This window comes from Bifidobacterium sp. UTBIF-78, assembly GCF_006408945.1.
In the GTDB taxonomy this organism is placed as follows: domain Bacteria; phylum Actinomycetota; class Actinomycetes; order Actinomycetales; family Bifidobacteriaceae; genus Bifidobacterium; species Bifidobacterium myosotis.
Genome location: NZ_JFAO01000006.1, coordinates 1 through 57,288 on the forward strand (window position 1 = coordinate 1; position 57,288 = coordinate 57,288).

At 60.2% G+C, this 57,288-nt stretch carries 62 protein-coding genes and 2 tRNA genes; 4 read left to right on the forward strand and 60 right to left on the reverse strand.

Going from position 1 to position 57,288, the window contains the following annotated elements:
- Positions 1-335: 335 nt before the first annotated feature.
- The 5 genes from BG22_RS01795 to BG22_RS01815 form a co-directional block, all read right to left on the reverse strand.
- A tRNA-Asn gene (locus tag BG22_RS01795) sits at positions 336-408 on the reverse strand.
- Between the two features lie 47 nt (positions 409-455).
- Positions 456-528 (reverse strand) — tRNA-Asn (locus BG22_RS01800).
- A gap of 359 nt (positions 529-887) precedes the next feature.
- A complete protein-coding gene (locus BG22_RS01805) occupies positions 888-1,271 on the reverse strand; it encodes an ABC transporter (protein WP_140492595.1) in 384 nt (127 codons plus the stop codon).
- Between the two features lie 2 nt (positions 1,272-1,273).
- A complete protein-coding gene (locus tag BG22_RS01810) occupies positions 1,274-1,768 on the reverse strand; it encodes a helix-turn-helix transcriptional regulator (RefSeq protein WP_140492599.1) in 495 nt (164 codons plus the stop codon).
- A gap of 47 nt (positions 1,769-1,815) precedes the next feature.
- Positions 1,816-2,505 (reverse strand): hypothetical protein, encoded by a 690-nt coding sequence (locus tag BG22_RS01815; RefSeq protein ID WP_140492602.1) that lies wholly within the window; start codon positions 2,503-2,505, stop codon positions 1,816-1,818.
- Between the two features lie 104 nt (positions 2,506-2,609).
- Between BG22_RS01815 and BG22_RS01820 the strand changes: the two genes are divergently transcribed.
- A complete protein-coding gene (locus BG22_RS01820) occupies positions 2,610-2,792 on the forward strand; it encodes a hypothetical protein (RefSeq protein WP_140492605.1) in 183 nt (60 codons plus the stop codon).
- Between the two features lie 160 nt (positions 2,793-2,952).
- Here BG22_RS01820 and rfbA read toward each other — a convergent pair whose 3' ends face one another.
- From rfbA to BG22_RS01940, 24 genes are all read right to left on the reverse strand, one after another.
- Complete coding sequence (gene rfbA, locus BG22_RS01825; RefSeq protein WP_140492608.1) at positions 2,953-3,855, reverse strand: glucose-1-phosphate thymidylyltransferase RfbA; 903 nt, start codon at positions 3,853-3,855, stop codon at positions 2,953-2,955.
- A gap of 121 nt (positions 3,856-3,976) precedes the next feature.
- Positions 3,977-5,431 (reverse strand): bifunctional dTDP-4-dehydrorhamnose 3,5-epimerase family protein/NAD(P)-dependent oxidoreductase, encoded by a 1,455-nt coding sequence (locus tag BG22_RS01830; RefSeq protein ID WP_140492611.1) that lies wholly within the window; start codon positions 5,429-5,431, stop codon positions 3,977-3,979.
- Between the two features lie 2 nt (positions 5,432-5,433).
- Entirely contained in the window at positions 5,434-6,453 is a 1,020-nt protein-coding gene (gene rfbB, locus BG22_RS01835) for a dTDP-glucose 4,6-dehydratase (protein ID WP_140492614.1), read from the reverse strand.
- Positions 6,454-6,558: 105 nt separating this feature from the next.
- Positions 6,559-7,683 (reverse strand): glycosyltransferase family 4 protein, encoded by a 1,125-nt coding sequence (locus BG22_RS01840; RefSeq protein ID WP_140492617.1) that lies wholly within the window; start codon positions 7,681-7,683, stop codon positions 6,559-6,561.
- Positions 7,683-8,780: an O-antigen ligase gene (locus tag BG22_RS01845; RefSeq protein WP_181163335.1), complete on the reverse strand. Its 1,098-nt coding sequence runs from the start codon at positions 8,778-8,780 to the stop codon at positions 7,683-7,685. The genes BG22_RS01840 and BG22_RS01845 overlap by 1 nt, the downstream gene beginning before the upstream one ends.
- A 269-nt stretch (positions 8,781-9,049) precedes the next feature.
- On the reverse strand, positions 9,050-10,063 hold the full coding sequence (locus tag BG22_RS01850) for a polysaccharide pyruvyl transferase family protein (protein WP_140492623.1): 1,014 nt from the start codon (positions 10,061-10,063) through the stop codon (positions 9,050-9,052).
- A 52-nt stretch (positions 10,064-10,115) separates the two neighbouring features.
- The gene (locus BG22_RS01855; protein ID WP_140492625.1) at positions 10,116-10,958 is read right to left on the reverse strand and encodes an SDR family NAD(P)-dependent oxidoreductase; all 843 of its coding nucleotides are present in this window, start codon (positions 10,956-10,958) and stop codon (positions 10,116-10,118) included.
- A gap of 5 nt (positions 10,959-10,963) precedes the next feature.
- A complete protein-coding gene (locus BG22_RS01860) occupies positions 10,964-12,730 on the reverse strand; it encodes a thiamine pyrophosphate-binding protein (RefSeq protein ID WP_140492628.1) in 1,767 nt (588 codons plus the stop codon).
- Entirely contained in the window at positions 12,727-14,229 is a 1,503-nt protein-coding gene (locus BG22_RS01865; protein ID WP_140492631.1) for a polysaccharide biosynthesis C-terminal domain-containing protein, read from the reverse strand. Before BG22_RS01865 ends, BG22_RS01860 begins: the two co-directional genes overlap by 4 nt.
- Positions 14,230-14,232: 3 nt before the next feature.
- The gene (locus tag BG22_RS01870) at positions 14,233-15,183 is read right to left on the reverse strand and encodes a glycosyltransferase family 2 protein (RefSeq protein WP_181163336.1); all 951 of its coding nucleotides are present in this window, start codon (positions 15,181-15,183) and stop codon (positions 14,233-14,235) included.
- Between the two features lie 47 nt (positions 15,184-15,230).
- Positions 15,231-16,256: a glycosyltransferase gene (locus BG22_RS01875; protein WP_140492637.1), complete on the reverse strand. Its 1,026-nt coding sequence runs from the start codon at positions 16,254-16,256 to the stop codon at positions 15,231-15,233.
- Between the two features lies 1 nt (position 16,257).
- Entirely contained in the window at positions 16,258-17,187 is a 930-nt protein-coding gene (locus tag BG22_RS01880) for a glycosyltransferase family 2 protein (RefSeq protein ID WP_140492640.1), read from the reverse strand.
- Positions 17,184-18,164 carry a glycosyltransferase gene (locus BG22_RS01885; RefSeq protein WP_181163337.1) on the reverse strand — a complete coding sequence of 327 codons (981 nt, stop codon included), beginning with the start codon at positions 18,162-18,164 and terminating at the stop codon, positions 17,184-17,186. Before BG22_RS01885 ends, BG22_RS01880 begins: the two co-directional genes overlap by 4 nt.
- 41 nt (positions 18,165-18,205) lie before the next feature.
- Complete coding sequence (locus tag BG22_RS01890; RefSeq protein ID WP_140492646.1) at positions 18,206-18,700, reverse strand: glycosyltransferase; 495 nt, start codon at positions 18,698-18,700, stop codon at positions 18,206-18,208.
- Entirely contained in the window at positions 18,697-19,182 is a 486-nt protein-coding gene (pssD, locus tag BG22_RS01895) for a PssD/Cps14F family polysaccharide biosynthesis glycosyltransferase (protein WP_140492649.1), read from the reverse strand. The genes BG22_RS01890 and pssD overlap by 4 nt, the downstream gene beginning before the upstream one ends.
- On the reverse strand, positions 19,166-19,996 hold the full coding sequence (locus tag BG22_RS01900) for a DUF4422 domain-containing protein (RefSeq protein WP_219846924.1): 831 nt from the start codon (positions 19,994-19,996) through the stop codon (positions 19,166-19,168). The genes pssD and BG22_RS01900 overlap by 17 nt, the downstream gene beginning before the upstream one ends.
- 42 nt (positions 19,997-20,038) lie before the next feature.
- Positions 20,039-21,541, reverse strand: a complete 1,503-nt coding sequence (locus BG22_RS01905; protein ID WP_258186164.1) for a polysaccharide biosynthesis tyrosine autokinase — start codon at positions 21,539-21,541, stop codon at positions 20,039-20,041.
- Positions 21,542-21,662: 121 nt separating this feature from the next.
- A complete protein-coding gene (locus BG22_RS01910; protein WP_258186165.1) occupies positions 21,663-23,609 on the reverse strand; it encodes a DUF4012 domain-containing protein in 1,947 nt (648 codons plus the stop codon).
- Positions 23,610-23,707: 98 nt separating this feature from the next.
- Positions 23,708-25,273, reverse strand: coding sequence for a sugar transferase (locus BG22_RS01915; protein WP_375137678.1), 1,566 nt, complete (start codon positions 25,271-25,273; stop codon positions 23,708-23,710).
- A 219-nt stretch (positions 25,274-25,492) separates the two neighbouring features.
- Entirely contained in the window at positions 25,493-26,059 is a 567-nt protein-coding gene (locus BG22_RS01920) for a hypothetical protein (protein WP_140492654.1), read from the reverse strand.
- A gap of 384 nt (positions 26,060-26,443) precedes the next feature.
- Positions 26,444-28,132: an MDR family MFS transporter gene (locus BG22_RS01925; RefSeq protein ID WP_181163338.1), complete on the reverse strand. Its 1,689-nt coding sequence runs from the start codon at positions 28,130-28,132 to the stop codon at positions 26,444-26,446.
- Positions 28,133-28,223: 91 nt separating this feature from the next.
- Positions 28,224-29,528, reverse strand: coding sequence for an Nramp family divalent metal transporter (locus BG22_RS01930; RefSeq protein WP_375137680.1), 1,305 nt, complete (start codon positions 29,526-29,528; stop codon positions 28,224-28,226).
- 532 nt (positions 29,529-30,060) lie between these two features.
- The gene (locus BG22_RS01935; protein WP_094666748.1) at positions 30,061-30,861 is read right to left on the reverse strand and encodes a transglutaminase family protein; all 801 of its coding nucleotides are present in this window, start codon (positions 30,859-30,861) and stop codon (positions 30,061-30,063) included.
- 101 nt (positions 30,862-30,962) lie between these two features.
- The gene (locus BG22_RS01940) at positions 30,963-33,143 is read right to left on the reverse strand and encodes a circularly permuted type 2 ATP-grasp protein (RefSeq protein WP_140492657.1); all 2,181 of its coding nucleotides are present in this window, start codon (positions 33,141-33,143) and stop codon (positions 30,963-30,965) included.
- A 529-nt stretch (positions 33,144-33,672) separates the two neighbouring features.
- Here BG22_RS01940 and truA point away from each other — a divergent pair.
- Positions 33,673-34,584 carry a tRNA pseudouridine(38-40) synthase TruA gene (gene truA / locus BG22_RS01945; RefSeq protein WP_094666746.1) on the forward strand — a complete coding sequence of 304 codons (912 nt, stop codon included), beginning with the start codon at positions 33,673-33,675 and terminating at the stop codon, positions 34,582-34,584.
- A gap of 113 nt (positions 34,585-34,697) precedes the next feature.
- On the opposite strand, the gene rplQ is transcribed toward truA, so the two are convergent.
- The 30 genes from rplQ to BG22_RS02100 all read right to left on the reverse strand — a co-directional run bounded on the left by rplQ (position 34,698) and on the right by BG22_RS02100 (position 51,965).
- Complete coding sequence (rplQ, locus tag BG22_RS01950) at positions 34,698-35,234, reverse strand: 50S ribosomal protein L17 (RefSeq protein ID WP_094666745.1); 537 nt, start codon at positions 35,232-35,234, stop codon at positions 34,698-34,700.
- Positions 35,235-35,329: 95 nt separating this feature from the next.
- The gene (locus tag BG22_RS01955) at positions 35,330-36,325 is read right to left on the reverse strand and encodes a DNA-directed RNA polymerase subunit alpha (protein WP_094666744.1); all 996 of its coding nucleotides are present in this window, start codon (positions 36,323-36,325) and stop codon (positions 35,330-35,332) included.
- A 77-nt stretch (positions 36,326-36,402) separates the two neighbouring features.
- The gene (rpsK, locus tag BG22_RS01960) at positions 36,403-36,804 is read right to left on the reverse strand and encodes a 30S ribosomal protein S11 (RefSeq protein ID WP_094666743.1); all 402 of its coding nucleotides are present in this window, start codon (positions 36,802-36,804) and stop codon (positions 36,403-36,405) included.
- 83 nt (positions 36,805-36,887) lie between these two features.
- On the reverse strand, positions 36,888-37,265 hold the full coding sequence (rpsM, locus tag BG22_RS01965) for a 30S ribosomal protein S13 (RefSeq protein ID WP_012578466.1): 378 nt from the start codon (positions 37,263-37,265) through the stop codon (positions 36,888-36,890).
- A gap of 145 nt (positions 37,266-37,410) precedes the next feature.
- Positions 37,411-37,524: a 50S ribosomal protein L36 gene (rpmJ, locus tag BG22_RS01970; protein WP_003814578.1), complete on the reverse strand. Its 114-nt coding sequence runs from the start codon at positions 37,522-37,524 to the stop codon at positions 37,411-37,413.
- A 23-nt stretch (positions 37,525-37,547) separates the two neighbouring features.
- Positions 37,548-37,766 (reverse strand): translation initiation factor IF-1, encoded by a 219-nt coding sequence (gene infA / locus BG22_RS01975; RefSeq protein WP_003808114.1) that lies wholly within the window; start codon positions 37,764-37,766, stop codon positions 37,548-37,550.
- A 167-nt stretch (positions 37,767-37,933) separates the two neighbouring features.
- Positions 37,934-38,494: an adenylate kinase gene (locus BG22_RS01980; RefSeq protein ID WP_094666742.1), complete on the reverse strand. Its 561-nt coding sequence runs from the start codon at positions 38,492-38,494 to the stop codon at positions 37,934-37,936.
- A gap of 200 nt (positions 38,495-38,694) precedes the next feature.
- Entirely contained in the window at positions 38,695-40,035 is a 1,341-nt protein-coding gene (secY, locus tag BG22_RS01985; protein ID WP_094666741.1) for a preprotein translocase subunit SecY, read from the reverse strand.
- A 462-nt stretch (positions 40,036-40,497) separates the two neighbouring features.
- Positions 40,498-40,950 carry a 50S ribosomal protein L15 gene (rplO, locus tag BG22_RS01990; protein ID WP_094666740.1) on the reverse strand — a complete coding sequence of 151 codons (453 nt, stop codon included), beginning with the start codon at positions 40,948-40,950 and terminating at the stop codon, positions 40,498-40,500.
- A 2-nt stretch (positions 40,951-40,952) separates the two neighbouring features.
- Positions 40,953-41,138, reverse strand: coding sequence for a 50S ribosomal protein L30 (gene rpmD / locus BG22_RS01995; RefSeq protein WP_094666801.1), 186 nt, complete (start codon positions 41,136-41,138; stop codon positions 40,953-40,955).
- Positions 41,139-41,143: 5 nt separating this feature from the next.
- Positions 41,144-41,875 (reverse strand): 30S ribosomal protein S5, encoded by a 732-nt coding sequence (rpsE, locus tag BG22_RS02000; RefSeq protein WP_094666739.1) that lies wholly within the window; start codon positions 41,873-41,875, stop codon positions 41,144-41,146.
- Positions 41,872-42,243 (reverse strand): 50S ribosomal protein L18, encoded by a 372-nt coding sequence (gene rplR, locus BG22_RS02005; protein WP_094666738.1) that lies wholly within the window; start codon positions 42,241-42,243, stop codon positions 41,872-41,874. The genes rpsE and rplR overlap by 4 nt, the downstream gene beginning before the upstream one ends.
- A gap of 1 nt (position 42,244) precedes the next feature.
- The gene (gene rplF, locus BG22_RS02010) at positions 42,245-42,784 is read right to left on the reverse strand and encodes a 50S ribosomal protein L6 (RefSeq protein WP_094666737.1); all 540 of its coding nucleotides are present in this window, start codon (positions 42,782-42,784) and stop codon (positions 42,245-42,247) included.
- A gap of 17 nt (positions 42,785-42,801) precedes the next feature.
- On the reverse strand, positions 42,802-43,200 hold the full coding sequence (rpsH, locus tag BG22_RS02015) for a 30S ribosomal protein S8 (RefSeq protein WP_094666736.1): 399 nt from the start codon (positions 43,198-43,200) through the stop codon (positions 42,802-42,804).
- 88 nt (positions 43,201-43,288) lie between these two features.
- The gene (locus BG22_RS02025; protein WP_003814530.1) at positions 43,289-43,474 is read right to left on the reverse strand and encodes a type Z 30S ribosomal protein S14; all 186 of its coding nucleotides are present in this window, start codon (positions 43,472-43,474) and stop codon (positions 43,289-43,291) included.
- 1 nt (position 43,475) lies between these two features.
- Positions 43,476-44,048 carry a 50S ribosomal protein L5 gene (rplE, locus tag BG22_RS02030; RefSeq protein WP_094666735.1) on the reverse strand — a complete coding sequence of 191 codons (573 nt, stop codon included), beginning with the start codon at positions 44,046-44,048 and terminating at the stop codon, positions 43,476-43,478.
- Complete coding sequence (gene rplX, locus BG22_RS02035) at positions 44,045-44,380, reverse strand: 50S ribosomal protein L24 (protein ID WP_094666734.1); 336 nt, start codon at positions 44,378-44,380, stop codon at positions 44,045-44,047. The genes rplE and rplX overlap by 4 nt, the downstream gene beginning before the upstream one ends.
- 1 nt (position 44,381) lies before the next feature.
- Positions 44,382-44,750 (reverse strand): 50S ribosomal protein L14, encoded by a 369-nt coding sequence (rplN, locus tag BG22_RS02040; RefSeq protein ID WP_094666733.1) that lies wholly within the window; start codon positions 44,748-44,750, stop codon positions 44,382-44,384.
- Between the two features lie 94 nt (positions 44,751-44,844).
- The gene (rpsQ, locus tag BG22_RS02045) at positions 44,845-45,105 is read right to left on the reverse strand and encodes a 30S ribosomal protein S17 (protein ID WP_094666732.1); all 261 of its coding nucleotides are present in this window, start codon (positions 45,103-45,105) and stop codon (positions 44,845-44,847) included.
- A 2-nt stretch (positions 45,106-45,107) separates the two neighbouring features.
- Positions 45,108-45,359: a 50S ribosomal protein L29 gene (gene rpmC / locus BG22_RS02050; RefSeq protein WP_094666731.1), complete on the reverse strand. Its 252-nt coding sequence runs from the start codon at positions 45,357-45,359 to the stop codon at positions 45,108-45,110.
- The gene (rplP, locus tag BG22_RS02055; RefSeq protein WP_140492663.1) at positions 45,359-45,778 is read right to left on the reverse strand and encodes a 50S ribosomal protein L16; all 420 of its coding nucleotides are present in this window, start codon (positions 45,776-45,778) and stop codon (positions 45,359-45,361) included. The genes rpmC and rplP overlap by 1 nt, the downstream gene beginning before the upstream one ends.
- 6 nt (positions 45,779-45,784) lie before the next feature.
- Positions 45,785-46,588, reverse strand: coding sequence for a 30S ribosomal protein S3 (gene rpsC, locus BG22_RS02060; protein ID WP_094666729.1), 804 nt, complete (start codon positions 46,586-46,588; stop codon positions 45,785-45,787).
- Between the two features lie 2 nt (positions 46,589-46,590).
- Positions 46,591-46,950 (reverse strand): 50S ribosomal protein L22, encoded by a 360-nt coding sequence (gene rplV / locus BG22_RS02065; RefSeq protein ID WP_094666728.1) that lies wholly within the window; start codon positions 46,948-46,950, stop codon positions 46,591-46,593.
- A gap of 16 nt (positions 46,951-46,966) precedes the next feature.
- A complete protein-coding gene (gene rpsS / locus BG22_RS02070) occupies positions 46,967-47,245 on the reverse strand; it encodes a 30S ribosomal protein S19 (protein WP_003814508.1) in 279 nt (92 codons plus the stop codon).
- A gap of 15 nt (positions 47,246-47,260) precedes the next feature.
- Positions 47,261-48,091, reverse strand: coding sequence for a 50S ribosomal protein L2 (gene rplB, locus BG22_RS02075; protein WP_140492666.1), 831 nt, complete (start codon positions 48,089-48,091; stop codon positions 47,261-47,263).
- 36 nt (positions 48,092-48,127) lie between these two features.
- Positions 48,128-48,424, reverse strand: coding sequence for a 50S ribosomal protein L23 (gene rplW / locus BG22_RS02080; RefSeq protein ID WP_094666726.1), 297 nt, complete (start codon positions 48,422-48,424; stop codon positions 48,128-48,130).
- A 5-nt stretch (positions 48,425-48,429) separates the two neighbouring features.
- Positions 48,430-49,089 (reverse strand): 50S ribosomal protein L4, encoded by a 660-nt coding sequence (rplD, locus tag BG22_RS02085; RefSeq protein WP_140492668.1) that lies wholly within the window; start codon positions 49,087-49,089, stop codon positions 48,430-48,432.
- Positions 49,090-49,095: 6 nt separating this feature from the next.
- Positions 49,096-49,737, reverse strand: a complete 642-nt coding sequence (gene rplC, locus BG22_RS02090; protein ID WP_094666724.1) for a 50S ribosomal protein L3 — start codon at positions 49,735-49,737, stop codon at positions 49,096-49,098.
- Positions 49,738-49,753: 16 nt separating this feature from the next.
- Complete coding sequence (rpsJ, locus tag BG22_RS02095) at positions 49,754-50,062, reverse strand: 30S ribosomal protein S10 (RefSeq protein WP_003808013.1); 309 nt, start codon at positions 50,060-50,062, stop codon at positions 49,754-49,756.
- 934 nt (positions 50,063-50,996) lie between these two features.
- Positions 50,997-51,965, reverse strand: coding sequence for a hypothetical protein (locus BG22_RS02100; protein ID WP_140492670.1), 969 nt, complete (start codon positions 51,963-51,965; stop codon positions 50,997-50,999).
- 228 nt (positions 51,966-52,193) lie between these two features.
- On the opposite strand from BG22_RS02100, the gene budA reads away from it, so the two are divergent.
- Together budA and BG22_RS02110 are read left to right on the forward strand one after the other, a co-directional pair.
- Complete coding sequence (gene budA / locus BG22_RS02105) at positions 52,194-52,955, forward strand: acetolactate decarboxylase (protein WP_094666800.1); 762 nt, start codon at positions 52,194-52,196, stop codon at positions 52,953-52,955.
- A gap of 28 nt (positions 52,956-52,983) precedes the next feature.
- On the forward strand, positions 52,984-54,159 hold the full coding sequence (locus BG22_RS02110; RefSeq protein ID WP_258186166.1) for a YwiC-like family protein: 1,176 nt from the start codon (positions 52,984-52,986) through the stop codon (positions 54,157-54,159).
- Between the two features lie 329 nt (positions 54,160-54,488).
- Here the strand turns inward: BG22_RS02110 and adhE are convergent, their stop codons facing one another.
- A complete protein-coding gene (adhE, locus tag BG22_RS02115) occupies positions 54,489-57,221 on the reverse strand; it encodes a bifunctional acetaldehyde-CoA/alcohol dehydrogenase (RefSeq protein WP_140492673.1) in 2,733 nt (910 codons plus the stop codon).
- Positions 57,222-57,288 lie beyond the last annotated feature (67 nt).

A 57,288-nucleotide genomic window follows, 5' to 3' on the forward strand; every position in this document is an offset into this window, starting at 1 on the left:
GGTGGTCAAGTGGGACGAAACGTAACACGGTCTCGTCGCTGACTTACGTTTTGTCCCGTTTTGCCGCACGCTAGGGCCGGCCGGCGGCTCTTGTTAGCAGCACAGGATAGTCACGTTGATGCACGATGGCATAGTGGCCCATCTCGCAAATTCAAATTGCCTGAGCGGCATGCCCCTTTTGACGTGGGGCTGGCAGCGGAACTGATCTAAGGGAGATAGGGGCTGAAATACTCAATCTCAATCATTGGTGAGATAGGCCAATAGACGGATAGACCCGTGTCTTGGCCATTCCTCAAACGCAAAAGGCCCCGGATATAATCCGAGGCCTTACCAAGCTCCTGCGGCTGGGCTTGAACCAGCGACCGTCCGATTAACAGTCGGATGCTCTGCCAACTGAGCTACGCAGGAATATTCAGTTATCAGTCCAGCAAGCCAACCGACCGGCCGGAATGAAGCTCCTGCGGCTGGGCTTGAACCAGCGACCGTCCGATTAACAGTCGGATGCTCTGCCAACTGAGCTACGCAGGAATGTCTGCACACAAGATTGCACTTGCGCACAAGCCATAAATCATACACACTCTTCCGCAAAACACAAATCGATCGCGACGTCTTGCGTGTCGCCTCTTACAGCGGTTTTCATCCACCTCCGACACGCGCAAAACACCAACCAGAATCTGGTTACACCTTTATATCCATGAGTACCTTTATATCTCTTCTGGTCGCCCTCTGTCTCCTTTATATCCTATGCTGGCACTTATCCGGATCAAAGGAGTTTCCATGGACAGACTCAGCCCCAGCAATCCGCAGAACGATTTTGGCGAATATCTTCGAAGGTTATGCATTCGCCCCTATACCGCTGTTCGTATGGAGCATGGCAAATGGTTTAATCAAGCCGTTGTCTCAAGGTCAAAATTCAGCGGGAGAATCGCCGCTGACATATCATAACGCCGCATTTGATCAGCCAATTCAGCCCTCACATGGGGCCAGAGTAGCATGATAATCTCCGCCGTAATCTCTTCGCCCACGTTCGGATCATCAAAAGCTACTGCATAACGAAGATCCGAAGAGAACATGGAGGGCTCATCACCTACTTGCTTCTCCGTCGCATGAATCTCCATATGAAGCGAAAACTCCAGCGGCCAAGGTTTTCCCTTCGAATCCTGTAATGAGCACGAGATGTCAATCCCGGAAGACGCAGCCTCCTTCCCAAAACTCTGCGCTAGATCTCTGGCGCTCTTTTCCACAATAAGGGACATTCGTTTGATGTTCATGATTAGGCCTCCACAAGTTCCATCTTCGGAGCCTCATCCGATAATGTCTCTCCGCTCACTTTCGCTGACGGCAGGGGAGTAAACCGAAAATGCCGCTCTCCACCCTTATCGTCATGGACTTCCACGAACTGCGAAATCTCAGCATTCACGATATCCATATCACCGTCAGCCCATTCCACCATTCCCGGTATATGAGCCTTTAGATGCTGTCGAATATAATGGCGATTCCCCTCAGGCTTACTCTCTGCTAGCTCCACAACATATTCAATTCGGGCACCAACCTCCAGAGCATAATCTGTCAGCAATGAGACCATGTTGGTTTTGCCATTCTCGATTTGGGACACATACCCCTGAGTCACATTCATTTCATCAGCCAACTGCGCCTGAGTCAGGCCGCGATGTTTCCTCATCGCCACAAGCTTATCCAGCAGTTCATCACCACTGCGATACAGATCATATGCCAACTCTCGATAGTCATAAGGAACTCTTGATTCCATACTCACCCCTCGTCGTATTACTATTATTAATATATGGGGTTCCCTTTTCAATCTTCAAAGGTTGCCCATCCACTGGACTCCAACTGTTCATAAAGACTGATAGCTTTATCAATCTCCTCATCCTGTCCCGCTGCAATGAGATCGTCATCTCCACTACGCACATCCTTAAGATGCATATGCATCCCGAACACGCAATCAGGCATCTGCCATGGCTCTGCGTCATAATGACGCAATTGTTCACGTTTCACCCCCTTCAATTGACGCTCATCTCGATGCCAGCGAAATTCATACATGGGCCGTTTTCCAGCCCGCCCAATAGGTACCACTTCCGTACCCGGCAACAGCCGTCCATCCGCAGCTCGTTCTAGCTTTTCTTCGATGAATGCCTCCGTACGATCTTTGTACTTATCAAACCGTTTGAGGTCGAGCAAACCCCACGCAAATTCCTGATTGGCAGCTACCAACGCAAACCATCGGGCGACCGCACGTTCAACGCGTTCCCCCTGCATGCGCTGGATGTCTTCACCCGCCCAGCAATATTTCACTGCTTTGCCACGTACACAACGGCAACCAATATTCCCCATCATCCCCATCTTTCGCTTCATTACGAATTTGGCTAGTTTAACACAGAAGGCAAAGCAAACGCCATCAACCGTATTTACACTGGGCGGCATTATGGCGTATCCACTGACCGCGTTGACCGTTTCGGCGCCGGCAACATCGCCGACGCCATGCATGCGGGTTCGGCAAACGATGCACGCATGCTGACTTCGCTGGCCACCGATCCGCATGTGCGGCGACTACCTGGTACGCAAATATCAGCCCGAACATCGTCTGGGCGATGAGCACCTACACCAGTTTCATCACCGAATTCGGGTTGGTCGGGTTCATCGCGTTCCTAGCCGTCACGTTGCTATCCATTGCGCGCAACGCAACCGAACCGTTTGGCACAATCTGTCCGACCACCAGCCATAGACGAACAGGCATTCGCACCGCCGCCGGCCTTGATAAGCCGCGCCCATGAACCAAGCTCACCGTCTGCTAGTTCCTGTTGCCTGCCTATCTCTATCTTCAGGAGGTTATGCATTCGCCGTCATACCGCTGTTCGCGTGGACCATGAACGGAAACCATCCGAAGCGTCGATCATATGCACAGCTCAGCCGGCGAACAATACCCAGCGCCAATCAGTAGTGATTGGGAATGAGCACCACTCGGCCTTCGGCGACGTCCTTCAGGTGCTGGCCGTAGGGCGATTTGCCGTAGCGTTCGGCGGATTCCGCCAATTCCTCGCGGGTAATCCATCCGTTTTCGAACGCAATTTCCTCCACTACCGAGATGGGCAATCCCTGCGCGCGCTGCACGGTGCGTACGAACTCGCCGGCCTCGTACAGGGAATCCATGGTGCCGGTGTCCAGCCAGGCATAACCGCGACCGAGCGTGCGCACGTTCAGCGCACCGGCATTCAGGTACATCTGATTGAGATCGGTGATTTCCAGCTCACCACGCGCGGACGGCTTGACCTGTTTGGCGAAGTCCACCACGCGTTCGTCGTAGAAGTACAGGCCGGTCACCGCGTAATGCGATTTCGGTACCACCGGCTTCTCTTCAATGGAGACGGCCTTCTTGTTCTCGTCGAATTCGACCACGCCGTACCGTTCGGGATCGTCCACGTAATAGCCGAATACGCTCGCCCCCTCGCCGCCTTCAGCCTTGGCCACGGCCTTGCGTAGCGTGGCGCCCAGACCGTTGCCGTAGAAGATGTTGTCGCCAAGGACCAATGCACATGGATCGCCGTCGATGAACTCCTCACCGAGCAGGAACGCCTGCGCGAGGCCGTCCGGGCTGGGCTGCACTTTGTAGGAGAAGTTGACACCATAGTGGGAACCGTCGCCGAGGAGACGTTCAAAGTTGGGTAAATCCTTGGGCGTGGAGATGATGAGGATGTCCCGGATGCCGGCCAGCATCAGTACACTCAGCGGGTAGTAGATCATCGGTTTGTCGTATACCGGGAGCAGCTGTTTCGAGGTGACTGTGGTCAGAGGGTACAGTCTGGTACCCGAACCGCCAGCCAGAATGATGCCCTTCATATGGGTTCCTTTCGATTCATCAGATGATTGATTGGTGTGGCGCAACAACGATTGTTGGTCAGTGCCTGTCGCGCGCGGAGCCGCAGGCTTCCGTTTAAGGGAGTCGGTGAGGTTTCGCCAGCTACTCGCTAAGCTCCTTGGCTACATATGTTTTGAGAGTGATTTCCCAGTTGGCGGGTGTGTATCCGGTGGTTTCGATTTTGGTGAGGTCGAGTGCGGAGTGGGTGGGGCGTGGGCTGACGGGGTTCTTCGCGTTGGCGAAGTATTCGGCGGTGCTGATGGGCTTGACCTTGTCGCCGTTGTGGTTGGTCTGTTCGAACACGGCGGTGGCAATGTCGGCCCAGGACTTGACCGCGCCGCTTCCGGTGAGGTTGTAGGTGCCGTAGGGGGCGTGCGAGTCGAGCAGGTGGAAGATCGCCTCGGCCATGTCCTTGGTGAAGGTGAGGCGCCCGTACTGGTCGTCCACCACGGTCACCTGGTCCAGCTTGTCCGCCGGGTCGGCCACGCGGTCCGACAGCGTCATCATGGTCTTGACGAAGTTATGGCCCTCACCGATCACCCAGCTGGAGCGCAGGATGTAATGTTCCGGCGTATTGGCCACGGCGATGTCGCCCGCCGCCTTGGATTGCCCGTACACGCCGAGCGGCGCGAACGGCTCGGTCTCCGTATGCTGTTCGGCGGTGCCATCGAACACGTAGTCCGAGCTCACATGCACGAGTGTGATGTGATGGTCCTTGGCCACGCGGGCGAGCAATGCCGGACCCTGCGCGTTGGCCTTCCACGCGACCGGACGGCCCTCCGGGGTCTCAGCCTTGTCCACGGCCGTGAACGCGCCCGCGTTGATGATCGTCCCGTACAGGCTCCAGTCGAACCGCTCGTAGGCGGCCGGGTCGGAGAAGTCGAACGTGTCGATGTCCGTGTATTCGAAGCCCTGCAGGTCGTGCGCCTCGGCGTAGGCGCGGATCGCGTGACCGAGCTGGCCGTTGCAGCCCGTCACCAACGTGCGCTTGGGGGCCATCGGCTTCGCGTCCTTGAGCATCGGGTGATGCAGATCCGCCTCGCTACGCTCCGACTCCTCCAACGGAATCGGCCACTGGATGTTCAGCTCCGGGTCGGCGAGGTTCACGAATGTGTACGTCTTCTTCTGCTCAAGGCTCCAGTGCGCGTTGACCAGATACGTGTACACGGTGCCGTCCTTGAGCGCCTGGAAGCTGTTGCCCACGCCACGCGGCACGTAGATCGCCCTGCTCGGATCCAGACGGGTCGTATACACCTGGCCGAAGCTTTCGCCCGGGCGCAGGTCCACCCATGCGCCGAAGATCTCGCCCGCCGCAATGCTGATGTACTTGTCCCACGGCTCCGCGTGGATGCCGCGCGTCACGCCCTTGGTCGCATTAAACGAAATGTTGTTCTGCACCGGGCCGAAGTCAGGCAGGCCAAGCGCGGTCATCTTCGCACGCTGCCAGTTCTCCTTGAACCAGCCGCGATTATCGCCGTGCACCGGCAGATCGAACACCAACAGGCCCGGAATGTTCGTCTCCGTGACCTTCAACTGCTTCTCGAACTCAAATGCCATGATCACTGCCCCTGCTGCTTGTACCTGGCCTCGGTGGCGGCCTTCGCCGGCTCCCACCAAGCACGGTTGTCCGTATACCACTTGATCGTCTGCTCGAGACCCTTCTGGAAGTCCGTGTGCGTGGGCTGCCAGCCCAGCTCGGTGCGCAGCTTGGTCGCGTCGATCGCGTAACGACGGTCATGGCCCGGACGGTCCTTCACCCAGTCGAAATCATCCGGCGACTTGCCCATCACGGTCAGAATATCGCGCAGCACCGTCAGGTTGTCGCGCTCCCCGTTCGCGCCGATGAGATACGTCTCACCGATGCGGCCCTTCGTCAGGATCGTCCACACGCCCGTCGAATGGTCGTCCGTGTGGATCCAGTCGCGCACGTTCGAGCCGTTGCCGTACAGCTTCGGCTTCAGGCCGTCGAGGATGTTCGTGATCTGACGTGGGATGAACTTCTCCACATGCTGATACGGGCCATAATTGTTCGAACAATTCGAAATCGTGGCGCGCACACCGAACGTGCGATGCCACGCACGCACCAGCAGATCAGACGACGCCTTCGTTGACGAATACGGGCTGGACGGATGGTACGGGGTCTCCTCCGTGAACTTCGCCGGATCATCCAACGCGAGGTCGCCGTACACCTCGTCCGTGCTCACATGATGGTAGCGCACATCGTACTTACGGGCCGCCTCCAAGAGTCGGAACGTGCCCTCCACGTTGGTCTTCAGAAACGGCTCCGGGTTCGCGATCGAATTGTCGTTATGCGACTCCGCCGCATAATGCACAATCGCATCATGACCAGGCACCAGCCGATCCAGCAGCTCCGCATCGCAGATGTTCCCGTGCACGAACTCGACACGATCGCCCAGAAGCGACCTGATGTTCTCCAGATTGCCCGCGTAGGTGAGCGCGTCCAGCACCGTGACATGCACATCAGGATGATTGTCGTACACGTAATGCACGAAATTCGAACCGATGAAACCACAACCACCGGTCACAATGATGTTATGAGGAGTGAAAACTTCAGACATTCCCCCTATTTTACAAGGGGTGACCCCTAGAGGGGTGTTCCGCCTTCCGGCGAGGAATGCGGATACGTCATCGCTGGAAAGCAGAAGCATACGGCACTCGCCATATCAACGGTCCATCAGGCCTTTGAGAATCGATTCGAATTCCCGGAACCATACGTCCCAATTGAGTTCGGCTTCATATTTGGCCCTTGCCTGAACCGAGTATCGCGCATAATCGTCCGAATGAACCACTGTCGAAATCGCATCGGCGAATCGTTCCGCATCGGAACCGGGCGGCAGACACACTCCGGTGACCCCAGACTCCACATAGGATTCCACTCCCCCGGTTGCATAGGTGAATGTCGGCAGCCCGTACATGGCCGCCTCCGCAAACACGATGGCGGAGCACTCCGCACGAGTGGGGAGAATGAATAGGTCGCTGTCCTGATAGTGTCGGACCAGCATGTCCAATTCCTCGGAACTGTTCTTATCCAGTTTTCCCGCATAATGCACATGCGCATCCATGGAATCGGCATCGCGTGGCCCATCGAATCCCACAATGGTCAATTCATAGGATCGCCCATCCTCTCGCCGATTCAACGATCTGACCGTTTCGATGGCGATGTCGATTCCTTTTCTCTCCCAATCGACTCCGACCAACAGCAATTTGATTGGCTCATTCGGATCCAAATTCTTCACGGTGGACGGATAACGGTCTGGAAGATTCGCGCCGAAGCACAATCTATGCAGCTTGTCTTGCTCGATACCGTAATACCGGCGGGCATCATCCACAGCCCAGTCGCTTGACAAAACCACGGCATCGGCACGGGTCAGGGCATGCTTCTCCATCTCGTCCGAATATTCCTGATCATAGGGAGTTTCGTTGAAGAGATAGTAATCAAGCATGAGATGGTATGTAGCGTCACTGAGATACACCACCTTCGCATCATCGGGGATCCCGCCATTGGCCACCATTTCACTGACTGCCGGAGCGAAATACAGATCGCAGTGTGATTGTTTGATTCGATGAGCGAGCACCAGTTTTTCCATATATAGGGGAAAACGGGAATGATGTCTTCTCCCCAACGTCGCCACAGCAACGAGTTTATTGAAATACTTCTTCCATATATCGTTGACGACAATGGGAACGACCTCATGGCGCTTCGATAGCCGGCCCGCGAGAAAACTGATGGTTCCGCTCCATGACCGTCGGTCATAGATGTCACCCGATGATACAAAGCCGATACGCACTATGACCTCCTCGATTTCCTAAATCCATCCGTTTGAGTTTTCGCCCGCATTTCGCTGGTGACGGCACTGGATATGGCAAGCACGATGAAGAAATACCGATATGTGGCAAGTTCATCGACGACGACGAGATTGATCGCATACAACAGTCCCGCGGTAAGGCAGACCAGATAGATCTTATCCTCATCGAACACGCGCCTGATATTGGCCCTCACGAAGGCGGCGAATATCAGCAGCACGGCGATGACGCCGAAAATACCGTAGGAGATATACGTGCGGATGTAGTAGTTATCGATGGATCTCACCAACCAGCCGTCGATCCTATAGGCTCCGGTCTGATACGACACGCCTTTGCCAACCCATGGACTCAAGCTCGAATCGAACGGAACCTTCCAGATGCGGTCCCTGGCGACCGTACTGTTCATGATCGACGCGTCGCCGCCATACCTTAAGGCGAAGTTCGTCCCAAACACCTGATCGACCACGTAGAACAGCTGACGCAGGATGTACTGCACCAATGTATTGTCCGCAAATAGCATGGCGCAAACCACCAGGGTCAGCACCGCCGCGACGGAGAACAGCACAGTCCCATTGCGGTACTTGCGGCTGGTGAACACGCACAGGATGATGACCTCGATGCAGAACAGACCGATTCCGGACCGGGATCCGGTGAAAAGCACGTTCAGGAACACCAGCAAGAACAAGGCCTTGTGCCTGAACAGGGAGACGCTTCTCTCTTCCCGGCTGTAGCACGACAGGGGGAACAGCAGAAGTAGCACCATCGCGTATCCCAGAGGATGTCCGTAGGGCCCTCGGACGCGCAGGGTGGAGTCGCGGAACGTGCTCGCAATCTCGCTTCCCTCGCCGAGGCTCACCAACGACAGCACGTTGACGCCGGTGATAAATTCGATGACTCCGATTATGCACATCACATAGAGACACACTGAAATCAGCCGCGTGAGGTCGTCGATGGACAGGCAGGTTCTCAGCACGTACACCACCAGATAATATGTCAATGCGGAATCGACGAAAAAACCGAAGAAACTGTTGGCATCCTTGCAGAGCACTGCGGTGTACAGGCATACCACCAGATAGACCACGATGGGGAAATTGTAGATGTTGTTGCTGATGATGCGAAGGAACCTACTCTGCATTCGCGAATCAACAAGCAACCATAGGTAGCAGATCACCAGAAAGATTCGCGGCAGCGTTATGGACGGCAGCCCACCGACACGAAGAGATACGAGATTAGGAAACAGCACGAATGAAACGAGAAAACACCGTGCCACGAATGAATAGCGTATCCGTAATTTCATGCTTATATCTCCCAGTGTCAATGTGATGCGCGCCATCGCACAAGACCAAACCGTCAGCCTTCGCCGTTCTCGGTGGCGAAATGCCTGTCAAGATATGCCAGAGACCGGGACGTCCACTCCCGGATTCTCGTTTCCGGTCCTTGGTCGTATCGGACCTCAGACCTCATATGTTCGACGTCCTTGCCTGAAACGTTCTGATCGTCAAGACCAAACTTGTGCAGCACATCCAGCGTCTTGGCGTTGTCGCGGGCGAAGGAGAGGAAATGCTTCCGGAAAATAATCGAGAACACGGTCCCATGGAACGTGGACGTGATCACCTCCTGGGCATACTTGATGTATCCCAGAAATTCGAACGGGCCGCACGGTACGCACTTGTCACACCACGCATGGGGGAACCCGGCCGAAATCACGGTGACATCGTCATAACGGCGGAGATACTCTCTGATCCTGGCGACCTCCTCATCCGTGAAATAGTATCCGTAGATGAGAACGTATTTCCCCTGTTCCTTCGGCTTGGGCACATCGTAATCGACAAGGAACGTCGGATCCACCACATTGATGGGGACGCGGTTCGACAAGGACCTCACCAGATCATAGGTCTTCGCGTCACGCACGGAGATGTCGTCGAGTTTGGAGAAATCGTCGAGCTCCGGGTACTGCCGGAGGAATTCCTCGGCACTACACGTATTGCAGCTCACTGCATAGGTGATGCACTTGTTCGATGCAATATCCTCGCCGATGTAGTACCCCTCATGGCGGAAATTGACGTTCCGCACGTTCCACAGCTCGTCGCTTCCGATGACCACCACATCGAACCCATCGGGGCTGGACGTACGCTTCAGACGCTTCCACGCCTTCATGTAGCTCGTCAACAATCCGATGTTGAAACCGATGTTGCGTGTTTCGCGCAGATGCAATGCATGGACGTAATCCATAACACGCCAAGGGCTTTTCTCGTAATACCAGACATCATGCCCGTCACGTTCGAGACGCTTGCCCAGCGCATATGCCTGAAGATACGCCCCATAGTTCATCTCATGAAAAACAGTGATGATACAGACCCTCATATCCCATCCTTTCCTCACAGGTGTGTCTCTTCACGGATGCGTCCAGTGACGCTCACCAATGGGCGATGTACGCTCCCTGATCGCAGGTGATGATCTCCCCGGCGATCGAGGCCGAGACGTCGCTCAGCAGGAAATTCACCACTTCGGCGACCTCTTCGGGCACGAAGAACCGTTTGCCGGCCTGATGCCCCGCATATAGGTTCCCGTCTCTTTTGACCCCAGTCATGTCACTGGCCGTGACGCCGGGACCCACACCGTTGAGTCTGATTCCCTCGGCGATAATCTTGCTGGCGATGCCCTGGATGAAGCTGCTGGCGGCGACTTTCGTCAATCCGTAGGGGATGTCGTCCGCCCGCTTGGCGCGCTCGGACGTGACCACAACGATATTGCCGGCGACGTCCTCGTGACGCTCAAGATACAGTACGAACTGCTGGACCAGAAAATACGACCCTTTGAGATTGGTGTCGAATTGCCTGTCCCATCCTTCCTCGGTCACTCTGCGGAAATCCCCCTCATGCAGGGAGATGCCTGCATTGCAGACCAACGAGTCAATCTTGCCGCCCATTAGCGATTCAGCCTCACTGAGAAAGGCGGCGAACCTCGACACATCCCGGACGTCTAAGGTGAGGTATCTAGCGCTGGAGTCCCCCAACCGCGCGACGCCCTTTCTGAGGGTGTCCTCATCACGACCGACGATAAGGACTTTCGCCCCCTCGCGTACGCAACGCTCGGCGATGGCAAAGCCCAGACCACGGCCTCCACCTGTGATCAGTACACGCCGTCCTTTCAACGCACCACGAACAGGACCTTCCTTGACGACCACCGTCGTGTGTTGTTCCGGGATTCCGCGGACAATCCATCGAAACGCCCGCCTCATATACGATGCGATTCCCATGCCAATCATCCCCTAACGATCTGCTTCAACGCAGCGACCCCGCCATCGCCCAGAATGCGTTTCACCGTGCCTTTGGCGGCACTCGCAATCGTGGGCTTGTCCTTGACGATAAGGTTCATGGCCTTCAACGCATCGCTTTCATCGTCGCTTGAGGTGAATACCTCGAAAATCATCGGCTTGCCGCCCATCTCCGGCGAAATGAAGGCGTCGACGTTATCGAGGAACTCATCCTTGTCGGAAGCGCAGAGGTAATCGAAGCCCAAACCCTCAGCGTAGTGTCGGACCAGATTCCTCGACCTGTTGCCGTAATGTCCGGCGGCGGCAATGAAATCGTCCGCACCCTCACCGAATCGGGCGGCGAGGTGGTTGTAGTTCTTGAATTCAGTGCCGACGCCGTTGTTGACAAGCAGGATACGCATGTTCGGCGTTACATGATGGTTGCCCAAGGCATTCATGTCGTAGAAGAACGCCAGATCGCCGAGGAACGCGAAGTGCAGCGATTCGGGAGCGGCGAGCGCGCCGCCGAGCATCGTGGACAAGATGCCGTCGATGCCGAAGCCTCCGGTGTTCGAATAGCAGTCGATGGAGTCATCCGACTCGAAGAAATTCCAGCTGCGCAGACTGTTGAGGATGCCCAGATGCACCTTGCTGTTCTTCGGCAGCTTCGCGGACAGTGTCTTGGCGACCCACAGATTCGAGAACGGAAGCTCCGGAATACGGCTCGCGATATCCTCGTACAGCGAGCTGCATGCCTTCCAGTACGTCATGGTGGACGTGTCGTTCCCCTGATGTTCCCGATTCTCCCCGCCCGTATACCGGTCGAAGAACTCCAGTTCCGTCATATCGAAGACCTTGGTCAGGGTCTTGAACCGATCCCGGATTTCCCCGTCCTCGCTCACGCGCCAAACCTCGCGGGGATTGAGTCGCATATAGGACCCGGTGATTTCTCCCAGATCGATGAGCAGTTCCGGCGATCGCAGATCGGTGGTGTACTGGCTCTGATCAGAAATCAGGTTGAATTCCACACCGTATGCACCGTGGTAGTTGCTGGTGCGATCGACCAGCACGCAGCCGTTGTGGCGTTCGCAGAACCGGTCGATCGCCTCTTCGGTCCGCTTGTCGAACGGCCGGTGGTTGCCCACGAACACCGCCACTCGCGCGGCTTCGATCTCGGGAAACTCGTCCCGGAACTCATATCGTTCGATGAGACGCGTCTGCGGCAGCTCCTTGACGCCGAATCCGTGGCTGACCTCCGAGACGATGTTGATATGCACCGGCCCTCCACCATTCCCGGTGATGGCGAGCAGCGCCTCGTTGAGTTTCAGATTGCAGTTCCACGCATCCTCATCGGAATGGATCGAGGGAACCTGAACGCTGGTGACGGCGATGTCGTTGGGAATCACCGTCCGGTCCAGGCACTGCGGCGTCAGCTGGCCGATATAGCCGGCATGGCGTGCACTGGTGACGGCGATGACCGGCAACTTGCGGTAGTACGCCTCGGTCAGACCGGGCATATAGTTGCGCGAGGCAGTCGCCCCGGTGCAGGTCAGCACGACCGGCTTTCCGCTTTCCGCCGCGAATCCGCAAGCCATATATGCGGCCGAACGCTCATCCGGGGCGGAGTAGACGGTGAAGAACGGGTCACCCTGCACGCTGGCCACCAGAGCGATGTTCGCCGTGCCCGGGCTGGCAATCACGGTGTTGATGCCACGCTTCTTGAGTAGGGCGATCAGCATCTGAAAATTACGCTCTTCAGTATAGGTGTTGTTCATTTTCCGGAGTCCTTTCTGGAGAAAATGGACATGACGTATTTCATACAATCAGGGTTCACCGCCACGTTGACGCCCAGCCCGACGCCTCCCACGACGATGGTGACAAGGCACCCGTACACGATGAAGTCCCAATAGCTGTGGATGGGCAAATCAATGCACTCGTTGACACCGACCGTCAGCACGAACAGCAGCAGGTTCACGGCGATGATGGCGACCGTCCTGCGCATCGGACGCTTGAGGATGACCTTGTCCGACATGATGTTGCAATACACCATCTTCAGCGGCAGCGCACACACGGTGGCGAGTATGACACCGACGATACCGAACCGGAACACCAACACCACGGACAGCACGAGATTCAACACGGCCTCGGTGATGTTCACCCAGGTCGCCTTCTTGATGTATCCGGCCACGCCAATCAGATTGCCGGGCACATATCGCGCCCAGGAGAGGATCTGCACAAGGCAGAACAAGGCCGGCAGCAGTCGGTTGACGTACTCGACGTCCGTCACTCCGGCCGTATACAGACGGATGAACGGCAGAATCAGGATGTATGAGATGCACATCAGCGTGGTCATGCCCCCGAAGAAGACCGATACAAACGCATCATGCACCTTGATGTACAGTTCGCGACTCCTGCTGTAGGTCTGCCCGAGCATATAGTTGACACTGTTGTACACGGCAGTCAGGAGCACGTTCAGATTGCCGAACACCATGTTGTACACGGCGTAGACGCTGGCGAGCTTGGTACTGACGAACGCGGAGAGCACGATCATGCCGGTGGAGGAGAAGATCGTCCAAGTGATCTCGGCGACGATGTAGAAGTGCCGGTCCTTGAGCTTCTCCGTCTTCGGCGCCGCCGTGTAGTCAATCCACGGATACACCTTATCGAAGTACAGCTTGTAGAAGAAGACCTTCGCGACGGTGATGAGGAAGTACACGAACTGGAGCAGCGCGATGTTGATGCCGAAGAGCGCCATCACGATGCGTGCCGCGTACCCCAGGGTCTTGTCCACCACGTTGACGCCGTTGTTGACGTATCCGCGTCCGTCGGCCGCCAGAATCATCGTCCTGGTCTCGACGAAGTAGAACGAGACCGCCCCGGCCATGCCCTCGAAAAGCACCACAAGAAACACGGTGACGGCACCCACACCGGTCTTCAGGATGAGAGGCAAGACCAGTGCCAGAAGCAGCACACCGGCGGCATAGTATGTCGTGATCTTCCTGAAATACCTCTGGGCCACCGATGCCACGCGGGAGACGCCGGCCCTGTCTCCTCTGGTGAGCGGACCGTACAGTGCGTTGCGGGCAGCTTGGCCGATTCCGGCTTCCAGCAACGCCATGTAGGTGAAGACCTGGGACACGGTGCTGATCAGGCCGTTGACGTCCGAACCATAGCTGGTGATCATCACGCGCGGGATGATGATGCCAAGGATGATGACGACGAATTGTCCGCCGAATCCGAACAACACGTTCTTCATGAACTGCGAGCGATTCATGGGCTACCCCTCAAAATCCACTCGTGCGATCATCCGGTACAGCGACGGACTCCACGAACAGAGCCACAGCACAATCCGATCCTTGAAACCGAAGGAATGCCGCTTCGTCTCCCTGTACTTCTCGGCTATCACCTTGCGTAGATACGCTCTCTGTGAATCGTCGCCCACATGCTTGGCGTCCATCAAGGCCAGCATGACAGCGTCCTCCTTAATGAGGTATTTCAGACGCTCGCCGTGCAGCTTCGCGCATCCCCTCGAAAGATCGCACATGTCCTCCAACGCCTTGGACATGGTGAAATACCTGCCGAAATTCGAAGGGGCATAGCGGTTCGCGGTCGTGCTCTCGCCATGCCTGATCTGGTGGTACAGCACGTCGCTGGTATTGACGATGGCGCCCGGCTTCATGAAGATCTCCACGATGAATTTCAGGTCCTCCATGTAGAAGACCCGTTCATCGAAACGGGTGTCGCCGATGGCCTCGCGGGTGAACATCATATGCCACACGGTGTAGGGGAAATGCGCATAGTCAGTCATGTCCCCATTCGGGGAGAAACGCTCCCTGCCGAACGGCTCGATGGATGTGACAGTCCCATCCGGCGCCGTCACATCGTATCCGCACGACGCCATATCTGCGTGCTCGTCTCGAAGCAGACCGACCAGATACCCGATGTAGCGTCGATCGACCGTATCGTCCGAATCGATGAAAGCCACGTATCGTCCCGAAGCATGGTCCAATCCGTGGTTACGGGCCGAACTCGGCCCACCGTTCGGTTTTCTCAGAAGCATGACTCCGGCATTCCGGGCCGCGTATTCCTCGCAGATCGCATAGCTGCCGTCGGTGGAGCCGTCGTCGACCAAGATGATCTCCAAATCGGGATACGTCTGTGACAACACGCCGTCCAGACATGCGCGAAGGTAATCCTCGCAGTTGTAGATGGGGATGATGACGCTCACCAAGCCATCTGAACGGCCAATGGATATCCGCCGATCATTAGTCGTCGTCATCGGAGCGCCTTCCGTATAATGCCGAGGAGACGCCGGTGGCGGGATTCCTCGGAGTGGTTGACGCGTAGATACTCGTGCCCCTCGGCCACGAGCGCGGCGCGTTCCTCGTCGGACAAGGACAATGTGGCTCGGATAGCGTCGGCCAGCGCCGGAGCGTCGCCCATCGGCACCAGCGTGCGGTCATGCAGCGACGCGGGCACGAACTGCTCGGTGGAGGCGGTACGGGTCATGACCACGGGTCTGCCATACTTCACGGAGTCGAACATGACCAGAAGGCCGGCGGTTACCGGACTGTTCAGGGGCAGCACCGTCATGCGCGAATCGTTCAGGGCGTGCAGGTACTCGTCATGCGGCAGGTTGAAGTCGACGCGCACGTTGGTCGCGTCAGCATACTCCGGCTTCCAATCGTCCTGACGGGCCACCACGTGGAACCGGACCTCAGGCAGCAGGCGTGCGGCGGCAACCAGTGTGTCCCAGTCGCGGGCGCTTGCCCCGCAGGAGAACACGTCGTACACGGGTTCGGCGGCCGTCGCCACGGCGTCGTCCATGCGCACGCCGTCAAGCAGATGTACCAGATGCTCCGGCTGTCGCAGCGAGAACATCCTCCGATAGCGCGGCATGTCATTCAATGCGTTGCACGTGGCCCACGCACCGGGCCTGTTGAGCGCATGCGAGTACAAACGGTTGCGCATCCGCTCCCCCGCCCCTGGCCGTTCCGAGGAATGGCACAACAGGTTCACCACCACCACGGGTACGCGCTTCCAATTGAGTATCGACGCCAGAATACCCGGAGTGGCGCACATGGCGACGATCACATCACCCTTGCGGGCGCGCAGCACCGCACGGAACGCGAGCGCAGCACACTCCAGTGAGTTCACAATCTTGTACCACTTGGACAGGCGCCGGGTGCCGTCATCGGGATTATCCAGAATCTCGCAGGACACTCCATGGTCACGCAGGTAGGAAGGGAACGTCTCGTTCGTCCCGGCCTTCCAGTTGTAAATCAGTATCGCCTTGCCCATCTCACACCCCCTTCAACGCCATCAGGAACTCCACCGGAATGGCCTTCCAGTCGTAGAAGCAGTCCCGGTAGCGCAACGCGAGCGGCACCACCTGCCACAGATGGCGGTCCCTCATCATCGAGACGCGCCGCGCGGTGCCTTCGACGTCGCGTTCAATCATGCGGATGCGGGTGTCGTCCGTTCCCAGACTGCGCGCGTACGCGAGCATCGCCCGGTGCCCTTGTTCCAGGTTCTCCAGAAACGCAAGACGCCGTCGAAAATCATGCAGCTTGCTGGTGGACACATTGCTGCCGTGGATGCGGCGCCTGAGAGTCGCCTGATGCAGGCAGTAGAGGCCGTCGGCGGCGAGCGCCATCTTCCAGACGAACTCGTCGTGCGCGAATCCGGGGAACCAATACGGTTCGATTTCACGCAGGAAGTCGGCGCGGACCACCATCGTGCAGCCCTCGGTCTTGATGAACAGGTTCGCGGGAGTAAACGACGCCTGCTCCACCGTGCCGTCGAAGGTCATGGCCTTGAGCACCGGGGAGGAGATGCGCGCCACGTCGTCGGACTCGTAGAACAACTCGAATTCGGAGTACAGCGCCTTGACGCGCGGATTACGCGCGAAGCATGCCTCCATGCGTTCGATGCGGTCCGGCAACCAGATGTCGTCCTGGTCGCAGAACACGATCAGGTCGCCGGTGGCGTGGACCATCGCCGTGTGGAAGTTGTCGGCGTAGCCGAGATTGCGTTCGTTGACAACGATGCTCCAACCGTCGAGGCCATGCCGCGCGATGTACTCCTCGACGACGGCGACCGTACGGTCGTTGGAACGGTCGTCGCGGATTACCACCTCGTCAACGGGGCGGGACTGGGTACGGATGGAGTCGAGCTGTTCGACGATGTAGCGCTCGCCATTGTAGGTGGCCATTACCACTGAGACGTTCACAGGCGTTTCCTTCCCTTGTACCGGGCGAGATAGATGAGGTCGGCGTATATGGGCAGCGTGAGCCGATTGACACTTCTGACGTACAGTCCCTTGGCCCCCCTGTGGAAGAATCGGTTGCGGCGGTAGCCGGGGAACAGTTCGTTCGCCTTGCGGATGCTGCGGCGCAGATAGTCGCGGCGGACGGCCCGGTCGCGGATCTGGCAGATGCGCAGCACCGAGCTGGAGAACAGAATCTTGACGCAGAAGTACTCCAGGTATTCCCGGTATTCCTCGTAGACGCCGTGTGCCTTGTAAAAGGCGACGATGTCGTCGATGACGTCGAAGATCAGCAGCACGCGTTCGTCCTGACGCTGGTTCATCGTGGAGGACTCACGGAAGTACTGGTGGACGAACGCCTCGTCCACATTCGCGATGGTGCGCGTGAACGGGATGGCGTTCGCGTAGAACGCGGTGTCTTCGTAGGCGCGCAACTCCGGGAACACCACACCGTTGTCCACAAGCATGGAGCGGCGGCAGAGCTTGTTCCACGGGGCCGCCCACGGGTCGAAGAACAGGTCGGTGGTCTTGCGTGGCTTGGCCAGGACCACCCGTTCGGCCTCGTCCTCGCCACCGTAGGTGTACGTGTAGTCGCACGTCACCATGTCGGCGTCCGCCTTGCGTGCCGCGGCGAGCATCCGTGCGAACATATCAATCGAGACATAGTCGTCGGCGTCCACGAAACCGACGTACTCGCCCTTGGCCTTGGCGATGCCGAGGTTGCGGGCCGCCCCCTGGCCGCCATTGTCCTTGCGGAACGCGCGCACCCGCCCGGGGTATCGTTCGACGTATCCACGGATGACGTCCGGGGTGCCGTCGGTGGAGCCGTCGTCCACCACGATGATCTCTAGACTCTCCAAGGTCTGGCCCGTCAGGGAGTCGAGGCACCGCGCCAAATCGCGCTCTCCGTTGTACACGGGGACGACCACGCTGACTTCCATATCCGTTTCCTTCGTCTCCTCAATCATGTCTTCGTCCGTGGTCAGCATTCGTTCTCGATGAAATCCGTGACGATGCGCGTCATCATCGTGTTGCAGCCAACGAACCGTTTCGGCTCGAACGTGTCCGCCCGCTCGATGGCTTGTTTCAGGGATTCCTTGTCAGTGGCGTACAACATGTAGCCTTGGTCGGCGAACATCGAGGTGATTTCGGTCTGGTGGTCGTCCAGATGTTCCCGATACCGTGCCAGCCGTGGGAAGGCGATGACCTTCTTGCCCTTGCGCAACGCGGAGATCAGCGACGACACGCCGCCGTGGGAGATGATGAGGTCGGCCTCGTCGATGGTCCGCTCGAAGGTGACGCCGTCCACGAAGTCGAAGCTGTGGTAGCGCGTCGGCACGTACTTCGCGTGGCCGCGCTGAGCCACGAGCTCGCCGCCGTCCAGCACGCCTTCAGCGACCAGCTCGTCTAGAATCCGCAGCGGACGGCTGAAGTCGAATTCGACGACGCCGCCCACGATCATGAATACCGTCGTCAATAGACCCACCCCGCATATCTGGCGTTCGGATAGCAGCGGAGCTGTTCCTCCCACTGCACGAGGAACAGGTCGGCGAACCTGCTCAAGATGCGGCCGGTCTGGCTGGTCGTGTGAACGCGGGCGATGCTTTCGATGAAGATTACCTTGCCGCCGAACAGCTTGACGTACAGGCATATCGGCAACGCCACCACGGCGCCGGTAGTCACCACGACGGTCGGCCGCTCCTTGAGGAACACCGGGATCTGTTCGAGGAAGATGCCGGCGAGCGTGACCAGTTTGGTCAGTTTGGTGCTGCGGTCGATGTCATGGATGAAATGCTTGTGGCCTTCGAGGTGTTCGGTCCATTTGGTGCGTGGGGTCATCAGGAAGTAGTCATACCGTTCGCGCAGCACTCCGAGCTGCATAAGCTCCTCGATATGGCCGCCGGAGGAGGCAACGAGACAGAGCCTCCTGCGCTTTCCGCCCCTAGAAGCTGCGCTCATACTTCACCCCCGCGAACCGGGCCTTGACGAACGAGGCTATCTTGCGGGGCCAGTCGATCCGGCCCATGTACACGACCGGCACCTCGGCGCAGCTGAGGTTATGGTGGCGGATCCACACGTCGAGCATGAACTCGCTCACGCGACCGAACATGCGCGCGTGGAACGCGTCGTACTTGGAGATGTCGATACGGCGCTCCAGCTCGAACAGCACGTCGAACAGCCACTCGCAGTACTCCCGCGCCTGATCGTCACGCATGACGAACATGTTGAACATATGCGCCGAACGACGCCTCATCACCGCGTCCCAGTCGGCCACGTACTGCGGGTACAGATCCCGGAGCACCGCCCTCGTCTCTTCGAGGTCGGAGGCGTTGTGCGTGTGAGCGTAGTGCGAGGCGATGGTCTCAATCACATAGTGCTGTCTGCGCGGAACGATGACGTCATGGCGGTCCAGCAACCGCAGCACGTCCCGTTCGTCCAGCAGTAGGTCGTATTTGTCCTTGCTTCCCCGGCCGCCGAACGACGGCAGCAGCACGGGGAGAATAGACGGCCGGCCGAAATACCGACGGTAGTGGACCAGACCCCAGTATTTGGAGTCGAGGTTCCGGTATGCCCAGTACAGGCCGGTCAGCTCACAGAAACGGGGGTTTCTCGACGAGATGTGCTCGCCATCGTCGTCCCGTTGATAGCCCAAATCGGCCTTGCCGGCCGCGCCGACCTGCACAGGCAGGTAGAGATCGGACTGCGGCATGCGGTATCGCTTGTGCGTGGCGACGACGAGGGTCGTCTTACGGGGGGGTGCGTTCATGGTCATCTGTGAATCGTGTAGGTGCGTTTCGGGAATGGGCGCCGGGCGTCAGTCGTTAGCGCGGAGGGACGGGGTGGAAGCCCCGGGCTTTAGGCCCCTACCGGCTTTGTGCACACCACCGGAGGAACCGTTCCTGTCCTTGGAAGAATCGCCGTAGTAGTAATAGCCGGTCTTTTGCATGTTGTCATTCTCGGCATAGTCGATGGCGATGCCCACCGGTTTGACGTCAAGGGTGTCGAGCTCCTGCACCGTCTTCCGGAGCAGCCTCTTCTCGGCCACGCCGAGGCCCACGACGAACATGAGCTGCGGCCCCTCCTTGGCGAACACCACGGCGTCGTTGGAAACGCGCATCGGGGCGGTGTCGACGATTACATAGTCATAGGCCTCGGAAACCTGATCGATCAGGGCCTTCATCGCATGGGAGTTGAGCAGAATGCTCGGGTTGATGCGCTGGGCGCCCGCGGGCAGCACATGAAAGTTTTGCTTCCAGTACTTCTGGATGGCCTCCTGAGAGGAGACCTCATTGGTAATCAGGTGGGTCAGTCCCACCGTATCCTCGAGGTCGAGCTGCTTGCCCACAGAGGGGTTACGCACGTCGGCGTCGATGAGCAGCACCTTGGAACCGGACTCGGCGAAGGCGGTCGCCATGTTGACCGAGATCGTGGTCTTGCCCTCGGACGGACCGGCCGACGTCACCACGATTACATTAGAACATGGCGTACCTGGCAGGATGAACGACAGGTTCGTGCGCAGACGCCGCACCTCCTCCGCCTCACGGGAAGCGGGCTTGGAGATGACCGCCGGCGCCTTGCCGTGGTACAGGTCATTGCGGCGGATCGACCCCAAGATGGGCGCGTCGACGAGCGCAGTGACATCGGATTCATGACGGATGCGCGTGTCGAGCGAATCCTTGATGACGGCAGCTATCAAGCCAAACACCACGCCGACGAGGACGCCGATCGCGAGGTTCATCTTCACGTTCGGCGAGCTGGGCGAGGCGGGCACATAAGCCTGCTGGACGACGGTGAGGTTGACCGGGGAGACGATCTTATCGCCCTCGTCGCTGTAGAGCGTTGAAGTGACCTGCTTCTTGAGGCTTTCCGCCACGGCGTTGGCGATGGTGGAGGCGGTCTTCGGGTCGGCGTTCTCGACGGAAATGTCGACGAGCATTGTATCGCTCGGATTGGAGGCGGTCACCGTGGCGGCGAGCTCCTTGACCGTGGTCTTCAGCCCCAGATCGTCGATCACAGGCTGGAGTACGGATTCGGTCTTCACCAGCTGGGGGTAGGTCTGAATCTGGCTGTTGATGTAACTGGCACCGGAGTTGAGTTCGTTGCCGGCGCTGCCGGTGGTCGAACTAGCCGACGTGCGGTAGGTGGCCAGTAGCTCGGAGGTTGCCGTATACATCGGCGTGCGGGTGAATGTGTACGCGGCAGCCGCGGCACACACCACCACAAGCGTGACAATCGCCGTGATGAAATGCTTCTTCAGCGCGCCCAGCACGTCGATAGTGATGACATCATTCTGGATCTGGTCCGTTTCGCTTGCCAAACAATGCTCGCTTTCTGCAGATTCGTATCTGTTCTACTGTAATCGGAAGGGGGTACCCCCATCGCGGAAGAGTGTCTGTCGTCCGGTGCCTCCCGCGCGCACGGTCCGCCACCTTTGGCGGTCAATCCGTCTGCGGTGTCTGGCGCACGGTCAGCGGCGTGTCCCCGGCCGATGCGCTGGCCAGCACATGGACAGTGACAGTAAACCGCTCCCCCGGTTCCAATGTCACGGTTTTGGCACCCACCGTCAGCCCGTCGTGCGTGGCGATCTGGTCGAAATCCTCGCTCCAGTCCACCAGACGGCCTCCGGCGGGGGCATACACGTATATCACGGTTTCAATCTCGCCGTGACGGGGGTTGCGGTCACTGTCGTAACCTCGCAGCAGATCGGGCGCGGCGGCGATGGACGCGGCATCGGCTGTGTTGGTCAGCGAGATGGTGAGCGTGTACTGGCGTGCCCCGCTGGGGTAGGTCTTCTCGTACTCGCTGGTCACCACGCGGTCCAGATACCAGTCCATTTTGCCCATCGTGCCGTCGTTGAGATAGACGCCGGCCACCGGATTGCCGGGGGCATCGCCTGAAATCAGCACGCCGGAGACCGCCGTGCCATCCAGCCGGTCCTGCTCCGCCTCGTGGGTGCTGTACACGTACAGATGCCCATCATCCGCCGCCTCCCGCACGACCTTCATCAGACTGCGGCCCTTGCCATCGAGATGATGAAGCACGTGGTCGAACACCTGCGCGGCGGCACTCGAGAAGAAGGCATCCTGCTCGTCCTGGGTGGCGCCGGTCAGATAAATGCGGTTGAGCAGCACTTCCGCGGCGTTCTCGGCACTCAGCGTGAGCGTATTCGCGCCACCATCGCCCTGTTCGAGCCCCAGCACCGCCGACGTGATGGTCGAGTCAAGGCTGACCGGGCCGGTAACGGCAAGCAATCTGCCGAGGAACACCGGGTCCACACTGATGACGCCATCCACCTTGCCGTTGCCGGCGCGTTCCCAGATCTCGCTGGCGAGCTCGCCAGTGCGCGTGAAGTCCGGTGTGAAGTTCAGATCCTGATAGTCCGTCGCCATGTTGGTGGAAAACAGGTTGCGCTCATCGGCCGTGAGCACGCCACTGGCCTCTCCGGCGCCGAACACCGCATCCGATGGCGGCGTGGCGAAATCGGTGAGGCGTAAGCGGCCGTTGGTGACTGTCAGGGTGCCCCATGAACTGGCGATGCCGCCCGTGGCCCTGAGCTCGGCGTTGTTCTGCGCCAGTATGAGGTACGTGCGGCTGGCTCCGCCATTACCGCCGCTGCCGCCATTACCGCTGCTGCCGAGGCCCAGCATCGAAGGCGCGACATCCGCCACCCTGCTGGCCATGTCCGTAAGGGCGGAAAGCCTGCCGATCTGCTCCCGGCCCTGCTCGAGGGCGCTGGTCAGTTGCGGGATGGTCGTAGGCCCCACGGTATTGAGTCGCGCGGCGGCATCGACGATCGATTGGTGCGCGGCAGCCAAGTCAGCCGACGAGTCCTCCAGACCGCCCAAGCTGATGACGCCATCCTTGATGCCGATTCGGTCAAGGTCCACGGACCGCAGCATCTTGGTGATTTTCGGGATTCCGTTGTTGGAGACGTCCTCGAGGATGTGGACGGTCTCGCGAATCGCCGTGATATCCGCGCCGTATCGAGGCGTCATGCCGGCGAGCGCCCAGACGGGCTGACTGGTCTGACGATAGGCGGACTGGACATGGTCGGCGAATTCATCAAGGCCATCGGCTGCCTGATCCAGGTCCCCGGACTCGGCAGCGGATTTGACCTGCGAGACGGCCGCCACCGCGGCCTCCACTTCGCCTTTGGCGATCCACGCGGACACGGCGAACCAGCCGGCCAGCGCGCACATCAGCGTCACCATGGCGACAAGAACGCCAAGGATGATGCGGCGACGGCGACGGGCCCGTTTCATACGCGCCACGGCCGCACGGCTCATCCGCCTCCGGGCCGGACGGCCGTTTGCGGATTGGGGCAGATCGTCCTCATGAGACCGGTCCGTTCCGTTCCCTCGGGAACCGGATGTCGTGCCGGGCATAGGTTCGACGATTGACGGGGTCGGCGGGGCAGGCGGAGTCGGCGGTTCGAGGGGCTTACCCGGCTCGAGCGACTCAGGCCGAAGCGTGGGACGGTCCATCAGTAGGCCCCCTTGTGGCTCAGCACGGCACCGACCGTGCGGAACATGAGGTGAATATCGCCCATAATCGACCAGTTCTGCACATAGGCGACGTCCAGCGCCTCGCTTTCCTCGGCAGACAGGTCGGAGCGGCCAGACACCTGCCATGGACCGGTGATGCCGGGCTTGACGAGCATGCGCGTGGCATACAGCGTGTTGTAGCGCTCGTATTCCTCCGGCAGCGGCGGACGCGGCCCCACCGTGGACATATCCCCCTTAAAGACATTGAGGAACTGCGGCAGTTCGTCGATGGAGAAACGGCGGATGAACCGGCCTATCGGCGTGATGCGAGGGTCATCCTTCATCTTGAAGATGAACCGGTCGGTCTGGCCGGTCTGTTTGGCCAGTTCTGCCTTGAGCTTGTCCGCATCGGTCACCATCGAACGGAACTTGATCATCTCGAACGGCTTGCCGTTGAGTCCGACGCGGGTTTGTGTGTAGAACACCGGACCGCCATCGGTCAGTTTGATGGCGATCGCCACCGGCAGCGTGATGAACAGCGAGCAGACGATGGCCAACGAGGAGACCACCAGATCGAACATGCGCTTAGCAAACCGCACGGACGGCGTGTACTGGGCAAGTCGCTGGGTGATGATGGTGACGCCCTGAATCGAGCGGATCTGGAATTCGTGGTTCGCGGTGTCCGCGGCGGAGGCCAGCATGGCGATCTCCAGGCCGGAGGACTCCATGCGCACAGAGAAGATGTTGTAGTTGTCGGAATACCGGCGCAACTCGTCCGCGACCAGCACGGTCTGGGCGTTCATATCGACGATGCGATACGCGAGGTCTTGGTCGCGGTACTCGAGCACCGGCAGCGAGTCTCCCCAATTGGCGCTGATCTGCCATTCCAGCATCTCGATATCAGTGTCCGCTTCTATCAGCCCTGTCTCCGGGTTGAACCTAATCGGGCAGACCGCCACCGGCCGGTAGTTGAGCTGTTGGCGACGCCCCAGAAAACGCAGGGTATTGCCGATGCCTTTCGGCGAGCCGACAATCACCGTGCCGTAGGCGAACTGCCCTGCATCGCGGCTGCGCGTAAGGAACATGCGGGAGACGATACGTTCCACTGCGGTGAGCAACCAGCCCGCCACCACCATGAGCGTCAAGGTGCGCAGGGTCATTCGGAAACCGAAGATGTAGTCGAGCGTGCAATGCAGCATCCAGCACAACGCCATGCCCTTGACCAACAGTATGTTCACCTGGTATCCGTCGCCCATGATGTGACGATGGTAGATGCCCACGGTCCTCAGCGACCAGATCCAGCAGCATGCGGAGACGACAAGATAGAGCGTGGTATCCACGGCGAAGCCGAGCCGCGACGAATAGAACTGCATCCCGGCCGTTCGCACGTTGAGAACGGTGGCCTCCGCGATGAGGAACATGGCCGCATCCACCAGCATGAGCGCCAGATTGACGAAGAACCGCCAATACAGCACCTGCGACAACTGCCGATCACGCAGCGTGCGGAATTGTTCGTCGGTGTGGCCGAGGAACAACCGATTATGCAACTGCGATGACCGAGCCAATATCTCCCCCGCGCTTCCGAACGTCGACCATATACCATCGTGTGCGGCGTCTGTGGCGTTCCAAGCGTCGGAGAAGTGTCAGGCGAGAATGTCAGCAACGACACCATTCCCGGCAAGGAAATCAAGGGGAACCGTTCGCATAGGGGTACCCCCGTACCGCGCATAACAGTATACAGAACCCCCTATGACTCACGGGGTGTTCGGTGTCGAAATCGGGGGTCAGCGGCCGGTTCGGCGGACGACGCGCTTCTTCAGTTCGTCGATTTCATGCTCAAGCTGGATGATGTAGCGTACCTGCTGACGGATGAGCTGGTCGCGCACGTCATCCTTCACGGATGGGGCATCCTCGGAGCCGTCGCTCGCGGAGGAGGCTACGGTCGAATCCGCATTCGCGGCACCGACGCCTGATGCACCGGCACCGGCGTCATCGTGACGCACCGCAGTCGTATCCCTCCCCGGCGCACGGTCTTCGGAAACGGAACCGGCCTCTGCCAAGCCTTCGTCGAAAACACGCCCCCCGACCGACCCTTGACCGGCGAAAATCTCGGATGCGGACTCCCGCCAGCGGGAGAAGCACCGTTCAATGCGCTTGTACCCGATGAGCTCCGGTGGCAGACCGGCCTTGCGGAACAGATCCACAGGACTGCCGCCCCGGTAGTAACTGGTCAGACAGCTGCGCTTGAACTCGTCGGTGTAGGTGATACGCACGGCCGAAGCGGCGGCCACGGCCGGCAGACTCTCAAGATAGGCAATCTGCTCTTTGGTAAACGGAACCTTGCTGCTCATGGTGTGACGTCGTCTCCCCAAGACATGTACCGCAGGCGTGCGCACCCCACGGACGGCTTGCGGTCGCACGTTACGTTCCGTCATCATCAGGGGTCGCCTTTATGTTCCAATCAGTGTTCAATACCACGAGGAAGACCGGGTGCACACCTCAAAACCACAACAACACCGTCACTACCTCGCTATGGAATTGTACATGTTAGCGTTCACAGCACCTAGGGGAGACATGGAATTTTCACAATACGAGTCCCATTCAGCTCGCATATCGGACGCTATGGCGCACCTCCGGCATTTTCGCCGGACGGATTGCCGAGCCGCCGGGCGCTTAGTTAGTCGGTCGGTCAGCCAGCCAGCCGGTCAGTCTCAGCCAGCCGGTCAACCGGCCAGTCAGCGGACGGACCGGCGACGGCGCAACCGATCGCGCAGCGCACGCAGCGAAACAGTGTCTCGAGCGCGGCCTGCACCGTCTCCCTTAACCCCGAGCGCCACGAGCAGCACCATGACCACGCAGATGCCGGCGGAGATGCGCAACGCCCACTGGATACCGAAGATGGAAGCCGCCACGGTGGATGCGCCGGAGGCCTTGCGCCATGCCTCGAACGTCTCCATGAGAATCACCAGCACCGGTGCGCCCACCGCACCCGCGATCTGACGGGCCGTATTCGTCACCGACGACCCGGCCGACACCTCGTCGGGGCCGTTGAGGCAGTTGAGCGACCATGTGGTGATTGGCATCAGCAGGAATCCCATCCCGATCTGACGTACGAACTGGCAGATCGACACCCACCAAATCCAGGTGTCCATCGACACCAGAGACATGCCCACCGTGCCGACGGCGAGCACCGTCGATCCGAACAGCGCCACCGGCCGAGCGCCGAACCGGTCCATCGCGCGTCCGCCGAAGAACTGGGAGATGCACATGCCGATTGCGCCGGGTAGCATGATCAGACCGCTCATCGTGGCCGAATAGCCGCGGTCGGTCTGGATATAGAGCGGCATGATCACCAGAATCGAGCTGAACGCGAAGAACGCGAGCGATGCGACGATGGTGCCGATGGTGAACGACCGGTTCGCCAGCACGGTGAGATCGAGCAGCGGCGGCTGCGGGCGATCGGCGGCGCGAGGTTCCGACGACGTCTTCTTCGCGGCGTTTGTCGTGGCCTCAGCGGTCACCACAGACGACGGGGATTGCCCCGACTGCGATGCCGTGTGCGGCTTCTCCCCCGATTCCGATTGCACCTGCTCCTCCGCCTCGCGGTATCGGCGGCCGGCCCGCAGATTGCGCGCCACGAACCAGACGATGCCCACCAGACCAACGGCCATCGGGGCCCATGTGATCGGCGCGATAAACCCATAGGTCTCGGAATTGGTGAAGCCGAACATCAGTCCGCCGAAGCCGAACACCGAAAGCATCACCGAGAAGAAGTCAGCCTGGACGGTCGGATCGTGCGAGCCGAAATTATGCAGGCCGAACATGGCGGCCAGCAGTGAGAACACACCAATGACCGTCATGGTGAGGAATATGGAACGCCAGCCGTTCGCATCGGTCTGCAAACCACCCAGCGTCGGACCAATGGCGGGGGCCACGCTCATGGCCATGCCGACGGTGCCCATGGCGAATCCACGGCGGGCCAACGGGTATATCGAAAAGACGGTGATCTGTAATACCGGCCACATGACGCCTGTGCCGACGGCCTGCAGTACGCGACCGGCGAGCACCCACACGAAGTTCGGGCCGATCCAGGCCAGCACCGACCCGAGTGTGAACACCACCATCGAGCAGATCACGATCTGGCGCGTGGAGAAACGGCGGGTCAGGAAGGCCGTCAACGGCACCATCACACCCATGACCAGCTGGAACACGGAGGTCAACCACTGGCCGGTGGTCACCGAAATGCCGAATTCCGAGACAATGGCCGGTAATGCGGAGCTCAGCTGGAGCTGTGCGAAGTTGCCAACGAACGTGATGAACGTCAGAATGGCGATCGACACGAACGCCGCGTGGCTGAGCTTGCCATCCACATACGATTCCTCGCGGCTCAACACTCGTTGCAGTTCGCCGCGCCGGTTGCCCATATTTCCCTTGCCGTTCGCAAATTTCACTCGTACACGCTATACCCAGCTCTACCCATCTTCGGCCATTCAGAGGCGCGGACGACGCGAATCATCACGCCTTGCCGAGCACGGTGAGGACCACGAGCAGCACGTTGAGGGCGATGATGAGCACGGCCACGGCGATGAACAGCGCATGCTTGACCGGACCGTCCACCCACTTGCCCATCAAGGCCTTGTCATGCGTATAGCGCATGAGCGGGATGATGGCGAACGGGATGCCGATGGACAGAATCACCTGACCGATCACCAGCGCCTCGGTGGGGTTCGGGGCGAACCACAGCACGATCAGACCGGGCACCAACGTGACCACGCGGCAGGCCCACATCGGAGCCTTGATCCTGAGCAGGCCGTGCATGATCTCGGAGCCGGCGTAGGTGCCCACCGAGGTGGAGCTCAGCGACGAGGCCAGCAATCCGATGGAGAAGATCGTACCGATCACCGGCCCCAGCACGGAGACGATGGCATGCTGCGCTCCCTCGATGGAATCGGTGCCCTGCATGCCGTAAAGCGAGTTCGCGGCGAGAATGAGCAGGCACAGGTTCACCGAGCCGGCGAGCAGCAGCGCCCACACCACATCGACCTTGGAGCCGTCGAGCAGACGCTTGGTGGACGGCTTGGCCTGACCGGCAGCGTAGTGGTCATTGACCAGCGTGGAATGCAGGTAGATGGCGTGCGGCATCACCGTAGCGCCGAGCATCGAGGAGGCCATGAGCACCGAATCCGTGGTGGTGAAGTGCGGAATCAGACCGCCCGCCACCTCGGCCGGGTCGGGCGGCGCGATGAACAAGCCCGCGATGAAGCCGAAGGTGATGACCAGCAGCAGCGCAATCACCATCTTCTCAAACAGACGGTGCGTCTTACCGCCTTCGAACAGCAGCAGAACGGTCGAAACCGCACCGATCACGCATCCGCCCACGAACAGCGGCAAATCGAACAGCAGATTCAGTGCTATGGCGCCGCCGATGAGCTCGGCCAGATCGGTGGCGATGGCGATGACCTCAGCTTGGGCGAAGAACATGAAACGTCCGGCGTCCCTCATGCGCTCGCCCAGCAGTTCGGGCAGCGACTTGCCGGTCACTATGCCCAGTTTGGCGGACTGGTATTGGATGAGCACACTCATCGCATTAGCGAGCACCAGCACCCATACCAGCAGGTAACCGTATCGCGCGCCGGATGTGATGTTGGCGGCCACATTGCCCGGGTCCACGTACGCGACGGCGGCCACGAACGCCGGCCCCAGAATGCCGGCGAGCGCATGCCCGTGATGGGCCTTGCCGGCAGCCGACCGGCCTGATTGACCACGCGCGGCCCGCCGCTCCTTGTCGATCTCCGCTTCGGCACGGTCCCGGTTGGCCACCGCCTCCGCATCCAGCACGTTGATGTCGGGGTGTTCGGCGCCGAGACGGGCGATGTCCGGATGGATGGCGCGCCGCTTATCGATGGTGTGCATACGTCCATAGCCGCGTCCGTGCGTACGTCCATTGGTGATGGTCGGGTCGTTGGTCTTGCCTGGCTGCCGCACCCGCTGCGACGGCAACGCAGGATGCCCGTCGTTCGTCGATTCCGATTGGGCCGGCGATTCCCGGACCGGACCGCCCGTCGCCGTGCCATTGCTGCCGCCGTTGCCGATATCGGCGGTATCGCTGTTGTCTATGCTGCTGTTATCGTCCTGAGTCTCGCCTATTTCGCTCATGTTCGCGTTCACCTCTCCTGTACGCATTGCTTTCATACCGCGCCCCGTTATAGCGCAGGCATGTTTCATGCGTCAATAATGCGAGCGGGCGCGATATGTGAGATGCGTAACGTGACGCTCCGTATGCCGCGCAGCAGGCCCCGGGATGCCCCGGCCCGTCACGGACCGAAACGGGTCGAAACGGCCCACCGCGAACTCACGTCAGCTGTTCGTGCACGGAGGCGTTGACCCACTGGTGCTGCTCGACGTTATAGCCGGAGAAGATGCCGATATCGAGCATGCAGTCACGGTAATCACGGCCGTGGGCGATGGTGATGTAGTTGTCATCCACCAGACGGTCATGCGTCGGGTCGAGCCCGATCCAGCGGCCATCCTGATACACCTCGACCCATGCGTGGGTGGCGCCCTCGCCGCCCAGCAGACCGGCGATGTACCGCGCGGTCAGCCCCACATGACGGCAGACGGACAGCATCACATGCGCGTAGTCCTGGCACACGCCCTTGCGCTGCGCGAGCGCCTCCTCGGCGGTGGTGCGGATGGTGGTGGAACCGGGCGTGTAGACGAACGCCCGATACACCTCGTGCATCACCTCGGCGGCCTTCTCGACAGGCGTGGCATTGGACGGCAGTCCGGCCATACGCTCACGGCACGTCGCTATCATGGCCTCCACGCAGGGGCCGGGGATGGTCAGCGCCGAGTTGAATCGGTAGAGCGGCTTGTAGATCTCGGTTTTGATGTGCTCATTGTCCACGAAGGCGATGCCGGTCACCGAGTACTTGAACACGTCATGGGGCTCGGGGATGAACCCGGTCATCACCACGGAATCGAAGGAATCGATGGTGGTCTCGAGTTCGGTCTCCGGCGTGAGCTTGACTTCCACGTCAATCACCTGCTGGCGCGGACCGGTGGCGGGGATGCAACGCAGCTGGAACCGATGGTCGGTGACCGGAGAACTGAAGGAAAGCTTCATCTCATAGTCGAACACGAGTTTTTTCAACGTATCTCCTGCGGGAATCAAACAACACAGCCTAGTGGGCACGAAACACCAACCATCACATCAAGCCGTGTTTCGTGCTACCACCTTAGCATTTCCGTCCGTCAGGGGCGCTTGGCATCCATATTCATCGCGCTCAGCGAGCCCATGTCCTTGATGGCCAAGGCACTGACACGCCCGGAATAGTCGTCGAGGTACTGCTGCAACAAATCCGCCACGTTCTGATATCCGCGTGCGGGCAGCTGGCCGACCAGCCAGCTCAGGCCGTCGGCGAAGCAGCTCGGCAGCGGCATGCCGTCCAGCACCATCGAATAGGAGGCGAGCTTACGCAACGGGGCTTCCATCTCCTCCATGGACAGGCCGAAGCGCGTGTACAGGTCGATGCGCTCCAGATACTTGCCGATGAACACGAATGCCTTGAGTGTGGGGTCCACTGGGGAATTCTCGATGCCGCCCCAGAAGGCGAGCAAATCGTCCGCGATGTCGCGATGGTTGTACAAGCTCTCCGCGGGGTCGGCCTTCTTGGCGGCATCGGTGATGTTGGTCATCGCCAGCTCCACGTACTGCAGCAGACGGGAGCTCAGTTCCGGACGCAGGATCACGGCGTTGTTGAACGCGGCGGTCACGGCCGAGCGCACGGAATCCGGATTACTGCCGTCGTACAGGAAGTTCTTAACGAACTCGTCGAAGTCCTCGAAGTCCTCCGGTAGATCAAGGGCGTGCGCGAACGGGCGGAAGGCGTCCACGTCGGTGTCCATCACACGGTCGTAGAACGGGAAGAACTGGTTGAGCGTGGTGAACGCACGCTCGGTGTACCGTCCGAGCCAGTACAGGTTGTCGGCCTTCGACGCCGTGACCAGCGAGAGCGAATGACGGCGGGATTGGCTCAGCAGGTTCACCACCTGCGCATTCGCGTCGAGCTCATGTTCCACACCGGATTCGGAGGCGAGCACCCACGTATCCTTGAATCCGCCGCCCTGCGAGGAGTTCACGATCATCTGGCCGGGCACGGACGAATACCGGGTCAGTCCGGAATACCAGACGTGCGTGTTCTTGCCGGTCACGACGAACGCGCGCAGATCGCACTTGCGCGGAGACATCTCCCCGGTCTTCGGATCGAACACATCGATATCGCGGAACTGGATGACCTCCTGGGCGATGAACCGGCGCGGCTCCTCCTTGATACGGTCGGCCAGCTCCTCTCGGGCCGCGGCGTCCAGCGACGAGCCGAACACCACGCCGTAGCCGCCGGCCTCGGCCACATCCTTGATCACCAGCTCACCCATTCGATCGAGAACCTCCTTGCGGTCGGCCTCGAACATTGGCATGTAGGTCGGCGCGTTGTGCAGGATGGGCTCCTCGCCGAGATAGTACTTGATCATCTGCGGCACGAAGTAGTAGATGGCCTTGTCGTCGGCCGCGCCGTTGCCGGGCGCGTTGACGATCGCCACATTGCCGGCGCGATAGGCGGACAGGATGCCCGGTACGCCGATCACCGAATCGGGGTTGAAGGCGAACGGATCGAGGTACTCGTCGGACAGACGACGATAGACCACGCCCACACGATGCCGCTTGCCGGCGTAGTCGAGGAAGTACACCTTGTTGTCCACCACCTCGAGGTCCTCGGGGAAGGCGAGCGCCGCGCCGGTCTTCTCGGCCAGATAGGCGTGTTCGAAGAACGCGGAATTGTAGCGGCCGGGAGTTAGCACCACGGCGATGCCCTCGGTGGAGACGAAGTCCATGGCCTTGCGTAGCAGTCGGGGGTATTCGCGATTGTCGCGGATGCGCACGTCGCGGAACAGTCGCGGTGAGATGCGGCGCTCGATGTCGCGCACGAACAGCGGATAGCTGGCGCCGGAGGGGATGCGCAGGTTGTCTTCGAGCACCCACCAGCGACCGTCCTCGCCCTGGACGAGATCCTCGCCGGCGATGTGCGCGAAGATGCCGCCGGGAGGGGTCACGCCGTTGACCTGCGGGAAGTAGCCGGCGGAGGTGTATACATATTCCTCGGGAATCACACCGTCATGGATGACGGCCTTGTCCGAGTAGATGTCCTTGAGATAGGCATTGAGGGCGTTGACGCGCTGCTTGAGTCCCTTCTCCAGCTCGTCGAACTCGTCCGATTCGATGATGCGCGGCACCGGATCGTACGGGAAGAGCCGGTCATGATATTCGCCGTTCTTGTAAATGCCGAACCGCACGCCGTTGCGGGACAGCTCGCGGTTAATCGCCTCGCGGCGGTTCACCAGATCGTGGGCCAGTTTGTGTGCCGCGGATTCGATCATCGTACCTGCTCCTTGCTGTAGCGACCGGAACGGATTTGGCGCACGCTCGCGCCGTCCACCGTGACCGGCTGTGATGACTTCAACCTAGAACCGCTCGGTTTCGTCAAATGTGCGGGCGTGTTACGGGCAGGTCACTTGTGCGGGGTCAGCACCGGGATGGGACGAGCGCGACGGGTGCGGGCGAGACTGAGCCAATGGCTTTGTTCGCATTCGTTGGTTGCGTATTATTTTCGGGTCGTCGCAATTGCCCCTCTCTCGCCTCTGGCGTCCTACGTGTGTCCTACGTGGTGTCCTACGCCAGAAGTTCGTTGATCATGTTTTGGCTCCGCTTGTCAGAACGCTGCCGTGAAACAAACAACGAAGATGTTTGTAGGCATCGTGCGAGCCGACAGGCGAGCCAAACAGCTGCGCGCGTAGCGAGTCCGAAATTGCAGGACGAGCTAGCACGCGAAGCGGGACTAGGGGGTAGTCAATTCGTCAACACATTTCTGACGAGAACCACTGTCGTCGCCCGTTAGGATGGATGATTATGACACGACTTCGGCTTGATTTGGCATATGACGGCGGCGGATTCTATGGTTGGGCGCGCCAGCCCGACCTGCGCACCGTACAAGGCACCATCGAGGATGCGTTGCACAAGGTGTTGCGCGTGCCGTTCGATGACGCCGATGAACCGTTGCGGCTCACGGTGGCCGGCCGCACAGACACCGGCGTGCACGCCTCGCATCAGGTGGCGCATCTGGATGTGTCCGACGAGGTGCTGGCCCGTTGCGTGGGCCATATGGAGGTGCCATCCACCGAGGCGCTGGCCCGTCGTCTCAAGGCGGTACTGCCTTCGGATATCGTGATTCACCGGGTCTCGGTGGCCCCGGAAGGCTTTGACGCCCGTTTTTCGGCGCTGGAACGCACGTATGTTTATCGGGTGGCCGACCAATCCAGTGAAGTGGACCCGCGATTGCGTGGCTGCGTGCTGCGCGTGGATGAGACGTTGGATTTGGACGTGATGAACCAGGCCGCCGCGATGACCATCGGACTTCACGATTTCGGCTCGTTTGCCACCCCGAACCCCGGCGGCACCACGATTCGGGAAGTCAAAACCGCCTACTGGCGTCGGGTGCCGGCAGCGCCTTTGATTCCGAATGCTATCGCCATGGATGAGGCCTATCGGACGCCGACGCTGGAGTCCGGATTGATAACGTTCACAATCGTGGCGGACGCCTTCGCCCGCAATATGGTGCGTTCTCTGGTCGGCTCGTGCATCAAGGTCGGCTCCGGGCGCAAGTCATTGGCATGGTTCGCCGGGAAAATGGCCGAACCGGTGCGGGAAGGGTCGAGCGGACCCATTGCGCCGCAAGGATTGACGCTGGAGCACATCGCCTATCCCGCCGACGACCAGCTCGCCGCCCGCGCCGAGGCCATCCGCGCGGTGCGCACGTTGTAAAAGCCCATACCTCACCTCATTCTCCCCGAAGGCTTATGAAAACGCGAAGAGGGTTGGAACCCAATGGATTCCAACCCTCTGGCTAATTGGTGAAGCGTTCAGTCAGACTGCGCTCACTCGGCCTTCTCAGCCTCAGCCTCGGCGGGAGCCTCAGCGGCGGTCTCCTCAGCCGGAGCCTCAGCAACCGGAGCCTCGGTAGCCTCGGTGTTCTCAGCCTCGGTAGCCTCGGCCGGAGCCTCGTCAGCAACCTTGGTCGCGGCTTCGGCTTCCTTCACCACGGCCTTCTTGGCCACCGGCTCGGTCACGAGCTCGATGATGGCGGCCGGAGCGGCATCGCCGACGCGCGGGGCGATCTTGACGATACGGGTGTAGCCACCCTCACGCTGCTCCATCTGCTCGGCAATCTGGGTGAACAGGACGTGCACCACGGACTTGTTGCGGATGACGCGCATCACGCGACGGCGGGAGTGCAGATCACCGCGCTTGGCGAAGGTGATCAGACGCTCGGCCAGCGGACGAAGGCGCTTGGCCTTCGGCAGCGTGGTGGTGATGCGGCCGTTCTGGAACAGGCTGGTCGCCATGTTTGCCAGCATGAGGCGCTCGTGCGCAGGGCTGGAAGCCAGACGCGGGCCCTTCTTGGGTGTAGGCATGGGTTTACTCCTTATTGTCCGTCACGGCAAGCAGGTGGGCACATGCCCGAACATCCGATTGCCTGTACTACGGACGGTTGGTCAAAAGAGGCAGATCACTCGTCTTCCGGCGAGAAGAACGTGCCACCTTCGAGATTGATGGTATCGAAGGCCATCGGCGAGGACTTGAGGCTCAGACCCAAGGTCTGCAGCTTCTCCTTGACCTCGTCAATCGACTTCATACCGAAATTGCGGATGTCGAGCAGGTCCTGCTCGGTATGGGAGACAAGCTCGCCGATCGTGTGGATGCCCTCGCGCTTGAGGCAGTTGTAGGAACGCTGCGTCAGGTTGAGGTCCTCGATCGGAACCGCCATTTCGGGGTTGGTCTCCTCGGCCACCGGGGCCGGACCGACCTCGACGCCTTCGGCCTGGGTGTTGAGCTCGCGGCACAGGCCGAACAGCTCAACCAGGGTCGAACCGGCGGAAGCCACCGCATCACGCGGGGAGATGGCGGGCTTGGTCTCCACGTCCAGAATGAGCTTGTCGAAGTCCGTGCGCTGCTCCACACGGGTGGCCTCGACCTTGTAGCTCACCTTGAGTACCGGGGAGTAGATGGAATCGACCGGAATACGGCCGATCTCATCGGTGTCCTGCTTGTTCATCTGGGCAGGCACATAGCCGCGGCCACGCTCGACGGTGAACTCGATCTCGAGTTCGCCATCATCGGCGAGGGTAGCGATGTGGTGCTCCGGGTTGGCAATGGTGACGCCGGCCGGCGGGGTGATATCCCCGGCGACGGCTTCGCCCTTGCCGCTCTTGCGCAGGTACATGACCACAGGCTCGTCGTATTCGCTGGTGAGCACGATGCCCTTGGTGTTCAGCAGGATCTCGGTGACATCCTCCTGGACGCCCGGCAGAGTAGTGAACTCGTGCAGGGCACCGGAGATGCGCACGGAGGTCACGGCAGCACCCGGGATGGAACTCAGCAGCGTGCGACGCAGCGAGTTGCCGAGCGTATAGCCGAAGCCAGGCTCAAGCGGCTCAATGATGAAGCGGGAGCGCTGTGGATTCAGAGATTCCTCGGTCAGAGTCGGACGCTGTGCAATAAGCACTGTGGTTATCCTTTCAGCTTGACTCGGTGGTGCACTCACCAGTCAGGCGGTTATGGATGGATGGAATTGCTGAGTGCTCAGACGCGACGACGCTTCGGAGGACGAACGCCGTTGTGGGCTTGCGGGGTGACGTCGGTGATGGAACCGACCTCGAGGCCCGCGGACTGCAGGGAACGGATGGCGGTCTCACGACCGGAACCCGGGCCCTTGACGAAGACGTCGACCTTCTTGAGACCGTGCTCCATAGCCTTGCGGGCGGCGGACTCGGCAGCCATACCAGCAGCGTACGGAGTGGACTTACGGGAGCCCTTGAAACCGACGTCGCCACCGGAGGCCCAGGACACCACAGCGCCGGACGGATCGGTGATCGAGATGATCGTGTTGTTGAAAGTGGACTTGATGTGAGCCTGACCCACCGGAATCGACTTGCGGTCGCGGCGACGGGCGGGCTTACGAGCGGCTTGCTTTGGAGCTGCCATTGACCCTCGTTTCCTATTAACGAACTAAATTGTTGAGTCCGGGCGATGGGATGGTCATCCCGTGGCCCGGAGCATGCCACCTATTACTTGGTGGCCTTCTTCTTTCCGGCGACCGTGCGCTTCGGGCCCTTGCGGGTACGGGCGTTGGTCTTGGTGCGCTGACCGCGCACAGGAAGTCCCTTACGGTGACGCTGGCCTTGGTAGCAGTTGATCTGAATCTTGCGACGAATATCCGCATCGATTTCACGACGCAGATCACCCTCGATCTTGTAGTTGGCCTCGAGGTAGTCACGCAGCGTAATCAGCTGCTCGTCGGTGAGATCCTTGACGCGGATGTCCGGGCTGATACCGGTCGCGGCAAGCGTTTCCTTGGCACGAGTGCGGCCCACACCGAAAATGTAGGTGAGGGCGATCTCGATGCGCTTCTCATTGGGGATGTCGACTCCGGCAAGACGTGCCATTGCGATTCCTTCTTGTTTTCCGTAGGTCTTGCACCCACTCGTCCGGTGACCGGCACGGGCCTACGTACCCGTGGTTCAGTGTCGTTCCCTGACGGGAAGCACTGTGAGGGAGTGCCTGATATCAATGCCGCTGGAGAATCTGCTCTCAGCCCTGACGCTGCTTGTGGCGGGGGTTGGTGCAGATCACCATGACGCGGCCGTGACGACGGATCACGCGGCAGTTTTCGCAGATCCTCTTCACGCTAGGGCTGACCTTCATGGTTATCCTTTTCTTGTGTACCTTTACTTATAACGGTACGTAATACGTCCGCGGTTCAGGTCGTAGGGGCTCATCTCGAGCACGACACGATCCTGCGGAAGGATGCGGATGTAGTTCTTACGCATCTTGCCGGAGATCGTGGCGAGCACGATGTGCTTGTTTTCGAGCTCTACGCGAAACATCGCGTTCGGCAGTGCTTCCACCACCTGACCTTCGACTTCAATCACACCGTCTTTTGCCATGCGCCTCAGTTCCTATCCTTGGACTATTACTAATGACGTGTACGAAGACACACCAACCTATAACTATATACGCAAATGCCCTTGCGCGACACACGGCGTGTCGTACAAGGGCATTGATAATGACTGTGATATCAGGTGCCGGCAAACGGCACCGACGTCAGCTTCGTTCAGCCGAGCTCGGCGATAATGGTCTTGCTGATCTCGTCGATCGCGCCGACACCGTTCACGGCGACCAGCAGGCCGCGGGACTTGTAGGTGTCAAGCAGCGGGGCGGTTTCCTTCTCGTAGGTCTCCAGACGCTTCGCGATGGCCTCCGGGGTGTCGTCGGCACGTCCCTGCTCGGCGGCGCGCTTCTTCATACGCTCGAGCAGCACCTCGCGGCCGGCCTCGAGGGCCACCACATGATCAAGCTTGACGCCCAGCTCGGCCAGCATCTGATCGAGGGCCTCGACCTGGGACGCATTGCGCGGGTAGCCATCGAGAATCCAGCCGTTGGCGCAATCCTCCTTGGCCAGACGGTCCTTGACGATCTTGTTGGTCAGGGAATCCGGAACCAGCTCGCCCTTGTCGGTGTAGCTCATGGCTTCGAGACCGAGCTCGGTCTTGTTCTTGATGTTGTAGCGGAAGATGTCGCCGGTGGAGATGGTCGGGATGCCGTAGTGCTCGGCGAGGAGGGCTGCCTGAGTGCCCTTGCCCACGCCCTGGGGGCCCATAATCAGCAGACGCATATTGTACTCCTTAACGGTTTGTTGGAGAGGGGTTGGGTGCTTCCCCTCAGTCGCTTACGCGACAGCTCCCCTCGGTGAGGAGAGCCATGTGTTTGATTGGCGCCCCTCTCTGAGGGGAGCTGCCGGCGCAGCCGGCTGAGAGGAGCCACGCAAATACAGATGCGGCACCGGCCATTGGTCGATACCGCATCGGTAACAATTTACTTGCCTTCGGCGGTGTGGTCCACGTTCTCGAGCAGGAAGCCGGTGTACTGGAACTGCTCGGTCTGGGCCTTGGCCTGACGCAGGGTGTCGAGACCGACGCCGGCGATAATCAGAATCGTAGTGCCACCGAACGGGAGCTGGGCGTTAAGGCCAAGCGCCATGATGAGCACGGTCGGAATCAGCGCCACAAACAGCAGGTAGACGGCGCCGACGGTGTTGAGTCGGTTCATCACGTAAGTCAGGTAGCGGCTGGTGGCGCTGCCGGCGCGGATGCCCGGGATGAAGCCACCGTACTGCTTCATGTTGTCTGCGGTCTCATCCGGGTTGAAGGTGATGGACGTGTAGAAGAAGCAGAAGAACACGATCATCAGCGCGTACAGCGCGATGTACCACACGGACGTGGTGTTCGCCAGGTTGGAGTTGATCCACTTGACCCAGGACTGGTCGGACTTGCCGAACTGGGCGATCAGGGTCGGGATGGCCAGAATGGAGGAGGCGAAGATCGGCGGGATGACGCCGGACATGTTGATCTTCAGCGGCAGGTACGTGGAGGAGCCGCCGTACATCTTGCGGCCGATCATGCGACGGGTGTACTGGACCGGCACACGACGCTGGCACAGCTCGACGAAGTCGACGAAGATGAGGATGACCACGAGCACGCTCACGACGATGCCGAACTTGACCCAGTCGCCATCGGTGCCGTTGGTGCCCCAGCCGATCTCCCACAGCTGCGGCAGGAAGCCGGAGCAGATGGACATGAAGATCAAGATGGACATGCCCTGGCCGATGCCCTTGTCGGTGATGAGCTCGGCCATCCACATGATCAGGCCGGTGCCGCCGGTCATGATGAGCACCATGGTGACGAGGTTCCAGACGGAGCCGTCCGGGATGACCTGATCGCACTGGTAGTTGAACAGGGCGCCGGAGCGGGCGGTCACCAGAATGGTGGTGGACTGCAGCACGGCCAGACCGATGGTGAGGTAACGAGTGTACTGGGTCAGCTTGGCCTCGCCGGACTGGCCCTCCTTGTGCAGGGCCTCGAAGCGCGGAATGACGACGCGCAGCAGCTGCACCACGATGGAGGCCGTGATGTACGGCATGACGCCCAGTGCGAAGATGGACAGCTGAAGCATGGCGCCGCCGGAGAAGAGGTTCACCAGTCCGATGAAGTTCTCGGAAGCGGTCTGCATCTTACCCATGCATTCCTGAACGACCGAGTACTTGACGCCGGGGGTCGGAATGAACGAGCCGATGCGATAGACGATGATGATGAACAGGACGAAGAGAATCTTCTTCCTCAGCTCTTTGGTCTTCAGGGCCTGGATTAGTGTCCTCACCTGGGTTTCCTCCCTATGACACGCCAACGGGCGTGCAAAATTACACAAACTAAAAACCGAGCATAGTCGAAAGTGCCTACTTAGGACACCGCATGTCTCGTGGATGTTTGCTGAACGGTACTGTCATGCTGAACGAGGTGGGGCATGTGCAACCATCGGACGTTCCATGAATCCGCCTGCTGTTTCGATGCCGGTCCGGCATTGAAACGACCGACGAAGGTCTGTCGGCGGCTATGTGCGTCGGATGCGATCCGGGATAGGACGCGAGACATCGCTCACAGCGGCAAACGCTGACATCTCCATGGCGCACCCGCCATGGAAGCCAACCTTTGGTTGCCCAATCCCCCACTGCGCTCAGAATGACCGTAATCATACTGCGAATAGCTATAGATAATAGTGGCCCCCGTCCACCAATCGGCGAACGGGGGCCACATATCAGATTCGGTTCACCCCGCGGGACTCTCAGTCCTCGGAGATGGAGCCGCCAGCGGCTTCGATCTTGGCCTTGGCGGAAGCCGAAGCCTTCACACCCTTGAGGGTGAACGCAACGGTGGTCTCGCCATCGCCCAGCACCTTCACCGGAGCGCCGTCACGGACGACACCCTTGGCGACCAGATCGGCAACGGTCACTTCGCCACCCTGAGGGAAGACCTCAGCGAGCTTGGCGATGTTGACAACCTGGAACTCGACGCGGAACGGGTTCTTGAAGCCACGAAGCTTCGGCAGGCGCATGTACAGCGGCAGCTGGCCACCTTCAAAGCCCGGACGAACGTGGTAACGCTTCGTCTGGCCCTTGAAACCACGGCCGGCGGTCTTACCCTTGGAGCCCTCACCACGGCCAACGCGGATACGATCGCGGTTGGCGCCCGGAGCGGGCTTCAGGTCGTGCATCTGCAGGATTTCGTTATCTGCCATAATCAGTCAACCTCCTCGACGGTGACCAGGTGGCGCACGGCGTTCACCAGACCACGGTTGGCCGGGGTGTCCGGACGGACAACGGTCTTGCCGATCTTGTTCAGGCCGAGGGTCTTGACGGTGGCGCGCTGAGCCGGGGTACGGTTCACGATGCCGTGATGCAGGGTAATCTTCAGGTTCTTAGCCATGGGAATCACTCACCATCCTTCTCGTCGGCGGCGGCCTTGGCGGCAGCCTCCTCACGGGCCTTGCGAGCCTCGGCGATGCCGGCGGCACGGGCACGCAGCAGGGCGTCCGGAGCGACCTCGTTGAGGGTCAGGCCACGACGAGCGGCAATCTCCTCCGGCTCCTCAAGCTGCTTGAGTGCGGCGACGGTAGCGCGCACCACGTTGACCGCGGTGGCGGAACCCATCGACTTGGACAGCACGTCGGTGATGCCCGCGCACTCCATGACGGCGCGCACGGAGCCACCGGCGATTACACCGGTACCGGGAGCGGCCGGACGCAGCAGGACGGTGCCGGCGGCGTCGTGACCCTGAACCGGGTGGGTGATGGTGCCCTTGACGCGCGGCACAGTGAACATGTGCTTCTTGGCGTCGAGCTGGCCCTTGGCGATGGCGGCCGGGACCTCACGGGACTTGCCGTAGCCGACACCCACGGTGCCGTTGCCGTCGCCAACCACAACCAGGGCGGCGAAGCTGAAGGTACGGCCACCCTTGTGGGTCTTGGACACACGGTTGATGGTCACCACGCGATCGAGCATCTCGTCGCCGTGGTTCTCCTCACGACGGTTGCGACGCTCGCCGCGACGGCCTTCACCGCGCTGGCCACGACGACCCTTGCGGTCCTCGTTGTTGGATTCGGTCGCCACAGTGTTCTGAGTTTCTTCAGCCACTTGGGTTTCCTTCGTTTCGTTGTCGCTCACAGTGCAAGACCTCCCTCGCGGGCGCCTTCAGCAACGGCTGCGACGCGACCGGTGTACTTGTTGCCACCGCGGTCGAACACGACCTCGGTGATGCCGGCGGCCTTGGCCTTCTCGGCGATGAGCTCGCCGACCTTCTTGGCGGCCTCAACCTTGGTGCCCTCGAAGCCGTTGAAATCGGCCTGCAGGGTGGAGGCGGACACCAGAGTCATGCCCTTGGTATCGTCGACCACCTGGGCAACCATGTGGCGGTTGGAACGGGTGACCACCAGGCGCGGACGCTCGGCGGTGCCGGAGATGCGCTTGCGGATACGCGCGTGACGACGCTTGAGAGCGACCTTCTTGCCTTTTCCGAGAATCTTGACGCTCATATCACTTACCAGCCTTTCCAGCCTTGCGCAGGATGTGCTCGTCAGCGTACTTGATGCCCTTGCCCTTGTAGGGTTCCGGAGCACGCAGCTTGCGGATGTTGGCGGCGACCTGGCCCACAACCTGCTTGTCGGTGCCCTTGACGACTACCGTGTTCGGGTTCGGAATCTCGAAGGAGATGCCAGCCGGCGGGTTGACGGTAATGGTGTGGGAGTAGCCAAGGAAGAACTCGATGCCCTGGCCCTTGGCGACGGCACGGTAACCGGTGCCGACGATCTGCAAGGTCTTGGAGTAGCCATCGTGCACGCCCTTGACCATACCGGCCATGATGGAGCGGGCCAGACCGTGCTTGGCACGGGTCGGACGCAGGTCGTCGGCCGGGGTGACGATGATCTCGTTGCCCTCGACGACGGCGGTGATGCCTTCCGGCAGCTCGTAGGAGTCGGAGCCCTTCGCGCCCTTGGCGGAGAAGGACTGACCCTCGATCTTGACTTCAACGCCAGCAGGGATGGCGATGGGGAGCTTACCAATATGCGATGCCATGTTTCAGCTCTCCTTTCTCACCACACGAAGGCGACAATCTCGCCGCCAATGCCCCGGTCGAGGCATTCCTTCTGAGTCAGCAGTCCCGAGGAGGTCGAGATGATGGCGATACCCAGACCACCGAGCGGCATCGGCAGGGAGTCGGACTTCGCGTAACGGCGAAGGCCCGGCTTGGAGATGCGCTTGATGCCCTGAATGGAACGCTCACCGTTCGGACCGTACTTGAGGGTGACCTCAAGCGTCTGACCGACCTTGGCTTCCTTAGCGGAGAAGTCCTTGATGTAACCTTCGCGCTTCAGGATCTCGGCGATGTTCGCCTTGAACTTGGAGTACGGCATATCCACAGTTTCGTGCTTGGCCGCGCTCGCGTTACGCAGACGAGTCAGCATGTCTGCGATCGGATCTGTCATTGTCATTTTGGGCTTCACGCCCTTTCTCGCCGTGGTTTCCGCCGCTCGTCCGCCCCTACGGGCGGAACGGGCCGCGGACCTTCAGCGTCGATGTTTACCAACTGGACTTCGTAACTCCGGGCAGCTCGCCGCGGTGGGCCTTCTCACGAAGGCAGATGCGGCACAGGCCGAACTTGCGGTAGACGGAGTGGGGACGACCGCAGACCTGGCAGCGCGTGTACGCGCGCACCTTGAACTTCGGCTTGCCGGCCGCCTTGTTCTTCAGAGCGGTTTTTGCCATATCAGTTCTCCTTGAAGGGGAAGCCGAGCTGCTTGAGCAGGGCGTAGGCTTCCTTGTCGTCCTTGGTGGAGGTCACCACGGTGATGTCCATACCGCGCACGTGATCGATCGAATCGGGATCGATCTCGTGGAACATGGACTGCTCGGTGAGACCAAAGTTGTAGTTGCCCTGGCCATCGAACTGGTGGCCGTTGATGCCGCGGAAGTCGCGGATACGGGGCAGCGCCAAGGTCAACAGACGATCGAGGAACTCCCACATGCGGTCGCCACGCAGCGTGACGTACGCACCGATGGCCTGGCCCTCACGCAGGTGGAACTGCGCGACGGACTTCTTGGCCTTGGTGATCTTCGGCTTCTGGCCGGTGATCACGGTGAGATCCTTGACGGCGCCTTCGATGAGCTTGGAGTCGCGAGCGGCGGCACCCACACCCATGGAGACGACGACCTTCTGGAGGCGAGCAACCTGCATCGGGTTGGAGTACTTGAACTCCTTCTCGAGCTCCGGGATGATCTCCTCGTTGTACTTGACCTTCAAGCGCGGGGTGGCCGGCGCTTCGACGGTAGTATCGGTCATGCCAGCTCCTTTCCGGACTTCTTGGCGACGCGCACGCGCACGGTCTTCACCTTGCCGTCACGCGCCTCTTCCTTGATGGTGACGCCCACGCGGGTCGGCTGCTTGGTCTCCGGGTCGATGACCATCACGTTGGAGCGATGGATCGGAGCCTCGACAGACACGATGCCAGCCTGCTGGCCCTGCTGCGTGGCGCGCACGTGCTTCTTGACGATCTGCACGCCTTCGACGATGAGTCGGTCGTTGGGCAGCACCTGCTTGACGGTGCCCTCCTTGCCGCGGTCCTTGCCGCGGATGACCTTGACCAGGTCGCCGCTCTTGATCTTGGCTACCATGTCAGATCACCTCCGGGGCGAGGGACACGATCTTCATGAACTTCTGCTCACGCAGTTCACGACCAACCGGTCCGAAGATACGAGTGCCCTTCGGTTCACGGCCGGAGCCGAGAATGACGGCGGCGTTCTCGTCGAACTTAATGTAGGAACCATCGTTACGACGGGATTCCTTGACAGTGCGGACGACAACGGCCTTCACCACATCGCCCTTCTTGACCGACCCGCCGGGGATGGCGTCCTTGACGGAGGCGACGATCACGTCGCCGATGCCGGCATAGCGTCGCTTCGATCCGCCGAGCACTCGGATAGCGAGGAGTTCCTTCGCACCCGTGTTGTCGGCGACATGAAGCCGCGTTTCCTGCTGAATCATTGATTCTCCTTAGCCGAGCTGGTTCTCCCCATTTACCGGGATGCCGTGGTCGCCCACAGCACCCCGGTAAATGGCGAGCCTTGCCGAACTTTACTTACTTAGCGCGCTCGATAATGGATTCGAGACGCCAGCGCTTGGTCTTGCTCAGAGGCCGAGTCTCCATAATACTCACAAGGTCGCCAACGTGGGCTTCGTTGTGTTCATCATGAGCCTTGACCTTCTTGGTGGTGCGCACAACCTTGCCGTACAGCGGGTGGGTGGCGCGCTTCTCGAGCTCGACGGTGATCGTCTTGTCCATGGCTTCGGACACGACGTAGCCGCGGCGAACCTTACGGAAGTTACGCTCTTCAGCCATAATCACTTCTCCTTGGATTCGGTAGCGGCCGGCTCCTGGCTGATGCCAAGCTCACGCTCGCGCAGCACGGTGTACATGCGGGCGATGTCATGCTTGACGGCCTTGAGACGGGCAGTGTTCTCGAGCTGACCGGTGGCGGACTGGAAGCGCAGGTTGAACAGCTCTTCCTTGGACTTCTTCAGGAAGCCCTCGATCTCGGCGTTGGTCTTCTCGTTGAGATTCTTGATGGAGTATTCAGCGGTACCGACTGCCATCAGATATCACCACCTTCACGTGCGATAATGCGGCACTTCATCGGGAGCTTGTCGATGGCGCGGCGCAGAGCCTCGCGAGCGACTTCCTCGGACACACCACCGATCTCGAACATCACACGACCGGGGCGGATGTTGGCGATCCAGAACTCCGGGGCACCCTTACCGGAACCCATTCGGGCACCGAGCGCGTGCTTGGTCAGCGGACGATCCGGGAAGATCGTGATCCACACACGACCGCCACGCTTGATGTAACGGGTCATGGCGATACGGGCGGCTTCGATCTGACGGTTGGTCACGTAGGCCGGGGCAAGAGCCTGGATACCGAAATCACCGAAGTTGATCTCGTTGCCGCCCTTGGACATGCCAGAACGCACGGGGCGGTGCTGCTTGCGGTACTTAGTCCTCTTGGGGATAAGCATTCTTGCTCACTCCTTCGTTTCTGCAGCGTCGGCAGCCGCGGCGGGAGCCTCGGCCTTCGGGGCCTCGGCGGCCTGCGGGGCGGCAGAACGGTTGCCACGGCGCGGACGGCGATCGCCGCCACGACGGCCCGGACGGTTGTTCTGCTGAGCCTGCTGCTCTTCGAACTCGGATTCGGTCATGTCGCCCTTGTAGATCCACACCTTGACGCCGATGCGGCCGTAGGTGGTACGAGCCTCGAAGAAGCCGTAATCGATGAGGGCGCGGAGGGTCTGCAGCGGAACGCGGCCCTCACGGTAGAACTCGGAACGGCTCATTTCCGCGCCGCCGAGACGGCCGGAGAGCTTGATGCGGATACCCTTGGCACCGGCGCGCATGGCGTCCTGCTGGGCCTTGCGCATGGCACGACGGAAGGTGACGCGGTTGGTCAGCTGCTCCGCGATGCCCTGGGCGACCAGCTGGGCGTCAAGGGCGGCGTTCTTCACTTCGAAGATGTTGAGCTGGACCTGCTTGCCGGTCAGCTTCTCGAGCTTGGCGCGGACCTTCTCGGCCTCGGCGCCACGGCGACCGATCACGATGCCCGGGCGGGCGGTGTGGATGTCGACGCGGACGCGGTCACGGGTGCGCTCGATCACGATCTTGCTCACGCCGGCGCGCTCGAGATCCTTGTTCATCTCCTTGCGGATCTTGTCATCCTCAAGGACGAAGTCGCGGTAGCGTTCGCCGACCTTGTTGGAGTCGGAGAACCACTTGGAGCGGTGGTTTTCGGTGATGCCCAGACGGTAGCCAAACGGATTGATCTTCTGACCCATCTTTAGCGGGCTCCTTCCTTGTTAGCCACGACGACCGTGATGTGGGAGGTGCGCTTGTTGATGCGAGCGGCACGGCCCTGGGCACGAGCGCGGAAGCGCTTGAGGGTCACGCCTTCGTCAACGAAGGTCTCCTTGATGTACAGGTCGTTCTCGCGGAACGGCTCGCCGGCCTTGTCGGCCTTCACGCGGGCGTTGGCGATGGCGCTCTCCAGGGTCTTGCGGACCGGCAGGGCCGCAGCCTGAGGGGCGAACTTCAAAATGGTGACGGCGTCGGTCGCCTTCTTGCCGCGGATGAGGTCGACCATGCGGCGAGCCTTGCGCGGCGTCACGCGGACGTGACGAGCGATTGCTTTAGCTTCCATGTTCTATTCCTTATCCTTAGCGGCGGGCCTTCTTGTCGTCCTTCACGTGACCCTTGAAGGTCTTCGTGGGGGCGAACTCACCCAGCTTGTGACCAACCATGGCCTCGGTGACGAACACCGGGACATGCTTGCGACCATCATGAACGGCGAAGGTGTGTCCGATGAAATCAGGAGTGATCATCGAACGACGGGACCACGTCTTGATGACGTTCTTGGTGCCCTTCTCGTTCTGCTCGTCGACTTTCTTCTGCAAGTGGGCGTCGACGAAGGGGCCCTTCTTGATGCTACGAGTCATCTTCTCGATACTCCCTTACTTGCGGTTCTTGCCGGACGGACGACGACGAACAATCATCTTGTTCGAAGCCTTCTTCGGACGACGAGTACGAACCTCGCCCTTGCCCCACGGGGAAACCGGCGGCTTGCCACCGCGGGTACGACCGCCGTGCGGGTGGTCGACCGGGTTCATGGACTCACCACGGGTGATCGGGCGCTTGCCCATCCAACGAGCACGACCGGCCTTACCGAGCTGGATGTTGGCGTGGTCCTCGTTGCCGACCTCGCCGACGGTAGCGCGGCAGCGCGCGTCGACGTTGCGGATTTCGCCGGACGGCATACGCAGCTGGGCGTAGGCGCCATCCTTGGCGACGAGCTGGACGGCAGTACCGGCGGAACGGGCGATCTTGGCGCCGCCGAGCGGCTTCAGCTCAATCGCGTGCACCACGGTACCGGTCGGGATGTTGGCCAGCGGCAGGTTGTTGCCCGGCTTGATATCGGCCTGAGCGCCGGTCTCGATGACATCGCCCTGCTTGACGCCCTTCGGCGCGATGATGTAGCGCTTCTCGCCATCGGCGAAGTGCAGGAGGGCGATGCGGGCGGAACGGTTCGGATCGTACTCGATCTCGGCAACCTTGGCCGGCACGCCGTCCTTGTCCCAACGCTTGAAGTCGATGAGACGATACTGACGCTTGTGGCCGCCACCGCGGTGGCGGGAAGTGATGCGGCCGTAGGAGTTACGACCACCAGTCTTGGAATTCTTGCGAACCAGCGACTTCTCAGGCGTGGAGCGCGTCAGCTCGGAGAAGTCCGAGACGGAGGCGTTGCGACGGCCTGCGGAAGTCGGCTTGTAAACGCGGATAGCCATAATGTAGTTCTTCCTTTAACTTTTCTCGGCTAGCCTTCAGTTGCCAAAGATATCGATCGTCTGGCCCTCGGCGACGGTCACGATCGCGCGCTTCTGAGAGACGCGGTAGCCGAAACCGGTGCGGGTGCGCTGCTTCTTGCCGGCGCGGTTGAGGGTGTTGACGTTCGTCACCTTGACCTTGAAGATCTCTTCGATAGCCTGCTTGATCTGGACCTTGTTCGCGTCCTGAGCAACCACGAAGGTGTACTGACCGCGATCGGAAGCGGCGTAGCTCTTCTCGGAGACCACCGGCTTGAGGATCACGTCATGTGCGGGCTTGTGAATAGCGACCATCTAAATCAGGCCTCCTTCGGCTCGGTCTTGGCGGCCACGAAAGCCTCGAGGGCTTCCTTGGTGAAGACCACATACTGCGCGGTGACCACGTCGTACGTGTTGAGCTGATCGACGAAAATCGGGTGAACGTTCGGAAGGTTGCGCACGGAAATCCACTCGTTGATGTTGTCGCGAGTGAAGACAATCGTGGCGAACTTGTCCGAGATGACCGGGTTCAGGGCGGCGAGGGCGGCCTTGGTGGACGGGGTATCGGTGATACCGAAGTCCACGACGGCGATGCGGCCGGCGTTGGCGCGGTCGGACAGGACGTAGCGCAGGGCCGCGGCCTTCATCTTCTTGGGGGTGTTCTGGGCGTAGCTACGCGGCACCGGGCCGTGGACGACGCCACCGTGGACCCACTGCGGCGCACGGATCGAACCCTGACGAGCGCGACCGGTACCCTTCTGCTTCCACGGCTTCTTGCCGCCGCCGGAGACCTTGGACTGGTTCTTGACGGCGTGGGTGCCCTGACGGGCAGCCGCGAGCTGGGCGATGACGACCTGGTGGATCAGCGGGATACGGGCCTGAATGTCCTCTTTGGAGACACCGAAGAGCTCAGCCGGGGCCTCGACGGTACCGGTGGCCTGGCCCTTGGCGTCAGTGACGTTGAAAGAAACGTTTGCCATGGTTTATCAGGCTCCCTTCACAGCCGTGCGGACAACGACGATGCCGCCCTTCGGGCCCGGAATGGCGCCCTTGATGGCGAGAATGCCGTTCTCAACATCGGAGGAAACGACGGTCAGGTTCAGGACGGTGGAGGTCACATGACCCATGCGACCGGCCATACGCTTGCCCTTGAGAATACGGCCCGGGGTCGCGCATGCGCCCACGGAACCAGGACGGCGCTCGTTCTTGTGAGAGCCGTGGGAACGACGGTAGGACTTGAAGCCCCAGCGCTTGATGGTGCCGGCGAAGCCCTTACCCTTGGTGGTTCCGGTCACATCGACCTCGGAACCCTCTTCGAACAGATCGGCGGCCAGCTCCTGGCCCGGCTCGAACTGATCGACATCATCGGTACGCACCTCGACGAGGTGGCGACGCGGGGTGACACCGGCCTTGGCGAAGTGGCCAGCCAGCGGCTTGGTCACCTTGGTCGGGTCGATGGCGCCGTAACCGAGCTGGACGGCCTTGTAGCCATCGGACTCCTCGGTCTTGACGGCGGTCACCACGTTGGTGGACACGTCGACGAGCGTGACGGGCACGAAGAAGCCGTTCTCGTCCCACACCTGAGACATGCCGAGCTTCTTGCCCAGCAGAGCCTTGCGATTAGACATAATGCTTCCTCCTCCCTTACAGCTTGATTTCGATGTTGACGTCCGCAGGCAGATCGATGTGCATCAGGGAGTCCACGGCCTTGGGGGTCGGGTCCACGATGTCGATGAGGCGCTTGTGAGTGCGCATTTCGAAGTGCTCGCGAGAATCCTTGTACTTGTGAGGAGAACGAATAACAACAAAGACGTTCTTCTCGGTCGGCAGCGGAACGGGGCCAACAACAGTTGCGCCCGCGTTCGTCACCGTTTCGACGATCTTCTTCGCCGATTGGTCGATGACCTCGTGGTCATAGGACTTAAGCCTGATGCGGATTTTCTGTCCCGCCATTGCCGTCCGCCCTTTCTAGCGATTCGTTGTACTGTTTACCAACCTGCTTCTAGGGCACCGGCGCGCATGGCCTCCCTTGGACATACGTCCCTTGGCGGTCATCCGACATCAGTGCGCAGTTTCCGGCGACGTTCACACATCACCAGCCCGCGCTCGCTTTTTTAATTCCAATTTGCGAGCCCAAATCAGGCAACTTGTTTATCTAACCACCGAGGTGGGACTAATTCGTCGGTTCAGAAACCCGGGCGTGTCGCCCCTCGGATCCCCGTCCTTCCCCTTGGACTTCAATCCTGCTCCCTACTGTTCTTCCGCCGTTCTCCTCCGTTCTCCCACCATCCCGTCTGCTTTTGTTTTCCACTGTCTCTTCCGTCCCCTCCACCTGCTCAGATTTCCGCATTCATAAGGAGAGTGACTGTCTGACTGCTCTCAGGCCGTTCCTTCCCCTCACACGGATTTCCGGCCAGGTTGGTAGAAGACGAGCAGTACGGCGTCGTCATCCCGCCGCCCACGCAGATTTCCGTCCTCTCGAATCTGGATTTCTCCCTCTCTCTTCTCTCAATCTCCACACCGACCAATCTCGTTTTCTTAACGGTCTCGTGTCTTTATTCGTCCACCGTCTCTCACGCAGGCAATTTGTGTATCTGAAATCAGGCTGCAGGTAATTCATGTCTGTCAAGGAAGGAGTTCGACTCATAATCGGATACAAACTGCCTGCAACACAGCAAACAACACACTTTTTACCTGCGTCTTCGCCTATAACCCCACTCATTCTCCCTGCAACGTTCCGCAAAACTGAATAAAACTGGATACGCACATCTGTGCAAACTTATTAATCCACCCGTTCTGTCTGCGCCTCATTCTCTTCACTCTGTAACGACAAACCAATGCAGGTAAAACAATGACAAATAACGACAGCATCATGAGAAGTTCGTCATTAATCTTCATTAGTGCCCACGGAACTCCGCGGAACCCCGGCATGCATGAGTTTGCGGACCAAAGGTTCCCGCTTCATGGCCTCACGGAACGAAAATCGCACAACTTCATCGGCAATCTGACGAATACGCTCCTCCCTTTCTTTCTCCGCGATGATAGTGTCGGACAGACTTCCGTGAAACATCACCGGATCGCGATATTTCACGCGTCCATCCAGCTCGGCAACAATCAAACGGCCATCAGCCGTATGCCAGGCATAATCCACGCGATCGCGATGCGCAAGGTCAAAGGGATAGATAATCTCTTCCTGAAGAGTCGGACAAGCAAATCTCTCTTCCACAATCACCCCGAGAGCATACGCCTCACCGCCGTTTTCGGTCCGGCCCGTCGCATACTCCAACGCGCGCAACGCCTGATAGCGTCCTTTCCCCTGCAACTGCTCGAAGCAGTCGCGCAACGATTTCTTACTGGCAAGACGCTTACGCAGCACAGCCTCCCCGATTGCCAACGCATCGGGAAAAGTATGTTTTCTCATGCAGTCGAATGCCGTACGATGCAACGGTGTCACTCGCACACCATCGACAACTTCATACTGGATATCAGCCATATAGTGATGCCGGATCAAACCATAATCATGCTGATACGTATGCCGAGTCACCGCGATATTCACATTGTGCATGTGACGAGTGGACTCATTGATGCCATGTAGCGCAGCCGCAGTCATCTCGCTGAACACCCATTGTGGATGCTTTGCCGCCAAAGACCTGATAATGTGCCGATACCGTTCCGCGCCATCCAGCGTACGCCAGTAGTCAGGCCGCACATACATACCTTTGTATATGCACTGCAGTTCTCCGGCTTCCGCACGCTTCGCCAAAGAACGACGCTGGGAAGCATTCAATCCCCATACGCACAGACGCTGCCGTTGCGCGGCGTCGAGGCGTTGTTCGAGTTGTCTGTTTCGTCTCATGTGGAGACGGTATGGGATGGCGGGCGCACAAGTCCAGCCGAACTGGCCTATGTGGTTCCAGCTTATGGAGTTATCCACATTTGCGTACGCAGGTGGCGCGAATGTGGATTTGACCGACGCGATGGAGATGGGGATGTGAGGAATGGATGATACGACGTGGCCGAGGTCACAGCGGGGAATGCGAAACAAGGATTGTGGGTCAGGGCATGGCCAATTATCGTGGATGCCGTGACACAATCACTGGCCAAGAACATCCACCCCATCACCGAGCACGGCGCGAACGTGCTGTATCAGCATGGCACGTTGGCACTGCTCGTACCGGGGCTGCTCGAGGGCACCACCACGATCGGCGAGCTGCTCAAGCACGGCGACACCGGCATAGGCACCGGCGAAGGACTGGACGGCGAACTCATCATCCTTGACGGCATCGCCTACAAAATAGGCCAGTCGGGCGTGGCGGAGCGGGTACCGGACGACTTCACCATGCCGTTCGCCAATTCGCACCGCGCGGCATTCCAATACCAGTGCGAACGCGAGGACATCGGCCTCGAGGCGCTCAACAAGCGCATTGTGGAGGCCAACGGCCGCGCCAACACGTTCTTTTCGGTGATCGTGCACGGCACGTTCAGCTTCATCAAGACGCGCGCCGTGATCAAACAGCAGGCGCCCTACCCCACGCTGCTTGAAGTGGCCGACCGTCAGGCCATCTTCCTCAGGCACGACGTGACCGGCACCATGCTGGGCTACTTCTCCCCCGTGATGTTCCATGGGGCCGCCGTGGCCGGATTCCACGAGCATTTCCTCTCCGACGACCATACCTTCGGCGGCCATGTGCTTGACGCGGTGCTGGGTCGTGGCAAGATTTACAGTCAGGTGTTCGACACTTTGGTGACCCACCTGCCGGTGGACGATCCGGGCTACCGCAATCACGATTTTTCACAGGACAACATCGCCGAAGCGATCACGAGCGCCGAAGGTGACGCGCGGTAGTTTCTTTGTCGCGGGCAGCAGCACGTTCGTGGCCGAACGGACGTTTCCCATCCGGTTCGGGTCCATTTCCAGTATCCTGCGTCAAAAACTCGCTGACGAATTCACTGCCTCTCAGGCCTACTTCGCGAACCGTTCGTCCTGCAAATATAGACGCGCTGCGTACGCAGTCTACTGGCTTCCGGCCTTCCGTTCGCGCGATCACACCGATACGATGGTGGGCATGAATGAGCAGCCGTTCCCTACGCCCATCCTCGCTTCGTCTTCCGGCAAGGCCGCCCGCCGCCGCACCGGAAAAGGCGATTGGATTCCCGACCAGCCTGGCGCGTGGGCGATGGCGTTGCTGCCTGCGATCGCGGGAGTCGTCATCGCCGGACCGGGCGTGGACACCATTTGGCTGCTGGTGGCGTGGATCATATGCTACTGCGTGCAGTTCAGCGCGGCGAGATGGCTGAAGTCGCGCTGTTCACCACGGTATTTGCCGCCGGCACTCGTATATACCGTCGCATTGGCGATCGTGGGCGTGCCATTTCTTATCACGCATGCTGGCATACTGCGTTGGGCTCCTCTATATATAGTGCTTGCCGCGGCATCGATGGCGGCCGCGTGGCTTCGCAAAGAACGCTCACTATGGGGCAACACGGTGGCGGTCATCGCCGCATCCACCATGACCGTGGTAATCGACTCCTTCACGCCCCGACCGCAATGTACCTGTCTCAAGCCCGTCATACCCGTTCGCGTCGATGCATCGACTTCCTTGTCGTGCAATCCTGACACCGTGTATGCGGCGGTTCGCGATATGCCAGCCATTGAGCGGCTGTTCGACCTTCAGGCCTGGTGGCCGGAAGGCGCCTTGCCACCGGAGGGGTTGGTCGCCACCCTCCTGTTTGCGGTCACGCAGTTCGGCTCGGTGCTGTTCGTGAAGACCATGATTCGGGAACGCGGCAAACGCGGATGGCTGTGGGCGTCGTGGATATGGCATGGGGCGTTGTTCGCTACTGCGATGATGTTCCAGGCAATGGCGCTGAATCCGATGCACAATCTGTCGACGCTGCTGACGCTGATTGCCGCGGCTGCGCTGCTGGCGCGGGCGATCGCATTGCCGCTCGTCGCCCGAACGCGCACCATCAAGCCGATGATCGTCGGCGTCACCGAATGCTTCTCAAGTCTCCTCGTCTTCGGATGCATCATCGCGGTGGTGATGTAGCCGTCGCATTGTAGCCGCAATACGGCGTAATACGAAAAAGAGCCCGTCCGCAATGGACGGGCTCCCCTGTGACCGGTATCGGGTCGGACATTAGATATTCGGATAACCGACTGTCAGATATCAGATATTCAGACATCCGACAGTCACCGGTCAAACAGTCGGATAACCGACAGCCATCGGTCAGACAGTCATATATCTGACAGTCACTGGTCAGTACCGGTCAGTGCCGATCAGTATCGGTCAGTCACCAATCAGTCACCAATCTGGACCGATCAGACATCAATCCGACATATGGCAATCCGATACCAATATCCGACTCATCGCACATGTCAGACGCGCTCGGAGGCTTCCTCGGTGGCGGCTTCGCCCTCGCGCTCGACGCGCAGCTTGTGGCCTTCGGCCTGGCTGACGCCGTAGTAGGCGGCGATGGCGATGTCCTTCATGTCGTTGATCAGCGGGATGCGCGGGTTGGCCGGGGTGCACTGATCCTCGTAGGCGCGCATGCCGATCTGGTCGAGCACGCTCCAGAAGTAGTCCTCGTCCACACCGCAATCCTGGAAGCTCTTGTTCATGCCGAGCTTGTTGTCGCGGTAGTCCTCGACGGCCTTCGCCAGGTTCTCGACGGCCTCGGCCGGGGTGCGGCCGGTGTCGATGCCGAGGTTGCGGGCGATGTCGCGGTAGCGTTCCGGAGCGACGTACTTGTTGTACTTCGGCCAGCTGGTCGGCTCCTCCGGGATCTGGCCGTTGTAGCGGATCACGTACGGCAGCAGGATCGAGTTGGTGCGGCCGTGCGCGATGTGGCACAGGGCGCCGATGGTGTGGGCCATGCCGTGGCACATGCCCAGGAACGCGGAGCCGAACGCCATGCCGGCCATCGTGGCGGCGTTGTGCATTTTCTCCTGCGCGTTCGTCTTGGCCAGACCGGGCTCGCCGTTGACGGACTCGGCCAGGTTCTCCCAGATGAGCTTGGCCGCGTGCAGGGCCATGCCGTCGGTGAAGTCGTTCGCGTACACCGACACGTACGCCTCGAAGCTGTGGGTCAGCGCGTCGAAGCCGGCGTCGGAGGCCAGACGGCGAGGCTGGGTGCGGGCTAGCACCGGATCCACGATGGCCACAGACGGGGTCAGCGCGTAGTCGGTGATCGGGTACTTGTAGCCGGTCTTGTGGTCCGTGATCACGGCGAACGGCGTCACCTCGGAGCCGGTGCCGGACGAGGTCGGGATGCACACGAGCTTGGCCTTCTTGCCCAGCGGCGGGATCTTGAAAGCGCGCTTGCGGATGTCGAAGAACTTCTCGCGCACGTCGGAGAACGCGATCTCCGGGTGCTCGTAGAGCAGCCACATGATCTTGGCCGCGTCCATCGGCGAGCCGCCGCCGACCGCGATGATCGTATCGGGCTCGAACTCCTCGCGCATCATCTCCGCGCCCTTCTCGACGGTCTCGACGGAGGGCTCCGGCTCCACGTAGTCGATGATGCGGAACGTCACGTTGTTGGAACGCGCGCGCAGCTGGTCGATGATCTTGTCCACGACGCCCAGCTGCTCCATCACCTTGTCGCACACGATGACGGCCTTCTCGATGCCGAACATGTCGCGCAGGTACTTGATGGCGTTCGGCTCGAAGTAGGTCTTCGGCGGGATCTTGAACCACTGCATGTTGTTGTTCCTCCGAGCGATGCGCTTGATGTTGACGAGGTTCACGGCCTGCACGTTGCCGGACACCGAGTTGCCGCCGTAGGAGCCGCAGCCCAGGGTCAGCGACGGGGCGATCGCGTTGTAGATGTCACCGATGCCGCCCAGCGAGCTCGGCTGGTTCCAGATGATGCGGCATGCGTGCATCCGCAGGCCGTACTCACGCACGAGCTCCTGGTTGTTGGTGTGGATGGCGGCGGTGTGGCCGGCGCCCAGACGCAGCATCTTCTCGCACATCTCGAAGGCCTGTTCCTTGGAATCGGCCTTGAGCACGGCCTGCACCGGGGCGAGCTTCTCGTGGGTCAGCGGCTCGTCGTCGGAGACCTCCTTGCATTCGGCGCAGATGATGGTCGCGTCGGCCGGGATCTCGAAGCCGGCAGCCTTGGCGATGTACTGCGGGGACTTGCCCGGCACCACGGAGTTGAGCTTCGGCATCTGGCCGGAGCCGGCGGTGCAGCCGAACATGTACTGCTCGAGCTTGGCCTTCTCCTCGGCGTTCACGAAGTACGCCTTGCGGGTCTTGAGCTCCTTGACCAGCGCGTCGTACACGTCCTTGTGGGCGATGATGGCCTGCTCGGTGGCGCAGATCATGCCGTAGTCGAAGTGCTTGGAGAGCACCAGGTCGTTGGCGGCACGCACGATGTCCACATCCGTGTCGATGTAGGCCGGGGCGTTGCCGGCGCCCACGCCCAGGGCCGGCTTGCCGGAGGAATACGCGGCCTTGACCATGCCCGGGCCACCGGTCGCCAGGATCGTGGCCACGCCCGGGTGCTTCATCAGCGCGCCGGTCGCCTCGATGGACGGGTGCTCGATCCACTGGATGCAGTTGGCCGGGGCGCCGGCCTCGATGGCGGCGTCACGCACGATGCGCGCGGCCTCGACCGAACACTTCTGGGCGCCGGGGTGGAAGCCGAAGATGATCGGGCAACGGGTCTTCAGGGCGATCAGCGACTTGAAGATGGCGGTGGAGGTCGGGTTGGTGACCGGGGTCACGCCCGCGACCACGCCCACCGGCTCGGCGACCTCATCGATGCCCATGACATCGTCCTCACGAATGATGCCGACGGTCTTCTGACCGGCCATGTAATTCGTGACATGCTCGCAGGCGAAGATGTTCTTCGTGGCCTTGTCCTCCACGAGACCACGGCCGGTCTCGTCCACGGCCATCTTCGCAAGCACCAGATGCTTGTTCAGCGCCGCCACCGAGGCCTTCGCCACGATGCGGTCCACCTGCTTCTGATCCAGATTCTCAAACTCGTCCAGCGCCTTGAGCGCCTTCTGCACGAGCGCATCCACCTCGGCCTCGGCCGCCGCCTGCTTCTCCTCGGGGGTCGGCTTGGTCGCCTCGACCTTGTTCTTTGCTTCTGCCACTTGGGTCCTCCTCGATCGTTCTTGGGGTGTAGGGCAAAGTTTCCTATGCAGCGGCCCACCATCATTC

Bases quoted from the DNA above. Each gene is read 5' to 3' on its own strand.
- BG22_RS01805 (WP_140492595.1), bottom strand. From the start codon at position 1,271: ATGAACATCAAACGAATGTCCCTTATTGTGGAAAAGAGCGCCAGAGAT.
- BG22_RS01810 (WP_140492599.1), bottom strand. From the start codon at position 1,768: ATGGAATCAAGAGTTCCTTATGACTATCGAGAGTTGGCATATGATCTG.
- BG22_RS01815 (WP_140492602.1), bottom strand. From the start codon at position 2,505: ATGCATGGCGTCGGCGATGTTGCCGGCGCCGAAACGGTCAACGCGGTC.
- BG22_RS01820 (WP_140492605.1), top strand. From the start codon at position 2,610: ATGAGCACCTACACCAGTTTCATCACCGAATTCGGGTTGGTCGGGTTC.
- rfbA (WP_140492608.1), bottom strand. From the start codon at position 3,855: ATGAAGGGCATCATTCTGGCTGGCGGTTCGGGTACCAGACTGTACCCT.
- BG22_RS01830 (WP_140492611.1), bottom strand. From the start codon at position 5,431: ATGGCATTTGAGTTCGAGAAGCAGTTGAAGGTCACGGAGACGAACATT.
- rfbB (WP_140492614.1), bottom strand. From the start codon at position 6,453: ATGTCTGAAGTTTTCACTCCTCATAACATCATTGTGACCGGTGGTTGT.
- BG22_RS01850 (WP_140492623.1), bottom strand. From the start codon at position 10,063: ATGAGGGTCTGTATCATCACTGTTTTTCATGAGATGAACTATGGGGCG.
- BG22_RS01855 (WP_140492625.1), bottom strand. From the start codon at position 10,958: ATGGGAATCGCATCGTATATGAGGCGGGCGTTTCGATGGATTGTCCGC.
- BG22_RS01860 (WP_140492628.1), bottom strand. From the start codon at position 12,730: ATGAACAACACCTATACTGAAGAGCGTAATTTTCAGATGCTGATCGCC.
- BG22_RS01865 (WP_140492631.1), bottom strand. From the start codon at position 14,229: ATGAATCGCTCGCAGTTCATGAAGAACGTGTTGTTCGGATTCGGCGGA.
- BG22_RS01875 (WP_140492637.1), bottom strand. From the start codon at position 16,256: ATGGGCAAGGCGATACTGATTTACAACTGGAAGGCCGGGACGAACGAG.
- BG22_RS01885 (WP_181163337.1), bottom strand. From the start codon at position 18,164: ATGGAAGTCAGCGTGGTCGTCCCCGTGTACAACGGAGAGCGCGATTTG.
- pssD (WP_140492649.1), bottom strand. From the start codon at position 19,182: ATGAGCGCAGCTTCTAGGGGCGGAAAGCGCAGGAGGCTCTGTCTCGTT.
- BG22_RS01900 (WP_219846924.1), bottom strand. From the start codon at position 19,996: ATGACCATGAACGCACCCCCCCGTAAGACGACCCTCGTCGTCGCCACG.
- BG22_RS01910 (WP_258186165.1), bottom strand. From the start codon at position 23,609: ATGCCCGGCACGACATCCGGTTCCCGAGGGAACGGAACGGACCGGTCT.
- BG22_RS01920 (WP_140492654.1), bottom strand. From the start codon at position 26,059: ATGAGCAGCAAGGTTCCGTTTACCAAAGAGCAGATTGCCTATCTTGAG.
- BG22_RS01925 (WP_181163338.1), bottom strand. From the start codon at position 28,132: ATGGGCAACCGGCGCGGCGAACTGCAACGAGTGTTGAGCCGCGAGGAA.
- BG22_RS01940 (WP_140492657.1), bottom strand. From the start codon at position 33,143: ATGATCGAATCCGCGGCACACAAACTGGCCCACGATCTGGTGAACCGC.
- truA (WP_094666746.1), top strand. From the start codon at position 33,673: ATGACACGACTTCGGCTTGATTTGGCATATGACGGCGGCGGATTCTAT.
- rplQ (WP_094666745.1), bottom strand. From the start codon at position 35,234: ATGCCTACACCCAAGAAGGGCCCGCGTCTGGCTTCCAGCCCTGCGCAC.
- rpsK (WP_094666743.1), bottom strand. From the start codon at position 36,804: ATGGCAGCTCCAAAGCAAGCCGCTCGTAAGCCCGCCCGTCGCCGCGAC.
- rpsM (WP_012578466.1), bottom strand. From the start codon at position 37,265: ATGGCACGTCTTGCCGGAGTCGACATCCCCAATGAGAAGCGCATCGAG.
- rpmJ (WP_003814578.1), bottom strand. From the start codon at position 37,524: ATGAAGGTCAGCCCTAGCGTGAAGAGGATCTGCGAAAACTGCCGCGTG.
- infA (WP_003808114.1), bottom strand. From the start codon at position 37,766: ATGGCAAAAGACGGTGTGATTGAAGTCGAAGGTCAGGTGGTGGAAGCA.
- BG22_RS01980 (WP_094666742.1), bottom strand. From the start codon at position 38,494: ATGCGTCTGCTGATTATGGGCCCCCAGGGCGTGGGCAAGGGCACTCAG.
- rplO (WP_094666740.1), bottom strand. From the start codon at position 40,950: ATGGCAGATAACGAAATCCTGCAGATGCACGACCTGAAGCCCGCTCCG.
- rpmD (WP_094666801.1), bottom strand. From the start codon at position 41,138: ATGGCTAAGAACCTGAAGATTACCCTGCATCACGGCATCGTGAACCGT.
- rplR (WP_094666738.1), bottom strand. From the start codon at position 42,243: ATGAGCGTCAAGATTCTCGGAAAAGGCAAGAAGGTCGCTCTCAAGCGT.
- rplF (WP_094666737.1), bottom strand. From the start codon at position 42,784: ATGGCATCGCATATTGGTAAGCTCCCCATCGCCATCCCTGCTGGCGTT.
- rpsH (WP_094666736.1), bottom strand. From the start codon at position 43,200: ATGACAATGACAGATCCGATCGCAGACATGCTGACTCGTCTGCGTAAC.
- BG22_RS02025 (WP_003814530.1), bottom strand. From the start codon at position 43,474: ATGGCAAAAACCGCTCTGAAGAACAAGGCGGCCGGCAAGCCGAAGTTC.
- rplE (WP_094666735.1), bottom strand. From the start codon at position 44,048: ATGACCGATACTACCGTCGAAGCGCCGGCCACCCCGCGCTTGAAGGTC.
- rplX (WP_094666734.1), bottom strand. From the start codon at position 44,380: ATGGTAGCCAAGATCAAGAGCGGCGACCTGGTCAAGGTCATCCGCGGC.
- rplN (WP_094666733.1), bottom strand. From the start codon at position 44,750: ATGATTCAGCAGGAAACGCGGCTTCATGTCGCCGACAACACGGGTGCG.
- rpsQ (WP_094666732.1), bottom strand. From the start codon at position 45,105: ATGGCTGAAGAGCGTAACTTCCGTAAGGTTCGCCGCGGCTACGTCGTG.
- rpmC (WP_094666731.1), bottom strand. From the start codon at position 45,359: ATGGCAGTCGGTACCGCTGAATACTCCATCAAGAATCTCAACGAGAAG.
- rplP (WP_140492663.1), bottom strand. From the start codon at position 45,778: ATGCTTATCCCCAAGAGGACTAAGTACCGCAAGCAGCACCGCCCCGTG.
- rpsC (WP_094666729.1), bottom strand. From the start codon at position 46,588: ATGGGTCAGAAGATCAATCCGTTTGGCTACCGTCTGGGCATCACCGAA.
- rplV (WP_094666728.1), bottom strand. From the start codon at position 46,950: ATGGAAGCTAAAGCAATCGCTCGTCACGTCCGCGTGACGCCGCGCAAG.
- rpsS (WP_003814508.1), bottom strand. From the start codon at position 47,245: ATGACTCGTAGCATCAAGAAGGGCCCCTTCGTCGACGCCCACTTGCAG.
- rplB (WP_140492666.1), bottom strand. From the start codon at position 48,091: ATGGCTATCCGCGTTTACAAGCCGACTTCCGCAGGCCGTCGCAACGCC.
- rplW (WP_094666726.1), bottom strand. From the start codon at position 48,424: ATGGTCGCTATTCACAAGCCCGCACATGACGTGATCCTCAAGCCGGTG.
- rplD (WP_140492668.1), bottom strand. From the start codon at position 49,089: ATGGCAAACGTTTCTTTCAACGTCACTGACGCCAAGGGCCAGGCCACC.
- rplC (WP_094666724.1), bottom strand. From the start codon at position 49,737: ATGTCTAATCGCAAGGCTCTGCTGGGCAAGAAGCTCGGCATGTCTCAG.
- rpsJ (WP_003808013.1), bottom strand. From the start codon at position 50,062: ATGGCGGGACAGAAAATCCGCATCAGGCTTAAGTCCTATGACCACGAG.
- BG22_RS02100 (WP_140492670.1), bottom strand. From the start codon at position 51,965: ATGAGACGAAACAGACAACTCGAACAACGCCTCGACGCCGCGCAACGG.